General features: G+C 45.0%; 39 protein-coding genes and 2 pseudogenes (1 of these 41 running past the window's edge). 17 read left to right on the forward strand and 24 right to left on the reverse strand.

Going from position 1 to position 57,671, the window contains the following annotated elements; genetic code table 11:
- The first annotated feature begins 1,059 nt into the window (after positions 1–1,059).
- Positions 1,060–2,100 (forward strand): hemolysin family protein, encoded by a 1,041-nt coding sequence (locus Q1A18_RS06590; protein ID WP_299578141.1) that lies wholly within the window; start codon positions 1,060–1,062, stop codon positions 2,098–2,100.
- Between the two features lie 134 nt (positions 2,101–2,234).
- On the opposite strand, the gene Q1A18_RS06595 is transcribed toward Q1A18_RS06590, so the two are convergent.
- The 7 genes from Q1A18_RS06595 to Q1A18_RS06625 form a co-directional block, all read right to left on the reverse strand.
- Positions 2,235–4,163 (reverse strand): peptide-N-glycosidase F-related protein, encoded by a 1,929-nt coding sequence (locus Q1A18_RS06595; RefSeq protein ID WP_299578142.1) that lies wholly within the window; start codon positions 4,161–4,163, stop codon positions 2,235–2,237.
- Between the two features lie 79 nt (positions 4,164–4,242).
- Positions 4,243–5,733 (reverse strand): alpha-L-fucosidase, encoded by a 1,491-nt coding sequence (locus Q1A18_RS06600; RefSeq protein WP_299578143.1) that lies wholly within the window; start codon positions 5,731–5,733, stop codon positions 4,243–4,245.
- 32 nt (positions 5,734–5,765) lie between these two features.
- Positions 5,766–6,458 (reverse strand): TonB-dependent receptor plug domain-containing protein, encoded by a 693-nt coding sequence (locus Q1A18_RS06605; protein WP_299578144.1) that lies wholly within the window; start codon positions 6,456–6,458, stop codon positions 5,766–5,768.
- A 122-nt stretch (positions 6,459–6,580) separates the two neighbouring features.
- Positions 6,581–8,422: a SusD/RagB family nutrient-binding outer membrane lipoprotein gene (locus Q1A18_RS06610; RefSeq protein ID WP_299578145.1), complete on the reverse strand. Its 1,842-nt coding sequence runs from the start codon at positions 8,420–8,422 to the stop codon at positions 6,581–6,583.
- Between the two features lie 20 nt (positions 8,423–8,442).
- Entirely contained in the window at positions 8,443–11,820 is a 3,378-nt protein-coding gene (locus tag Q1A18_RS06615) for a SusC/RagA family TonB-linked outer membrane protein (RefSeq protein WP_299578146.1), read from the reverse strand.
- 49 nt (positions 11,821–11,869) lie between these two features.
- Positions 11,870–13,120, reverse strand: a complete 1,251-nt coding sequence (locus Q1A18_RS06620; protein WP_299578147.1) for an ROK family transcriptional regulator — start codon at positions 13,118–13,120, stop codon at positions 11,870–11,872.
- Between the two features lie 393 nt (positions 13,121–13,513).
- Positions 13,514–15,976, reverse strand: a complete 2,463-nt coding sequence (locus Q1A18_RS06625) for a TonB-dependent receptor (protein ID WP_299578148.1) — start codon at positions 15,974–15,976, stop codon at positions 13,514–13,516.
- A gap of 231 nt (positions 15,977–16,207) precedes the next feature.
- Here Q1A18_RS06625 and Q1A18_RS06630 point away from each other — a divergent pair, with 231 nt between their 5' ends.
- The gene (locus Q1A18_RS06630) at positions 16,208–17,086 is read left to right on the forward strand and encodes a sugar phosphate isomerase/epimerase (RefSeq protein ID WP_299578149.1); all 879 of its coding nucleotides are present in this window, start codon (positions 16,208–16,210) and stop codon (positions 17,084–17,086) included.
- Positions 17,087–17,152: 66 nt separating this feature from the next.
- Here the strand turns inward: Q1A18_RS06630 and Q1A18_RS06635 are convergent, their stop codons facing one another.
- From Q1A18_RS06635 to Q1A18_RS06655, 5 genes are all read right to left on the reverse strand, one after another.
- A complete protein-coding gene (locus Q1A18_RS06635; protein WP_299578150.1) occupies positions 17,153–18,430 on the reverse strand; it encodes an AmpG family muropeptide MFS transporter in 1,278 nt (425 codons plus the stop codon).
- Between the two features lie 143 nt (positions 18,431–18,573).
- Entirely contained in the window at positions 18,574–19,908 is a 1,335-nt protein-coding gene (locus Q1A18_RS06640; protein WP_299578151.1) for a SpoIID/LytB domain-containing protein, read from the reverse strand.
- Positions 19,909–19,933: 25 nt separating this feature from the next.
- The gene (locus tag Q1A18_RS06645) at positions 19,934–20,908 is read right to left on the reverse strand and encodes a DUF4922 domain-containing protein (RefSeq protein ID WP_299578152.1); all 975 of its coding nucleotides are present in this window, start codon (positions 20,906–20,908) and stop codon (positions 19,934–19,936) included.
- Positions 20,908–22,356 (reverse strand): glycosyltransferase family A protein, encoded by a 1,449-nt coding sequence (locus Q1A18_RS06650; protein ID WP_299578153.1) that lies wholly within the window; start codon positions 22,354–22,356, stop codon positions 20,908–20,910. The genes Q1A18_RS06645 and Q1A18_RS06650 overlap by 1 nt, the downstream gene beginning before the upstream one ends.
- A 6-nt stretch (positions 22,357–22,362) precedes the next feature.
- Complete coding sequence (locus Q1A18_RS06655) at positions 22,363–23,862, reverse strand: family 10 glycosylhydrolase (protein ID WP_299578154.1); 1,500 nt, start codon at positions 23,860–23,862, stop codon at positions 22,363–22,365.
- Between the two features lie 703 nt (positions 23,863–24,565).
- Between Q1A18_RS06655 and Q1A18_RS06660 the strand changes: the two genes are divergently transcribed.
- The gene (locus Q1A18_RS06660; protein ID WP_299578155.1) at positions 24,566–25,393 is read left to right on the forward strand and encodes an endonuclease/exonuclease/phosphatase family protein; all 828 of its coding nucleotides are present in this window, start codon (positions 24,566–24,568) and stop codon (positions 25,391–25,393) included.
- A 99-nt stretch (positions 25,394–25,492) separates the two neighbouring features.
- On the opposite strand, the gene mfd is transcribed toward Q1A18_RS06660, so the two are convergent.
- A complete protein-coding gene (mfd, locus tag Q1A18_RS06665) occupies positions 25,493–28,816 on the reverse strand; it encodes a transcription-repair coupling factor (protein ID WP_299578156.1) in 3,324 nt (1,107 codons plus the stop codon).
- 333 nt (positions 28,817–29,149) lie between these two features.
- Between mfd and Q1A18_RS06670 the strand changes: the two genes are divergently transcribed.
- Positions 29,150–30,019 carry a hypothetical protein gene (locus tag Q1A18_RS06670; protein ID WP_299578157.1) on the forward strand — a complete coding sequence of 290 codons (870 nt, stop codon included), beginning with the start codon at positions 29,150–29,152 and terminating at the stop codon, positions 30,017–30,019.
- Between the two features lie 65 nt (positions 30,020–30,084).
- Here the strand turns inward: Q1A18_RS06670 and Q1A18_RS06675 are convergent, their stop codons facing one another.
- Positions 30,085–31,428, reverse strand: coding sequence for a dihydroorotase (locus tag Q1A18_RS06675; RefSeq protein ID WP_299578158.1), 1,344 nt, complete (start codon positions 31,426–31,428; stop codon positions 30,085–30,087).
- 148 nt (positions 31,429–31,576) lie between these two features.
- Entirely contained in the window at positions 31,577–32,314 is a 738-nt protein-coding gene (locus tag Q1A18_RS06680) for a polyprenol monophosphomannose synthase (RefSeq protein WP_299578159.1), read from the reverse strand.
- Positions 32,315–32,546: 232 nt separating this feature from the next.
- Between Q1A18_RS06680 and Q1A18_RS06685 the strand changes: the two genes are divergently transcribed.
- A complete protein-coding gene (locus Q1A18_RS06685) occupies positions 32,547–33,014 on the forward strand; it encodes a GNAT family N-acetyltransferase (protein WP_299578160.1) in 468 nt (155 codons plus the stop codon).
- Between the two features lie 401 nt (positions 33,015–33,415).
- Here Q1A18_RS06685 and Q1A18_RS06690 read toward each other — a convergent pair whose 3' ends face one another.
- Together Q1A18_RS06690 and Q1A18_RS06695 are read right to left on the reverse strand one after the other, a co-directional pair.
- On the reverse strand, positions 33,416–33,904 hold the full coding sequence (locus Q1A18_RS06690; protein WP_299578161.1) for a hypothetical protein: 489 nt from the start codon (positions 33,902–33,904) through the stop codon (positions 33,416–33,418).
- A 104-nt stretch (positions 33,905–34,008) separates the two neighbouring features.
- Positions 34,009–34,227 carry a hypothetical protein gene (locus Q1A18_RS06695; protein ID WP_299578162.1) on the reverse strand — a complete coding sequence of 73 codons (219 nt, stop codon included), beginning with the start codon at positions 34,225–34,227 and terminating at the stop codon, positions 34,009–34,011.
- 67 nt (positions 34,228–34,294) lie between these two features.
- Between Q1A18_RS06695 and Q1A18_RS06700 the strand changes: the two genes are divergently transcribed.
- The 6 genes and pseudogenes from Q1A18_RS06700 to Q1A18_RS06720 all read left to right on the forward strand — a co-directional run bounded on the left by Q1A18_RS06700 (position 34,295) and on the right by Q1A18_RS06720 (position 40,255).
- The gene (locus Q1A18_RS06700) at positions 34,295–35,026 is read left to right on the forward strand and encodes a hypothetical protein (RefSeq protein ID WP_299578163.1); all 732 of its coding nucleotides are present in this window, start codon (positions 34,295–34,297) and stop codon (positions 35,024–35,026) included.
- A 191-nt stretch (positions 35,027–35,217) separates the two neighbouring features.
- On the forward strand, positions 35,218–35,892 hold the full coding sequence (locus Q1A18_RS06705; protein WP_299578164.1) for a Cthe_2314 family HEPN domain-containing protein: 675 nt from the start codon (positions 35,218–35,220) through the stop codon (positions 35,890–35,892).
- A gap of 301 nt (positions 35,893–36,193) precedes the next feature.
- Positions 36,194–36,628, forward strand: coding sequence for a VOC family protein (locus tag Q1A18_RS06710; protein ID WP_299578165.1), 435 nt, complete (start codon positions 36,194–36,196; stop codon positions 36,626–36,628).
- Positions 36,629–36,757: 129 nt separating this feature from the next.
- A pseudogene (locus Q1A18_RS19110) lies at positions 36,758–37,981 on the forward strand (malic enzyme-like NAD(P)-binding protein); the annotation flags it as partial.
- Between the two features lie 72 nt (positions 37,982–38,053).
- A pseudogene (locus Q1A18_RS19115) lies at positions 38,054–39,040 on the forward strand (phosphate acyltransferase); the annotation flags it as partial.
- A gap of 201 nt (positions 39,041–39,241) precedes the next feature.
- Positions 39,242–40,255: a YeeE/YedE family protein gene (locus Q1A18_RS06720; protein WP_299578167.1), complete on the forward strand. Its 1,014-nt coding sequence runs from the start codon at positions 39,242–39,244 to the stop codon at positions 40,253–40,255.
- Positions 40,256–40,268: 13 nt separating this feature from the next.
- Here Q1A18_RS06720 and Q1A18_RS06725 read toward each other — a convergent pair whose 3' ends face one another.
- Positions 40,269–40,826, reverse strand: a complete 558-nt coding sequence (locus Q1A18_RS06725; RefSeq protein ID WP_299578168.1) for a hypothetical protein — start codon at positions 40,824–40,826, stop codon at positions 40,269–40,271.
- A gap of 275 nt (positions 40,827–41,101) precedes the next feature.
- Here Q1A18_RS06725 and Q1A18_RS06730 point away from each other — a divergent pair, with 275 nt between their 5' ends.
- On the forward strand, positions 41,102–41,479 hold the full coding sequence (locus Q1A18_RS06730) for a DUF423 domain-containing protein (protein WP_299578169.1): 378 nt from the start codon (positions 41,102–41,104) through the stop codon (positions 41,477–41,479).
- Between the two features lie 79 nt (positions 41,480–41,558).
- Here Q1A18_RS06730 and Q1A18_RS06735 read toward each other — a convergent pair whose 3' ends face one another.
- From Q1A18_RS06735 to Q1A18_RS06755, 5 genes are all read right to left on the reverse strand, one after another.
- Positions 41,559–42,947: a TolC family protein gene (locus Q1A18_RS06735; RefSeq protein ID WP_299578170.1), complete on the reverse strand. Its 1,389-nt coding sequence runs from the start codon at positions 42,945–42,947 to the stop codon at positions 41,559–41,561.
- Between the two features lie 25 nt (positions 42,948–42,972).
- A complete protein-coding gene (locus Q1A18_RS06740) occupies positions 42,973–46,122 on the reverse strand; it encodes an efflux RND transporter permease subunit (RefSeq protein WP_299578171.1) in 3,150 nt (1,049 codons plus the stop codon).
- 15 nt (positions 46,123–46,137) lie between these two features.
- Positions 46,138–47,325: an efflux RND transporter periplasmic adaptor subunit gene (locus Q1A18_RS06745; RefSeq protein WP_299578172.1), complete on the reverse strand. Its 1,188-nt coding sequence runs from the start codon at positions 47,323–47,325 to the stop codon at positions 46,138–46,140.
- A 35-nt stretch (positions 47,326–47,360) separates the two neighbouring features.
- Positions 47,361–47,810, reverse strand: a complete 450-nt coding sequence (locus Q1A18_RS06750; RefSeq protein WP_299578173.1) for a MarR family winged helix-turn-helix transcriptional regulator — start codon at positions 47,808–47,810, stop codon at positions 47,361–47,363.
- 371 nt (positions 47,811–48,181) lie between these two features.
- The gene (locus Q1A18_RS06755) at positions 48,182–48,715 is read right to left on the reverse strand and encodes a peroxiredoxin (protein WP_299578174.1); all 534 of its coding nucleotides are present in this window, start codon (positions 48,713–48,715) and stop codon (positions 48,182–48,184) included.
- Between the two features lie 316 nt (positions 48,716–49,031).
- On the opposite strand from Q1A18_RS06755, the gene Q1A18_RS06760 reads away from it, so the two are divergent.
- Positions 49,032–50,531: a Gfo/Idh/MocA family oxidoreductase gene (locus Q1A18_RS06760; protein ID WP_299578175.1), complete on the forward strand. Its 1,500-nt coding sequence runs from the start codon at positions 49,032–49,034 to the stop codon at positions 50,529–50,531.
- A 169-nt stretch (positions 50,532–50,700) separates the two neighbouring features.
- Complete coding sequence (locus Q1A18_RS06765; protein WP_299578176.1) at positions 50,701–52,188, forward strand: Gfo/Idh/MocA family oxidoreductase; 1,488 nt, start codon at positions 50,701–50,703, stop codon at positions 52,186–52,188.
- Positions 52,189–52,209: 21 nt separating this feature from the next.
- On the opposite strand, the gene Q1A18_RS06770 is transcribed toward Q1A18_RS06765, so the two are convergent.
- Entirely contained in the window at positions 52,210–52,947 is a 738-nt protein-coding gene (locus Q1A18_RS06770; RefSeq protein WP_299578177.1) for a lysophospholipid acyltransferase family protein, read from the reverse strand.
- Positions 52,948–53,183: 236 nt separating this feature from the next.
- Here Q1A18_RS06770 and Q1A18_RS06775 point away from each other — a divergent pair, with 236 nt between their 5' ends.
- The 3 genes from Q1A18_RS06775 to Q1A18_RS06785 form a co-directional block, all read left to right on the forward strand.
- Positions 53,184–55,676 (forward strand): CoA-disulfide reductase, encoded by a 2,493-nt coding sequence (locus Q1A18_RS06775; RefSeq protein ID WP_299578178.1) that lies wholly within the window; start codon positions 53,184–53,186, stop codon positions 55,674–55,676.
- Between the two features lie 122 nt (positions 55,677–55,798).
- Positions 55,799–56,686, forward strand: coding sequence for a LysR substrate-binding domain-containing protein (locus Q1A18_RS06780; protein ID WP_299578179.1), 888 nt, complete (start codon positions 55,799–55,801; stop codon positions 56,684–56,686).
- Between the two features lie 207 nt (positions 56,687–56,893).
- On the forward strand, positions 56,894–57,671 hold the 5' portion of the coding sequence (locus tag Q1A18_RS06785) for a putative sulfate exporter family transporter (protein ID WP_299578180.1). It continues 158 nt past the right edge of the window; only the first 778 of its 936 coding nucleotides appear in the window; its start codon is at positions 56,894–56,896; its stop codon lies beyond the right edge, outside the window.

The raw sequence follows: 57,671 nt of genomic DNA on the forward strand, positions 1-57,671 counted from the left end.
TTCGCAATTCTTCCTTATCTTTCTACTTTTTCAATATTTTCAATGAACGTATCATTCTTTCAAAAAACAACCGCTTTGCTAGCGGCTCTTTCTGATTTTTGTGTTTCAGTATCTTTCGATTGAACTCCTCTCACTTCCCTACTCCGGCAAGCCGTTTCAGTAGTTCGGGGCGGCAAAGATAGAAAGCTTTTTTGGCTTTCGCAAAACTTTCTGAGCTTTTTTTCAAACTCTTTTTTTTGCCCCTTATCAGCCTTTCCTGTTACGGAAAATCAAACCCTAAGGTTTGCCTGATAATACTCAATCTGTCGATGAACTCTTTCGCTCTTAAAGCGGCTGCAAAACAAAGGCTTTTTTCTGAATCTTCCAAGCATTTTAAAACTTTTATTTTTCAGAGGCCGACGCCCGCAATCCCAGCAAGAACGCTGCTTTCAGAGCTTCCGATGTAACTCGTATGTCTCTCAAAGCGGGTGCAAATATAGGGAGCTTTTTTAATCCCGCAAGCGCTTTTGGATTTTATTTTTAAACTTTCTGAAGCCCGACAATCCGAACGCCTTATTAGCAATCATTTAGCAAAACATTTTTTTTCACCGCCTGTTGAGCTACTCCTGCAACAAACGCTCCGACCCGCGCTAAAAAAGCCTGGAAGCCTCATGAAGCCTGCTCTGGATGGGGCTATGGAAAGGTCTTCCAACAGAACAAATCATTTCCCCACCCTTATATAATATATAGGAACGCCAATTTGCAATGGTCAGAAGGCCCCCTAAAAACAAATTCATTTAATACCAGCCCCCCAGTTGTATTGGAATCCGTGTCATTAACATGCAACTGCTCAAAAAGTGGAGCCGACTTGGGTCATGCAAACGGCGCACACTTACAAAGAAGCCAATGGGGCCAACCATAATCACCCATCTGCCCCCTTTCTTCCACGAAAGTCACACCACCAAACAGCATTCTTACGCAAACACTCAAGGGGCAAACACATATTTACCTTAAGTTTTAAGCTGATTCTCTCCGTTTCTCCGGCACAATTATTATTTTTCGGAACACAAATCGCAAACTATGGGCATGTTACTCTTTTATCTGATTTTAGCCTTAGGAATATCATTCCTATGTTCTGTGCTGGAATCTGTTTTGTTATCCGTAAGTTTTTCATTTATCTATTTAAAAGAAGAGGAAGGCAGCCATTCGGCTAAAATTCTGAAAAACATCAAAAATCAAATCGATCGTCCCCTGGCCGCTATCCTTACGCTAAATACCATTGCGCACACCATCGGGGCTGCAGGCGTAGGCTCCGAAGCAACCAAATTATTTGGAGAAGCCTATTTTGGTATCATCTCGGCTGTGCTCACTATTTTGATTTTAGTGTTGTCTGAGATTATTCCCAAAACAATTGGTGCTCAATATTGGAGAGAACTTGCTCTGCCAACAGCTCGAATTATTCAAGGGTTGATCCTGATTACTTACCCACTGGTGCTTCTCAGCGAATTTATTACCCGCGCCTTTTCCAAAGGAAAAAGCAAACAATCAATTAGCCGGGAAGAAGTTGCCATGCTGGCATCATTGGGTCTTGACGAAGGAATTTTCAAGGAAACGGAAAGTAAAATCATCATCAACCTCATCCGACTTCGCGATATTAAGGTCAAAGACATCATGACACCACGGACAGTTATGCTGGCAGCTCCGGAAACCATGACCTTGGCTGAGTTTTTTGGGCAAGAGACCTTCTTTCAATTCTCGCGGATTCCAATTTTTCAAGAAAGTATCGACAAAATAACCGGTTACGTTCTGAAACAGGATGTTATGGAAAAGCTGGCTGCCGGGGCCAGTGACGAACCGCTGCTTAACCACAAACGTGAACTGGTGGTGTGCTACGAAAACATTACGGTACCGGTACTTTTTGAGAAACTGCTCTTCAAAAAAGAACACGTAGCTCTTGTTATTAATGAATATGGAGGCACCGAAGGCCTGGTGACCATGGAAGACATTATTGAAACCATTCTTGGACTGGAAATTACCGATGAAAAAGACATCCAGACAGACATGCAGCAACTAGCCCGCGAACGTTGGGCGAAGCGCACCAAAGACATGGACATCAAATAAGACAGTTAAGCTAACGCAGGTGCCAAGAAAATACGAAGCGATCTGCATTCTAAAATAAAAAAGCCAGCCATCGATTCTCTTTCGATAGCTGGCTTTAGTTTATTATTCCTTCCCAACTTTATCGGGAACTATACTTAGTCAAAACTTCTGGATGTTTTATTGACCCGAAGTTTGAGTTTACTTTCTCCTTCAACAAACAGCTCTACAACATAGCGTCCGTCTTTAAATTCAGAGAAATCAATATCAAATGTCTTATGCTCCACTTGCTTGAAGGGGATCGTCTTCACCAGATCGCCATCTGCCAAAATATGAATCTCACCATCTGAAGGCTTTTCGGTATCCACCATCAATTCTGTTTTCGACTTAAACATACGTGGGTGAAGGATATACAGTTCCTGCTCAACGTTTTCGTCAATACGAGGGGCTTTCGAAGTTGTAAAATCCAGCTTTTCCCCAACTCCACAATCACTTTCGAAACGATGCAACACCTGACCATTTAAATCCGACAGATACATGTAGCCATAACCTTGCTTAGGCATAAACCAAAATTCCAATCCGTTATGAGCGGTGTCCTGCAAAGCCAAGCGATATTTACCCTCAGCCAAAACCAAAGTGTCCCGATATAAGGTATTTGCTTCCGACTGTTCCGGAGTACGCTCAAAAACAACTTCCTGTTGTTCATTAATTACCCGAATGGTATTGTCGCCAGGCGCATTGTTCGATTTATACGTTAGCACCATTGTCTCCGGCATTTCTTTTGGAGAGACAAACGCTGCCTGCCGGCTGTTGTCTGCGTCCCATTCATCCATTTCACCATTCGCCAAACTAACTTCCACTGAAAAAACATTTTCACCAAAGTTAAAATCAATCACTCCAGGCAATACAATCACTTGCTCCTCATAAAAACCAAGTTCTCCGGTCCAGGTAAAAGTTTTAAAATCGAACCCTTCGGTACCGTAAACAATATCCAAGGCCTGAATAGGCTCACTCCCCAAATTACGCACCACAATGCGTGGCTCAAAGCAAGAAGGATTCAAACGATTGAGCTCAACCGATTTGTTCGGCACCAGAATTTCTTCAATGGCCACATCGTTTTTACTGTTTGGCTGGTTGTATTGAAACAACATGGCCTGAATCGATTCGTTGGCCTGTACATTTTTTTGAGCGGTGTAAGGCTCCAGCTCCAAATCAATGGTGTGTGTTGGCTGGGTAATTGGGAAATCAATCAAGTCAGCTTTCTGCAAATCGCCCGGACACCAATAAGCCCGGTCAAAGATCCAGGTACCGCCCTGAGGATAAAGGGCATTGTCGGCACACTCTTTCCACATATCACGACGATCAATCACCACTCCATCGACAACCACTTCACGCCAACGGCTACAAAACTCGCTGCAACCTCTAGGGCGATCCATCCCATGCCCGGTATGCTGAATGCGCAAACGTCCCAACTTAGCTTCCGGAGCCATTTTCATTTCCACCGGCGCCAAGGATGCTGTAATTGGCTTAGTACTGTCTCCATACGCATAGTTTCCGGCAAATACCTTATCGTACTTAACCATTTCGGCGACAGGTTTACCAACATTCACTTCAAAATCAATCGTCAAATCCCAACCAACATCCTTGCTCTCATAGCCCGAATGCATGTATTCAACTTCCACGCTGTCACGCAGCAAACTGGCAAAGTCAGTCACATCAACCCGCCATTTCCATTCCCAGTCTTTCTTAAAGTTACTTCCGTAAGGCGTTAGCATCCGCCCAATTTCCAGGTTAAGCGAATCGCCATGCACTCCGCCGACCCGACGAATGGTAATGTGATCCAGGTAATCCCAGTGCGCAATGTTAATGGAATCAGGATGTCCCAAAGTCACATCCATAAACACACGTCTAACGGGTTCATCTTTCCCAGGAAAGACAGCCCAATTTTTAAAATAATTGCTCCCACTTGGACTACAAGTAATCGTTTCGTGGTTGTGAGAGGTTACAATAACCGTTTTGGGTTCAATTTTCGGAGTACAACTCACCAAAGCGATTAATCCCACATAAAGCAAAAAGCGATAGAACATATTCTTCTGTTTTTATAGGTGATTTAAAGGTTAACTGATCTCAGCACCCTGCTTTTCAGCTAACCGTTTTTAATTATCATCAATCTTCAGCTATTTCGAACTGAAGTACCCAGGCATAACCAGCCGGTGGATTCTTCCGCAACTTTGCAGGAATTTGCACCAACATGCCATTTCCAGATTTCTTCCAACTCAATGATTTTCCATCTCCAAGCAGACTTACTTTTGCGCCTCTCTTTGGCTGGAAAGAATTCACGTAAATCTCTGCAGGTAATTGTTTTTGGCCTTCATCAGCCAGGTAGATTGCATTAATGGTATTCGAATCTTTTTTACGGGTGAAGCAAATATTGGCTTCTTTATACGGAGCAATCGCCCGTGTACTGTAAATGGCTTCGCCATTCACCTGAATCCATTCGCCCATGGCTTCCAACAACTGATAAGCTTCATCGTGCCACGTTCCATCAGGCCCCGGAGCTATATTATAAAGTAAGTTTCCACCTTTAGCCACAATATCAACCAACATATGGATGGCTTTTCTTGGACTCATGTATTGTGCATCGGGCACATAAGACCAACCACCGCCGGCAATAATGCACGACTCCCATGGAAATGGCAACGCTTCTTCCGGTACTTTATTTTCAGGCGTCAAGTAGTTTTGGTTTTTCCCTTCTACTGCACGGTCCACCACAATTAGCCCGGGTTGTTTTTTGCGCACCTTTTCAACAAGCTCATCCATTTTGATGTCTTGATTCACTGCAAACGACTTCAAAAAACCAGAGGAAGTTCCCATGCCTTTTCGAATCAAAGAATGCTGCATTTCTTCTTTTGAAGACTTTGCTACCCAACCGCCATCGAGCCATAAAATATCGATCTTGCCATAATCGGTCATCAGCTCCAAAATTTGATTGTGCGTAAAATCAACAAACTTTTGCCATTTTTCAGGATAGGCTTCCGGATCGTAGTTCACATTCCGGTTGAACGGAGGAAAGTACGGATCCCAATAGTAATCAGAATGCCAGTCAGGTTTTGAGAAATAGGCTCCAGCCCATAACCCTTCATTTCTGAAAGCATCAAAAATTTCTTTTGTAATGTTGGCTTTTGGATTGGAATGAAATGCACATGCCTCATCGGTCACCTTATAATCAGTATATTTCGAATCAAACATGCAAAAGCCATCATGGTGCTTGGTCGTAAAAACCAAGTACTTCATTCCGGCATCACTTGCTGCCTTGGCCCACTTCTCCGGATTGAAATCTACGGGATTGAAGGAATTCTTCAGTCCTTCATATTCCTTTACATACTCATAGTAATTCTCCGGATTATTCCCTTTTTTGCGTTGGCACCAGCCATAGTCTTCCGGGCAAATTGACCAGGACTCCACAATTCCCCATTGGCTGTATGCTCCCCAGTGCATCAAAAGGCCAAATTTTAAATCCTGCCATTGATCTAATTTCTCATTCACCAAAGGATCATCCACAGGGTGATATCGCTGTCCTTCATATTCGTGAACCATCTGAGCGGAGGCACTCAGAACCAAAAAAGTAAAACACAGATTCGTTAGTAGTTTTTTCATTGCAACAAAAATTTAGCTAGTCATATAATTGATCAATCCGTTGATTTTGTTTTTACAACAATGACTCCTCCCATACCCCGAGAACCATAACGTGCAGAAGCCGCAGCTCCTTTAAGCACCGAAATTGACTTTACCTGAGTTGGCGGAATATTCACAAAAACCGGGAACTCCACAATGGTTCCGTCAACCACCAGCAAAGCAGGAACATCGCCACTGTTGATCGTTGTTGCTCCACGAATATTAATGGCATTATTTCTAATGCTGACTCCGGAAATACGCCCTTCAATTGCCTCCAAAATAGTTTGATAATTACTGTAATCCGAGTCCGCTTCCAAATGCTGAATGGCATATGTCAGCTGCTCTTCACTAATATGTCCGTAACCTGTAGCTATTTCGAAATTTTTTTCGCCATTCCTGTAGCGCAAATTTACAATTACTGAATCGGAATCAGCAAAGTTCCTCAATTTAATATTTTCAGAATAGAAGCCATTGGCGCTTATTTTCAATTTTCCCTTTTCATCGCAAACCAGAGAAAACACTCCCTTTTCATCGGTAAGCACTTCCGTATCTGACCCCTTGCAAACAACCGAAACCTTACTTAAAGGAATCGAACTAAAAGCTGTTACTCTTCCTTTTATCGCATGCTCCTGAGCTATCGCCGACAGCGAGAAACTCCCCCAAAAGCAAACGATAAAAAACAACAAGTTGGACTTAGATTTCACCATGCCTATTATTTTTTGATTTTTTGAAAATGAATACAGAATGAAAAACCGCTGAACGTAAAGAACAGCGGTTTTATCGCACCTAAACTAGCCCAATATCCAAACGAAGGATATCCAATTAGTGATTAATTCTTGGGACCTGCTCCGTAATTGGGGTTTTCTTGATCGAACCACAACCTTTCCGCATTCAGAATTGTAGCCTCCGGAGTACCGGTTGTGAAACCTTGCTCCTGAATAGCCGCCATTTTGTTGGCATAATTGATGTCATCCTCTGTTGGCGTATCCACCACAAAGCGACGAGGAAGAACCACTGCAGCCCCAGAGGCTGTCACATCCTCCCAAGCCAAGTAGGCACTGCCCTTTTTCGGAATTCCGGAACGACGAACAGTTGTCCAGATATCATTGGGTGTATTCAAAAAGTTGATAAATTGCTGAATATAGACTTTTTCCAAACCATCGGTTGTTAAATCATAAGCATTCAGAGCCAGCAGATCCGTAATTTCTCCATCCCGAAGCATGGTAGCTGCCTCTGCAGCTTCATCAGCATCAACATAAACCGGATCGCCATTGTAATACGGCATTTGCTGATGCTCTGCAAATCGATCAGCACGCATCACAGACAACTCAACTCCCCAGTCGAAATACTCCTGTGCGCTTTTGGGAAGATTAGCTCCCAACAACTTGAATTCAGCCAGATACAGATTCGTTTCGGCTGCCGTACCCAAAATAACATACAGCGGTGGATCATTGTCTTTCAGTTCAATAATACGTCCACCTGGTTTGGTTGGGTAGGTGTAGTTATAAGTTGTGCGTGTCAGCTTTTCAGAATACAGAGAAGTGGCAATATACGTTTTAGTTTCAATCTTGTTCGTGGCACCTTGGTTGAAGTACTTTTCATTGGCCGGATCCAAAACAGCATCAGGCGACAATGGAGCCCCATGATAACGAACCCAAGGTTCACCATCACCTAACCAACCTGCAAAATTGCCATCAGCATCCAAATCAACTAATGGAGCGATGTAAGGAGGAAGAGCTTTCCCAGCATCGATAAATGCCTGCACGACTTCTCCGTTAAAATGGTTTTTCTCAAAGGAAAAACGCAGACGAGGATCTTTGTTGGCTAACAAGAAATCAACCAGATTTTTACTGGCATAACCAATCCACATGCCATTACCAGTTCCGTAGTATTTAATATCCCTTTTGTAGATAAAGTCGTCATTCATTTCATCCATGTAGCCCACAGAAGAGTTGGCCACCTGCTCTACAATCTGGATAGCCCGGGCCCGGTCTTTATTCACTAAGCGAGCTGCAATACGAAGTTTTAGGAGATTGCAGTATTTCGCCCACTGCCCATAGTCACCACCATAAATCCGATCCTGGTTTCCCATGGCAAACTGGTCAGTTGCAGTTAAGCCGGCTATGGCCTCATCCAGTTCGGTCAGCCAGATATTAAACAACTCCTGTTGGCTATCTACCTTAGGTGTTAATAACGGAGGATTGGTGTATGGCGCCAAACCAGCCTCAGTGTAAACCAATGATCCTGTTTGATCAGTAATGGTTAGAGCCGTTGCAATCTGAACCGGATAAGTCAAAGCACGTAGGGCTTGGTAAGCTCCTTGCTCTTCTTCAGGCAATGCATCTATACGCGCTCTGATGTCCATGGTTTGCGGCATCAGACTTCCGTAAAGATTCTGACCTCCAGCCGGTCCCATCTCATTATAAGTTACACCATTGCCCCCCTGCGCACTTCCAACCTGCGTCCAGGGATGAATGTATTGAAAGTTGCTGTAAAACCAATTGGTATAGTCGTTACCATACATTTGCTCAATGGCTTTCGTCATGGAGTATCTCAAATCAGGCTCTGATAATGTTGAAGGGTCGGTGTTAAGTTTAGCAAACTCTTCCTTATCGCACCCAATCGCTAAAATAAAGATCAGAGCAAATATTAATTTATATGTTGTTTTCATATTTACCATTTTTAAGTTTTTTAGAAATCAATACTGATTGACATGGTGTAGGTCGCAGTATATGGCGTAAAGTTGCGCTCGAAGTACGAATAGTTACTTGTTGTTCCCCTAAAACTTTCCGGGTTCAAGTGGTTCGGCATCGAGTTATACAGGTAGAACAGGTTACGTGCATTTAATGAAACATACATATTCTGCGCTTTCATCTTCTGAGCTAAACTCTTTGGCAGGTTGTAGCCAATTGAAATATTACGCAAGGCAATGTATTTCACTTCACTTACCCAGTCCTTATTGACAACACCACTTCCCCAGGAATTGACAAGATAGGTATAGAAGCCTGCGTGAGTTGGCTCTACGTGCCCTGCCTCATAAGCTTCCTGGTAAGTCATACCACCAACATCAACGGATTCTCCACTTGGAGCTGTTACCATTTGCCCCTCAGCAAATACCCCTTCCGGAATCATCCCATCGTGAAACACCTGTCCTTTTGTGTCTTCATACTCACTGGTCCAGGTAATACCTCCATGCTCAGGATCACGCCATCTCAATGAGGTTTCCATGATACCGTATGAAGTACCGTAACGGTTCGAGTAAGAAGCAATATGTCCACCAAAACGGGCATCCAGCAAGACGGATAAATTGAAGTTTTTGTAGCGGAAATCATTGTTCCACGAACCTTCAAAGTCAGGATTGATTTTTCCGACTTCCTGCACTTCGTAACTTCTGGTGTAACCAGCACCCCGGTAGCTATCCAGCCACCTCAACACTTTGTTACCATTTTCATCCATTAGCGGATTGATGTCTGACATCAACACTCCGTATTCACCATCTTCAAAAGCAACCGATGCAATACGGTAGTTTCCATAATTCTCAGAACCTGCTAAACGTTTGTACTCGCCCACTTCATCAACCAAATTTGAAATTTTGGTTTCATTGTTCCAGTAGTTAAAGGTTGATTTCCATTCAACGTTTCTGGTTCGAACAGGTGAAAAACCAACTGAAATTTCCAAACCTTTATTAGTCATGGTACCCACGTTGGTCAACATCTCATTCAATCCTGACTCAGCAGGAAGAGGAACGGTTGAAATCTGGTTATTAATCTTCTCATTATAGTAGGCTACGTCAGCACTCAAGCGGTTTTCAAATAAACGAATATCCACACCAACTTCAAACGAGTTTTTCAACTCAGGCTTGATACTGGGGTCAACCAGGGATGTACTTTTTGTATTCAGATAAGCAAAGTTACCTCCTTCAATTTCCCATGTTCCCGAACCATAGCCTTTATTAATTGTATAAGGCGAGGTGTCGTTACCCACTTGTGCCCAGGATGCTCTCAATTTACCAAATGAAAACATAGCTGGCATGTCGAAGGTTTCTGTGAAAATCCAGGAAGAACTCACAGAAGGATAGAAATAGGAGAAGTTACCTGTTCCGTCGGTATAAACCAAGGCCGAAGACCAGTCATTACGTCCGGTCACATCCAGGAAAATCTGCTCTTTCCAGCTACCACTCAACAAGAAATACAAGGAATTAACTTGATGCGTATTCCCAATTCCTGCCGATGTATTCAAGGTTCTCTTTGAGTTACCCATAAAGAATTTTCCAGGAACTTTCAATCCTCCATCCGTCCAGGTGCGGTTAAAGGAAGTTTCACGATCCCAAAGTTCACCTCCCAACATGGCATTGGTTGTAAAATCACCAAAGTCTTTATTCAGGTTAACAACCAACTTACCCGTACGACTAACATCACGATCGTGGCGAATTTCATAACTACCACCATCATTGGCATACCCATTACCTAAGTTTTTATTCTCATAGAAGGTCGTATAATGATTCATATTACCTTCAGCCATAATCGACATCCAATCGGTAATATCAGCCGTCAAACGAACGATTGGACGTGTAACTTGTTCTTCCCGCGTTTGCTTGTCGAGATTATAGTTATGCCATGTTCCATTTCCGGGTACATTAGCATATAAATCGCCATAGTTACTGTTTGGTACACCGCCATGAGATGCCTGGTAAACATCGCGTTGTTTCCAGCGTTTGGTATCATACCATCCGGCCCAGCTTCCTGTTGCAAAACTCAACGACAGTGCATTACCCGGGTTGGTTACAAGTGAATTGGTGAATGATACAGAGGCATCGGCACGCAACCAGCTTGCCAGATCATACGATCCCTTAAACAACATCGAGTATCTTTCAAACTCATCGGTTGGTGAAGTTCCTTCCCGATAGTTATAGGCATTGGATAAGTAGAAACTTCCTTTATCGGTACCACCACTCAGGGCCACAGCCGTATTGGAATTTATTCCAACATCGTAAGCGTCCTTCATGCTGTTTTTATACCCCACGTAGTTTCTCATTACGCCATCAAAATCTTCAATTGGACGACCATCGTATTTAGGTCCCCACAAGAAACCGGCATTGGGGTTGCCAATTTTGGTTACTGTCTGAACACCATCCACTTCGCGCGTGTAAAACTGGCTGTAGTCGAATCGGTAATAGTTTCCATTTTCGTCTTTTTCCCCATAGCCAATCGCACCAATCAGGTCTCCGGGACCAAATTCATACTGAAGGTCAGGCTGTTTGTAGACATGGTCAATACCGACCGATTGGGTTACTTTTACCCCAATTCCTTTTTTGCCATGACCATCTTTTGTTTTAATGACCACGGCACCATTGATACCACGCGAACCATAAAGCGCAGTTGCCGCAGCTCCTTTCAATACCGACACCGACTCGTAATCATCGGGATTCATGTTTTTCAGGATGTTACCAAAGTCGTTGGCATTATCTGCCCACTCGCTGGCATTTGAAACGGAGTTTTCAACAATCACTCCGTCAATAACGAAGATCGGCTGGTTGTTGTTGGAGTTCAGCACAGAAACCCCGCGAATCTGGATTTTAGCGTTACCCACTAAACCTCCATCGGAAGTTCCAATACTTAAACCTGCTGATTTCCCTTGAAGTGCCTGAACCGGGTTGACGGTATTCGTCTGAGCAATATCTTCCCCACTAACTTCAGTCATCGCATATCCCAGTGCTTTTGCTTCCCGTTTAATACCAAGGGCTGTTACCACTACTTCGTCAATTCCAATTTCGTCGGGCTCCATCTGAACATCGATGGTTTGACGACCGCCAACATTCAATTCCATGGTTCTCATTCCCACAAACGAAAAATCTAGGACTGCATCGGAAGGCACCTGAATGGTGTAATTCCCATCGATGTCAGTTACCGTACCATTACTGGTACCTTTTTCCAGGACTGTTACTCCAGGGATTCCCTCCCCGTCTACGTCCCTTACTGTACCACTCACGCTCATTTGCGCATGAGTCTGCCCGATTAGCAAAAGAGCCAAACAGACTGTACTCAAAAATGTCAAGATAATTTTTCTCATAGAACTAAGATTTAGATTAATTTGTGCAGCAAGACTGCACATGTTAAGACTACATTTTTACTTGTACCGATTTATAGTTAGACTGAATTGATGCCTGATTAAACAGATAGTTGTAGTACATCGCTGTAACGCCGAGCAAGCCCGCCCCTTTGTTTTGTTTTGAGACAATCACCTGGGCTTGTTGACTAATATTCTCGAGGCAATAACGATTGAGTGCTTGCTGAACAGGAACTAACACATATTGATTAGCTTCTGCCAAATCGCCACTCAGAACAATGATTTCAGGGTTCAATAGCTGGATTAAAATGGCCAGTCCTTTGCCCATTTCCAATCCCACTTTATTTAGAAGAGCAATGGCGAACTCATCGCCACGCTTCGCAGCTTTTATAATGTCTTTAGGGCCGAGGGCTTGCAGGTTATCCTGAAACAGAGGAGTCAATTGAGAAACTTTACTTTGTTGAATTCCTTCTTTAGCCATTCTCACCAAAGCTGTTGCCGAAGCCACTGTCTCCAAACAACCTCGCTTCCCGCAAATACACAGGTCTCCTCCCTCTTCGAGCTTGATATGACTAAACTCTCCTGCAAATCCAGTAGCTCCGCTAAAACACTCCCCATTCAGGATCATCCCTAGCCCAAGTCCCCAGCTCCAATTTACCACCAAGGCATTTTCAATATCACTTACCTCGCCAAACAGATACTCGCCATAGGCTTGTGTTCGTGCGTCATTCTCAATCAATACATCTTTCTCAAAACAAGCCTCTAATCTTGACTTAATATTATTGTGCTCTACATCCTTGATAGTATAGTTTATTCCCTTTTCTGAATCAACCAACCCGGGCATGCCCACAGCCACCCCAATAACATGATCAAAACTGATATGAGAATCCGCCAGCAAATTTTTGGCAGCCTCAAAAATCTTCTTTTCCAGGTTTACATCATCAATATCAGTTTCAACAAGAGTGACTTTGGTAACTTGCTGATGCCGTGGATTAAAAACAGTAACTTTCGAATGGAAACGTCCCATTTCACAAGCAATAACAAAGAAGGTATTCTCTACTAAACCATAAAGAGCTGGCTTACGCCCCCCGTTTGATTCTCCTAAGCCATAAAATTTCACATAACCCTCATCGATAAGTTCATCAATCAAACTTCGCATGGTTGGATTGCTTACCCCCACAGAGTGGCTTAAGTCAGAAGCCGACAGGATATCTGAGCCGTACAGCATTTTTAATACTTCTCTCTTCAGGCGGTACTTTTTCAACTCAGAACCAAGAATTTCAGTTACGTTAGTTTTTTTCAAGAGAACCATTTTGTTTAGTAAAATTTTGTCATCAAGAAACAAGTTCTATAGATTTCTCAACATACACACAATACTTTTGCTTTTTTTTTCAAAAGTATGCTCTACAATATATTTTGCTCATTATCAATCACTAATGAAAAATAATTCTGTTACTGCTAAATAAATCAAGCTTGCGACAAAAAGATCTAGCAATCAACCCAATAAAAGAGAAGAAAAAAAACAAACAAATAGAGATCAAGAATCAGCGCAAATACGGAGTAACAGGTCTTTGCACAGCGAAGCACCAATAGTCCTAAACATTGAAGTAAAAACACCACTCTTTCGAAAAACAAAGGCACAAAAAAAGGAGGCCAACTGACCTCCTCCTTAATTTAAACCCAAAGATTAATAAAACTAAAATCCACCGTCGTCATAATCTATTTCGCGTGTTCCATCGCCACCGTTGCGCTCTAACTTGTAGTTATTGATTTTGTAACTCAAGGTTAAAGTTACAACCTGCGACTCACGTTCGCGCTTATATACATTATAAAAGTCAACACCTCGGGAAGTGCGCTCGAACTTCATGGTTCCAAATACATCCCGTAAGCTGAGGGTAGCAGTCAATTTCTTTTTCATCAAATCCTGGCGATAAGACAGGTTGGTAAAGAAAAAGCTTGAACTTTCCCCCTGCGCCGAAACCGATGGTCCCCGGTAATAGCCTGTCAATTGAAAGCGCGAATTTGAATTCAGCTTCACCGTCGTATTCAAACGTCCGGTGTAGTTGGTACTCTTACGGTCAATTGATTCACCAAGCACCTCGCCTTCCAAGCGATAGCGATAAACTGAAAAACTACCATTAAAAATCAACCAATCCTGAATATTGAGATTTCCCATGATCTCCGACCCCAGTGAAAAATCATTATTCAGATTCTCTGTGTTGATGTAAAAAATACCATCATCCCCCAACTGGGTAACCTGCGTAATAAGATTGTTGGTTACCCGATAAAATCCTTCCAAGGAAACAAATGATTTGCCATAGCTTTTCATCAGCCCCAATTCATACGAATCGGTGTATTCCGGTTTCAACTCCGGATTTCCATACCGAATGGTATATCGGTTGTAATAGTTTGGAAATGGGTCCAGATCACGACCGCCCGGCCGGTCAATCCGACGGCTGTAGCTTGTCATTAGCTGAATGTCATTTAAAAACTTATAGGAAAAGTGGGCTGTAGGAAAAAGGTCGAAGCGATTAATTTCGGCGGGAGTTTCGGCTTTCTCATGTGCAATGCTTCGGTTGGTGTATTCACCACGCAAACCCAGCTGGTAACTAAAGCTCCCAAAATTGTTGGCAAAAGTGGAATACCCGCTGATGATGTCGCGCTTAAAGTGCTGCGAGCTGGAATATTTGGGGTTATCGATGTAGTCGTTTGCATCATCATCCCAATCATTGAAGGAGTAATCTTCAAATTCGCGATCAATACGGGTTTGTAAACCGGCTTCAAAACGCCCGTCGTCACCCACCGGCTTTGTATAATCCAACTCAATCCGGTATTCATCTTCATCCTCCTCTTCAATGGTTCTCACCCGAGCCAGGTAGCCTCCAGTACGCTCAAAATCTGAATTAGTAATGTACTCATCTTCGAACTCAAAATCATCGCCCACACTGTTCGAGTAATAAAATAAGGCTTGCAATTTGTGTGTTCCATCTTCGTTAAACTTTTGCTGAAAGTTAATATTCGAGTTCCAATACGTTCCTGTTCGTTCCGAATCATCAAATTCAACGGAATACAAATCCAAACCTGCAGGATCGGTATATTCATGAATCCGGCTTTCACCTCCGCGTTTTCGGCCGTATTCCCCATAAGTTCCTGAGAAAGTCAGGGTTGACAAATCAGTCAGGAACAGATCGATTCCTCCTTTAAACCGATGTCCACTGCGTGCATAGTCACGGGTTCCGTCAGCAATTAAAAACTTGGTTGTATCCTGTAAATAAGTTTCCCGGTAGGAGTCGCCCGAACCATAAAAGGTTTCATCGCTAAAATCGGCCCCAAAAAAGAGGTTGGTTTTTCGGGTCTTGTAATTCAATGTGAGGTCGGTGCGGTATTTGTCGCGGGTGCCCACCATGGCATTCACAATCCCGTTAAAACCTGAAAGAACATTCTTTTTCATGACCACATTAATAATACCGGCCATCCCGTCAGGATCATACTTTGCGGAAGGATTGGTGATAATTTCAATGTTCTCGATGACCGATGCCGGCAATTGGCGCAAGGCATCACTCCCTTCCAATACGCTGGGTTTACCATCAATAAGAACGGTAAAACTTCCCGATCCACGCAGACTGACGTTCCCCTCAATATCCACTTCTACTGAAGGCGTATTCTCCAGCACATCAACGGCCGTTCCGCCGGCAGCATTGATATCCTGACTTACATTAATCACCTTTTTATCAATTTTGTATTCGATCCGCGAACGATCAGCCACAACATTTACAGCCCCAATTTCCTGGGTTGAAGGTTCCAGTTCAATAACTCCCAGATCAAGGTGCCGATTGCCGGAACCGATCCGCACATTGTTTATCCGTGTTTTGTTGAACCCGATGAAATTTGCTTCAATATAATAGGTTCCGAAATCAATTTTTCGAATCTCAAATTCACCATTGCTGTCGGTTATTCCCCCGGACACCAAGGACGAATCCGCGGGGTTGAAGATAGAAACATTGGCATATTCCATACTTTGCTTCGTCTGAGCATCAACAATCTGTCCCTTCACAATTGCCTTCAATTCAATTGTATTCGCGCTCTGCTCTGGTGGCTGGGCTGCCGCTGACAGGTTCAAAAACACCAATGTGCCTAAAAGTATTTTTCTAAAATTCATTCGTAAATTCTTTTTCGTTTCTATATGTTCTACGACATCAAATAGCGCAGATAGTTTAAATACCTCTTGCTCTTTTAATGTTAATGTTTGTAAACACCGGGAAATTGAAGGAGGAATCACTTATTTCCGGAACCAAATGGCATGGCAGTATCTCCCAGCTGAAAAATCTTTTTAACTATATTTGTCCATACAACTAATTTTTATCAACGATAATCTATTAAATCATTTAGAATGACACATGTAAATTTGAAGGCAAAAAGTATTTTGCTTGCAGTAATTCTGGTTGCATTTACCACATCGGTTTTTGCCGGAGAAAAAAACAATTCCAAAAAAGAAAAAGAAATCGGTATTCAACTTTGGTCAGTACGTGATGACATGGGGAAAGATCCTGCCGCAACCATTGCCAAACTTGGCGAAATCGGTTATTCATTTGTTGAAGCTGCCGGTTACAACGACGGCAAATTCTATGGCATGGAGCCCGCTAAATTCAAAGCTTTGCTTGAAAAAAACGGCATGTCGATGAGAGGATCACACACCGGTATTAACCTGCCCAAAAAAGGAGAATGGGATAAAGCCATGGAATGGTGGGACACCTGTATTGCTGCACACAAAGCCGCCGGAGCCAAATGGATTGTAAAACCTTCGATGGGACGCGATGCCTACGAAGACCTGGAAGTACTGAAACAATACTGCGAATATTACAATAAAGTGGGCGAAAAATGCAATGCTGCCGGAATCCGTTTTGGTTACCACAACCACGCCCAGGAATTTGAAACCGTGCTTGACGGACACATTTTCTACGATGTTTTACTGGAAAATACAGATCCTGACAAAGTGATGTTCGAACTGGACTTATACTGGATTCAGGAAGGTGGTAAAAATGCCGTGGATTACTTCAAAAAATATCCGGGCCGATTTGAATTGTACCATGTAAAAGATGTAGAGGAATTGGGTGCCAGTGGAAAAATGGATTTCAAACCGGCCTTTAAAATGGCCAAAAAAGCTGGTATGACTGATTACATTGTGGAAGTAGAACGCTACAACTACGCACCAATCATCAGTGTTGAAAAAAGCTTCGAATTCCTCAACAATGCCAAGTTCACAAAATAAATGGGTGGTTAGCAACCGTTAGAATATCAAAAAAACAGCCGTTGAGAACTTCAACGGCTGTTTTTTTTAGTTTTCCTTGGTTCCAAATTTGGGATCAATCTTCAGGAAGTTGATAATAATGAATCCAGGAATGGTACAAACCATTACCCACACAAAGAAGTACTGATACCCGATCAGCTCTTGAATCCAGCCACTGACCATACCCGGCAACATCATCCCTAAAGCCATAAATCCCGTACATAAAGCATAGTGCGCCGTTTTGTGCTTGCCTTCCGATAGGTAAATCATAAAAAGCATGTATGCCGTAAAACCAAAGCCGTAGCCAAACTGCTCTACCACTACTGATGCCGTAATAACGGCCAGGTTTTGCGTTTGCATGAAAGCCAAAAACACATAGACCAGGTTGGGCAGGTTCATGGCCAGTACCATGGGCCAAAGCCACGCTTTAATCCCATGCTTCGACACGGCAATTCCACCCAGAATTCCGCCTATCGTTAAAGCAATAATACCGGCTGTTCCATACACAAAGCCAATGTTACTGGTGGTTAGCGCCAGACCGCCTTCGGCCAGGTCATCCAACAAGAAAGGAGATGCCAGCTTCACCAGTTGCGCTTCACCCAAACGAAAAACCAGAATGAAAATAAGGGCCACTCCAATGCCTTCTTTTTTGAAAAAAGAGGTAAAGGTTCCTACAAACTCACGCATCACCTCGTTGATACTTTGATGTTCGCGCTTGGCATCACTTGTTGGATAGGGCAAAATAAACAGGTGCCACAAACAAAAAGCAGCAAAAAGAGCGGCAAAAATAAAAAAGGTAATACTCCAGGCCCAGGAGGTATTTTCAGCAATGCTTTCCATGTGCCCCGCCAGAATGACCAGCGGTCCTTGGCCGGCCAACATGGCAAACCGATAAAAGGTATTGCGAATTCCCACAAAAAAAGCCTGATCATGTTTCGACAATCCCAACATGTAAAACCCGTCAGCAGCAATATCATGTGTAGCCGAACTAAAAGCCATTAACCACAAAAAAGCCAAACTGTACTGAAAAAAGTTTGCCATGGGCAGGGTAAAGGCCACTCCGGCCAGCGCCGCACCAACCACCAGCTGCATGCTGATAATCCAAAACCGCTTGGTTCGCAGGTTGTCCACAATTGGGCTCCAGATCGGCTTAATTACCCAGGGCAAATACAACCAACTGGTATATAAAGCAATGTCGGTATTGGAAATATCCAACCGTTTGTACATAATTACCGACACGGTCATCACAAAAACATAGGGTAAGCCTTCGGCGAAATACAAAGAGGGGATCCATGCCCAGGCATTGCGAGTGGTTGCTTTTTTCATGAAGAAAGATTTTCGTTAGGATAAGTCTGTAAAATAATAATTTTTTATTGTTTTATTGGCTAATCAAGCTGGTTTCCGGCTAAGGCTCCGGTCAGACACACTTTACACGGTCACCAAACTGGATACAACAACTTCAGCAAAAGTTAATAGCGTTTTTTCAACTGCGCCCCGCGAAAGTAATGTTTCAAAATAGCCTGGTAGTCATAGCCCTTCTCCCCCATAACCGCGGCACCAATCTGACAAAGACCTACGCCATGTCCCCATCCCGCTCCAATCAAACGAAAGCGCTGAGGGATCCCTTCTTCTTCATCCAAGTGATCAACAACAAAAGCCGAACTATACAGGTGTGACTCGGACAAGGCACGCCGAATTTCCAACTCCTTTCCAATTGTCATGGTTCGTTGGGTACCCGTAATTTTGAGTTTGATCAAACGCGATGAGTGTCCACGTTCAACCGGTTCTAGCCGGATCAGCTGACCAAAATCAATTCCCGTTTTTTTGCGAATCAAAGCTGAAAGTTCTTCTTGCGAATACTCCACCTGCCAACGATAAAAGTCGGCCGTTGCCTGGTCAAAATCGGGAAGAACCTGCGACAGCACCTGCTTGTCATCGGTATTGCAGAATGCGGGAGGGCTGCTCCGAATCCATTTGTCAGCTTCATCCTCTTTCCGCAAATCCACACAGGTTGTTTCCGCTTGATCCGAATCAACCACTTTCGTCAGGTAACTGTGGTAAACCGGTTCCCATACATTCTCAAAATTCTCCGAAATTCCCCCACAACATTTAGAGAAACGGGCGTCACAAATGTCCTCATTCAGCAACAGCACTTCGCCCAGGGTTTCATCAATTGCCTGGCTGGCCTTATCACTTATAATTTTAGTAATTCCCTGGTAGCGCTGACAATGATCATCAGCACACACATCAAACAAAGTATGATCCTCGCGATCGTACCAGCGAATCAATTCGCCATCGGTTTGCACGCTGGTTTGATAGTTTGTTGCCCGGGCTTTAAGTTTTTTGCTTTTTTCGATTTGAGCCAGCAACCAGCTACGCGAAATCACGGCATGCGCCTTCAGCAGCTCGGGAGAACTGGTCGCACTCATTTCCGAAGAAATGACCGAACGCAAGTATTCTTCCAAAGGAACCCGGTTGACAGCCCGTACCTTGCCCGCCTCAACCAGCAATTTCAGGTCACCGCAAAAACGTTGATTTTCCTTTTGTTCCCAGTGAAAATCGATCCCAATGATGACATCCTCCAACAAAAAGGAATCCGCCGGAGAGTTGGCTTGAAAAATAAACTCCCGTCCTTTCAGGCTTGTTCCGTCCGCAGTGGTCAATTCAATTTCACCGTTCAGTAAACTTCCTTCGAAACGCGATCCCAAAAGCCCATTGGGCAAAGCATAGTTGCCATCTAACTCAAAAGTGATTTTTTTTTCGGCCAGAATACCGACTTCAATTTCAGGTTGCTTGTTCATCATCGTTCGTTTTTTTTCGGGCCTGTCACTAAGGCCTTTGTTTTATCTTAGCTTTTAACTCCTCAAAATCCGCATCATTAATCGATACTTGTTCGTAAATGTCACGTAAGTCATCGGCAGTCAGTTGTTCAAAATCTTCCTTTCGGGGTAAAATAACCAGCCCGCCCATTTCTACCGAAGCTGGACTCAGCAGAATCTGGCCAGCCCCTTCAGCAAAAAACTGTCTCGGGCGTTGCTGATCTCTCGGAAAGAGAATCAGTTCCCATTCATTCGCCCGATAGTTGGCCAGCAGATTCATCATCGGCTCACCATCCTGCCCCCGTTCATCCAGGAAACCGCGTATCCGGTTCATCTGGACTTGCAGGGCTTCCTTTGATGCCGACCGGAAATAAAGCAGTTTCCGAAGATAGTTCCCCCCAACAGCCACAAGACGGGTCTTTTCATCCTGAAAAAGAACTTCGCCCCAACGGTTGGCCACTTCTTCAATTTCAGAATTGATGGGCATCAACTGATGCTTGCCGGCCTGAAAGTGGAAATGATCCGGCGCGGAAGCCCCGCATTTGGGGCCGTTGTAAAAAACGGTATACTCTGGTAATTGTCGGCTCAACTCCAGTAAATCGGGGAAATAAGTGGCTATTTCCTGCGGCAAATGACGATTCAGAGGAATGGTCAAGTGCTTCTCGAAAATCGGGAAAGGATTAATCAACACCGTATAATCTTCGCCAAAGGGCAGTCCCCGTTGTTCGGGCGGACGACTGTTGGCACATAAAAAACAAGCGCGTTGCTGAATGGAATGGGCATCGGTTTTGGCGGCAGAACTCCGAATTCTCTCCGGGTTAAACTGAAGTTGAATTTTAAACCCCTCAAACGAAATCGTTCGCGACTGCACTTGCTGCAAGCCCGAAAAGTTGGTTTTGGCTAACGGCCATGCTTGCTTTTGCTGCTCCAGCAAGGCATCTACCCTAAATTCAAAGTCCGACTGTTCCATGCCCGATTCCTGCATTAATTTTGATTCGCTTTCAGACGGGCTTTCAGCTCAAAGGTGCGCAAGCTGTCTTTGTACGCATTGTGGGCATTTTGCTTGGCAATGTCCAACGACGCGTCTGAGTTGTCTTCCCAGCGACGGCAACGGTAAATAGCCTGGTAAATCCGGCCAATTTTCCAGGTTCTGGAAATGGCCAGTCCCACCGCATAATCTTCACCATAACTGGTATTTGGAATTCGGATTTCGCGCAAAACAGGCGTATAGAAAGCACGCGGCGCACCCAGTCCGTTAATGCGTAAGGCGTTATTGGGGCCGTTCTCGGGGGTCCATTCTTTGTGATCAATCAGCCCCGGAGGAATTTCTTCCAAGGCAAAGTTGCACATCTGGTACGAGCCAATGACCATCGCACATTTTTCTTCATAGAACTTGTCCACCACCTGTTGCAAGGTCGTTTCATCAAAATACAAATCATCGCTATCCAGCTGGACGGCAAACCGACCACATTGGGGGTGAAACACAGCTTCATTCCAGCATCCGCCAATCCCCAAATCAAGCGAATCCGGAATCAGGTGAATTAAGCGTTCATCGGAATATTCCTGAAGCAAGGCAGTCGTTCCATCCGTAGAATGATTATCCACGACAATCAGGTTGAAGGGGAAATTCGTTTTTTGGGCCAGCACCGAATCCACGGCATCCCGAATGGTTTTAATCCGGTTACGAACAGGAATAACCACAGTGGCCTCAACCGGGAAATCGCCCGAGAATTCAACCGGTTTGAAATTAGGCTGCAAAAATCCACCGATTTTCTTCAAATGATCGGTACAAGCCTGTTCCATTTCCACCTGCTTTTCGCGGGCATTGCCACTCACATAGTCAAACTGCTTTTCACCCGACAGCCGCGTATCCGTTTCCGTCATGCTGAATAAAAATTCCGGCACACGACACAACTCGCCCATTCTCGAAGCCAGCAGACGCAAGGCATAATAACCAGCATGCTGATAAGAGGCCTGCTCTTTTTCGGTAAAAGCTTTCAGCACCTCTTTCCGGAAAAACTGAACCGGTCCAAAGTTAAAATCATCACGTAAACTTCCGGCTTGATAATCAATCACCGGATGATTGGAACGAACGCCTTCCTTGAACTCATAATAATCGGTATAAAGCATGGCTGCCTGACTGGCCTCCGCCAACTGCAACAAGCGTTCCAAGGCATAATCCCCCACTCCCAGCTGGGTGGGTTGCAAAGCCAGCAAGGCATACGAAGCCGTTGTTTTTTCAGCAATAAGCCGAATACTGTCTGTTGCCAAAAGCTGATTCGTCACCAAAGTTTCGGCCCCATCCAGCGTAACCGGCTGAGGGCTTAACACAAATACCGACTGAACCAGTGGTGACCTTCTCAAACATTCAATGGCTTGGCGGGTTTCCCCAGTTCCGGAAAACGCGATGAAACAATCTATCTTCGGATTCATAGTTTATTACAGTTTTATAATGACAGGTTCAGAGACAGGACTTTCGTTGTGTAAACGATCCAATCCTGAAACACGGAATTCAAAAATCTCTTTGTTATCCTTCTTGTTGAAGTGTAGCTTTCGCTCCTCAGTAATTTTGTAGATAAAGCGTGGATCGTTAGCATCAAACTTTTCCCCGGCCTTATTCCGATACACAATATAGCGCACGGTTTTATCCAACTCCGTCTCCAGTTTATCCGGCCGCCACTTCAAGGTTTTTCCCCATCCCTTTTTCACTTTTCGGGGAGTAGCCGGTGCCTGGTTGTCAATCCAGTCCATTTCGGGCACAAGCGCGGGGTACGTATAAAGTTTGGTTTGCAGGCTATCCTGAAAACCTAGTATGTCGCGGTAAAAATGTTTGGCACTATAGAATGCACTACCATCTATTTCGGGTATTTGACGTGTAATACGAACCTGATCGGGCAACTGCGTACACTGTCTCCACTCCATAATTCCTGAACCGGGATCGCATTTGTAAAGCGCGTGACCAACATACATGGCCCGCTCATAACCATGCAGTTTCCACCAGTTAGCCAGGGTTTCAAAATCAACTGCCGGATGCCCGATGTGCCAATAAAGCTGGGGCAGCAGGTAATCAAGCCATCCCTTCTCCATCCATTTGATAACATCAGCGTACAAATGGTCGTAATTGGTATTTCCGGCTGAAGATTGTGAGCCGCGCTCGTCATCTGCCAAATTTCGCCACACCCCAAATGGGCTGATTCCAAATTTCACCCAAGGTTTTACCGACTTAATGGCCTTGCTCAACTTCTCAATGGTTAAGTCCACATTCTCCCGTCGCCAGTCTTCCAGTTGATCTTCGGTATATTCACCCCGGTAATTTTTAAACGAGGTTGAATCAGGAAAAGCTTCCCCAATAATCGGGTATGGATAAAAGTAATCGTCAAAATGAATAGCATCCACATCATAACGACGCACCACATCAATCACGACATCGGTAATAAACTGACGTGTTTCAGGTAGTCCCGGATCAAAATACAGCGAGTTCCCGTATTTTACTACCCAGTATGGTTTCTGAAACGCAATATGATTTGCAGCAAGGGGCTCATCGTATTTCAAGGCCACCCGAAAAGGATTAAACCAAGCATGAAACTCCATGTTTCGTTTATGACACTCATCAATCCAAAATTGTAACGGATCGTAGCCCGGATCGCCTCCTGGGGTGCCCGTTAAATAGCGGGACCAAGGTTCTATATCGGATGGATAAAAGGTATCGGATGCAGGACGCATCTGAAAAATGACGGCATTCAGTCCAACTTGCTGAAGCTTATCCAGCAACACCAAAGCTTCCTTTTGTTGACTGGCAACACTCAGCCCGGGCTTCGAAGGCCAGTCGATGTTGGCAACCGTAGCTATCCAGGCAGCCCTGAATTCGCGTTTTAGGTTTTGTTGTGAAAAACCGGAGAGAAAACAAAAAACCAATACCAAACTTAGTTTTGCGCGCATACATTCGATTTTAAGGTCATTTCATTCGAGCCATAAAATTAGGCCTATTCTCTAATATTCTACACTCAAATAAACATCAATCGGATCGCATAAAAACAGGCATCCGTTTGAAAAGTCACTAAACTACTGATATTGTTAGAACTAATCAAATGCCAACTCATGCGAAACTTGTAATTAATGATTTACAGCATATTTTTCGCGTTCCATAAGCAGCCTGCTATTAGTTAAATGCAGCCACTTCTCCGCTCTAAAAGTTCACGATCAATCTTAAATTGCAGTTAAACAAGTGCTATTCAGAAAAGATTATTCAAAAATATCATTGCACAGCTTTTGATTTTTTTGGTATCTTTGAAGCGAAATCGAAATGTACTTGTTTTACGACAAGTATATTAGTAGCAAGCTGGGAGTTCGTTGTCTTTACGGACAACACACCACAATTCCCGGTAAGCTCATGGTTTATTAGGTTTAGTTGGTTTAGGTTAGTTCCCCGAGAGATCGGGGCGGAAAAGGCAGTCAGAGGACTGCCTTTTTGTCTTTAATAGACTTTATACAATAGGGAGCTTCAAAGTCCGTAAATCCTGAAAAAGAATTACAAAAAGGCCTCCACCCTCCAAGTAATTTCAAGCATAAACTTTCTATCTTTATGGATCTCACGAAAAAATTACCCATTTCGTATAAACTCATAACATTCAACCTGTAATTCATGAAAAACAAAAGCTTTCTTTTCACGGTCTTCTTTACGCTCTCCATCAGTCTTTTCGCTTGGAGCACCAATAAGAAATCACTGCCGTCCATTGCAACAAAGCAAGCCATCCGGGTGATGACCTACAATATCCATCACGCCAATCCTCCCGGAGAAGCGGGGGTGATTGATTTGGATGCCATTGCCCAGGTTATTCGCGACTCGAAAGCAGATTTGATTGCCGTTCAGGAGCTGGATAGCGCAGCAGAACGTTCACAAAATCAATTTCAACTGGAAATCCTGGCTCAAAAGCTGGATATGAATTTCCACTTTTTCCGCTCAATTCCTTTAGGAGAGGGATCATACGGTGTTGGTGTTTTATCTCGTTTCCCGATCAGCCAGGCACAAACAATCAAACTGCCCGAGCAGGCCGAGCACGATGCCGAAGATCGGGTGTTAGGCCTGGTTCTTGTTCAACTTTCGGATGAGCAGAAAATCTATTTCGCCTCGACACACTGGGATTACAAACACCTGGAAAACCGACTGCTTCAGGCGGAAAAAACCAATACGATTGCCTCTCAGCTTGATGCGCCGTTAATCATCGGCGGTGACTTTAATGATGTGACGGAATCCAAACCCATGGATGTGTTGCGTGAAGTATTCACCGATGCCAGCAAGGAGTTTGCCCTAACCATTCCTACAGTAAATCCAAAGAAAAGAATTGATCACATTCTTTATACCAACCCCAAAAGATTCAAAATAGGCTCCGAAGCAGTGATTACTTCTCCACTGGCCCAAAAAGCATCCGACCATCTTCCCTACTGGGTTGACCTGGTTATCGCGGACTAGTCTTCCATAAAATGAGCAAGGCCATCTCCAAACCTCTTTTGATACTTGAGTTTGGGGATGGCCTTTTTATTTTTCCAATGGCAACCGAGCTGCCCAAATTTACTGTTCAGCCGTAATTTCTTCCAAAATGGTTTTGGCTGCTGAAATGGTTTTGATGTGATCGAAACTGAGGCTCAACTTATCTTGCTTCTCTTTCATCCGGCACTTATCCGGATGGTGTTGCAGGTAATGCAATACTTTTGAAAAGATGGGCGACTGATAATAGTCTGATTTTTGATCGGCAATAAAATAGCAGATCATTTTTTTATTCTTCAGTATAACCCGCTCAACTCCCAATCGAATGGCCAGCCAGCGTAAACGAACCACTTCCAGAAGCTCCTTACTGGCAGCCGGCAGTTTTCCAAACCGGTCAATCAGCTCCAGCTCAAACTGCTGCAAGCTCTCTTCTGTTTCCAAGCTGTCCAACTGACGGTAAAGCAGCATCCGTTCCGAAATACTTTGGATATAACTGTCAGGAAAAAGCAGTTCCATATCGGTATCAATCTGGCAATCGTTAACAAATTGGTTTTGTAAAAATACATTGCCCGCCGCTTGTTGCTCTTCCTGAAAAAGCTCCTTGTATTCGCCTTGCTTCAGTTCCTGCATCGCTTCATTCAGAATACGATGATAGGTTTCGTAACCAATGTCCGCAATAAATCCACTTTGCTCAGCCCCCAGCAGGTTTCCGGCACCACGAATATCCAAATCGCGCATGGCAATGTTAAAACCACTGCCCAATTCCGAGAATTCTTCGATGGCACGCAAACGCCGACGAGCTTCAGGACTAACCGTTGAGAGCGGCGGTGCAAGCAAATAGCAAAATGCCTTTTTGTTGGATCGGCCCACACGTCCGCGCAACTGGTGCAAATCGCTCAAACCAAAATTCTGCGCATGATTAATAATGATGGTATTGGCATTCGGAATATCCAGTCCCGACTCAATAATGGTGGTCGCAATCAACACATCCTGCTCTCCGTTAATAAAATCGAGCATAATTTTTTCAAGCTTGGGCCCTTCCATCTGTCCATGTCCCACCACTGTTTTCACCCCCGGCACCAGCCGTTGGATGACTGCCTCCACCTCATAAATATTTTGTACCCGGTTATGAATAAAGAAGACCTGTCCGTTGCGGGCCAGCTCATAATTGATGGACTCACGGATAATCTCTTCATTAAATCCGTGCAATTCGGTAACAATCGGGTAACGGTTGGGTGGTGGCGTTTGAATGATGGATAAATCGCGGGCGCCCATCAATGAAAACTGCAGCGTTCGCGGAATCGGAGTAGCCGTTAAAGTCATGGTGTCCACATTCACTTTAAGCTGCTTCAACTTTTCTTTGACCGACACTCCAAACTTTTGCTCTTCATCCACAATCAGCAAGCCCAGGTCTTTAAACTTCACATCTTTTCCGACCAGCCGGTGTGTGCCAATCAAAATATCGATGGCGCCGGCTTCCACAGCTTTCAAAATCTTACGTACTTCTCCTGCAGGGCGCAGGCGGCTAATGTATTCAATTCGAACCGGGAAATCCGTTAACCGTTCAGAAAAGGTTTTGAAATGCTGCAAAGCCAAAATTGTGGTAGGCACCAAAACAGCTACCTGCTTGCTATCGGCTACCGCCTTGAAGGCTCCCCGAATAGCAATTTCCGTTTTTCCAAAGCCAACATCGCCACAAACCAGCCGGTCCATGGGCATTTCACGCTCCATGTCCTCTTTCACGGCTTGCGTGGCTTTCACCTGGTCGGGCGTATCTTCGTAAATAAAAGAGGCTTCCAGTTCGGTTTGCAAATACGAGTCGGGAGAAAAAGCAAATCCACGTTCTTTCTTCCGCTCAGCATAAAGCGCAATCAGGTCTTTGGCAATATCCTTCACCTTTTTCTTGGTGCGCTCCTTCATTTTCTGCCAGGCACCGGTTCCCAGCTTGTTAATCTTGGGCTCGACACCTTCCTTGCCTTTGTATTTTGAAATGCGGTGCAGTGACTGAATGCTCACAAACAACACATCGTTGTCGCGGTACACCAGGCGAATGGCTTCCTGAATTTTTCCGTTCACTTCGGTTTTTACCAAACCGGCAAACTTTCCAATACCATGATCGATATGCACCACGTAATCACCCTGATGCAGTTTGTTTAATTCCCGCAGGGTAATGCTCTCCTTCTGTGGCTTCCGGGTTTTGAGTTTGAAGCGGTGGTAGCGCTCAAAAATCTGATGATCGGTATAACAACACACCCGAAGCTGATGATCAATAAACCCTTCATGCAAGGTGAAATTCAGGTCAGTAAATTCCACTTTCAGATTCTGATCCTTAAAAATGGCATGCAAACGCTCAATTTGCTTTTCGTTGGATGAAAGAATAAAGTTGGTGTAACCCCCAGCTTCATTATCCTGCAGGTTCTTAGCCAACAACTCAAAATTCTTATTGAAAGCCGGCTGAGCCGAAGTATTAAAAGCGTAATGCGTTGTGGTTTTAAAGTAATTGGTTGTTCCTGATTCCAGACAAGTAAAACCAGCCAGAGCTGCCAGGAAATCATTCCCGGCGATAAACCGGTCACCCGGCAAATCGGCGTTATCAACAACTTGTTGAAAAGTCCCTTCAATCAAGTCGGCAACCAGCGAAATATCGCGAATATAAATACTGCTTTTCGGAGAAATAAAATGGAAAAAGTTGTCACGTTTCTCTTCTTCCAATCCATCCTGAATGTTAGGAATAATAACAATCTTTTCAAGATGAACTTTGGAAATTTGGTTTTCGATGTCAAAGCTGCGAATGCTATCCACCTCATCGCCAAAAAAATCGAGTCGGTAAGGGTCTTCGTGCGAGAACGAATAGATATCCACCAAGCTCCCACGAATGGAGTACTGACCGGGTTCCACCACAAAGTCGACCCGCTCAAAACCATATTCATACAACACGTCGTTCAAAAATCCAATCGACAGTTTATCCTTTTTGTGAACCTGAAAGCTATTGGATTCCAGCCCTTCGCCGGAGATTACCTTTTCGGTCAGCGCATCCGGATAGGTGACAATGCTGATTTGATTGTTCTCATGCAGCTGATTCAGCACTTCGGTACGCAGAATGATGTTTTCCTGTTCCAGCGAATCCAGGTGTCCGGCCCGCTTATAGGAGCCGGGAAAGAAAAAGAGCGGGGATGCTGTTTTCAGGTTTACCAGATCGTCGTAAAAATAAGCCGCTTCTTCCTTATCATTCAGTATAAAAACCAAAGGCTGGTCGTGTTTTTCAGCCAGAATAGAAGCCAATACCGTTTGAGAAGAGCCAACAAGCCCCGACAGGTGAATCTTTTCACCCGGGGTATTCATCGTTTTTAGCAAAGGTTGAATAACGTCCTGCTCTTCAAATACCTTTTTAAAATTTTGTAATTCCAAACCTCCAAAAAATTTCGCGTAAAGATACGTATTAGTTTGGGTTTGGGTTAGACTGCAAGGCATTTATTCAAATGAATTCCAATCGGATGAAGGGAGCTCAATTAGCCCAAAGGCCCGATTGCAAGGAGAATTACCAGGCAGTCAACATTGGCTGTTCGACACCCCCTTGAAGAGTAACTGCAAAAAACAATTACTACCGGTGATCAAATTAACCCGGCAAAACGGATAATAAAAAGAAAAAAAAGGCCATCAGAAAATAATTATTCAAACCTTCCCGTATATATAGATAAGAATAAACAGAAACGCCTTAACTTTGACTAAAATAATCTGATCATGAAGAAATTACTCATTCTTTCACTTGTGGTACTACTCGCCTCCTGCAACCAGAAAAAGTTAGACCGGATGCAAGTTGTACAAGATAGCCTGCAACAGGTAGCCGAAACAAAAGATGCCGCCATATCCGACTTCATTGGCACGATGAATGAAATTCAATCCAATCTGGATTCGATTAAAAAACTGCAAGAGATTGTCGATATTCAATCAAAAAGCAATGCGGAACCTCAGGCCACCAAGCGCCAGAGAATGCTGCGCGACATTGCTCTCATCAATGAGCTGTTACAAAAAAACAGGGAACTGGTTTTATCTCAGCAAAAAAAGATGGACTATTCCAGCTACAAAATGACAGAAATGCAGGAAATGCTGAATATGATGAGCAATCAGTTGGAGTCAAAAGATGCCGAAATTCTGACGCTTCAGGCTGAACTTGAAAAGCTGCAACTCAACATTTCAAACTTAAACCAGGACTTGATGGCCGCCCAGCAACGGACCCAGGAACAGGAAAGACTGCTGGAAGAGCAATCAACAACCATCGACCAAAAAGTATCGGAACTCAATACGGCCTATTATGTATTTGGGACAGCCAAAGAATTGGTTGAAAATGGAATTATTGAAAAAGAAGGCGGATTTTTAGGCATCGGTCGCAGCCTGAAATTTCGCAAAGACTTCAATCCCGATCTGTTTACAAAGATTGATATTCGTGCGGTGGATGAAATTGCGCTGAACTCGAAAAAGGCAAAGGTCATCACCACACACCCGGCAGCCAGCTATGAGTTAACCGGCGATGATGTAGTGGAAAAGCTGGTGATCAGCGACCCCGATCGGTTTTGGGAGACCAACAAATACCTAGTTATTGTAGTAAACTAAAACAACAAGAGGCCGTCTCCAGGCAAAGCATTGGGACGACCTCTTTTATATTTTAGCAACAACGATTACACCCTAAATTCCAGGCGTTTTCCCCGAACGTCTTTTTTAATTTCTCCCCGGTCGTAAGCCAACTGTCCATTGACAAAAGTTTTAGAAACCTGATGACTAAACTCGGTCCCTTCAAAGGGAGACCAGCCACATTTATAGATAATATTTTCAGGGCAAACCGTCCATTTTTTATCCGGATTGACTAAAACCAAATCAGCATAATAACCTTCGCGGATGTAACCACGACGATCGATGCGGAACAAATCTGCCGGTGCATGGCACATCTTTTCCACCACTTTTTCCACCGTCAGTTTTTCCTGGCTCACAAATTCGAGCATAGCCACCAAAGCATGTTGTACCAAAGGCCCGCCCGAAGGAGCCTGAAAGTAGGCGTGCGATTTTTCATCCAGCGTGTGGGGGGCATGATCGGTGGCAATCACATCAATTTTGTCGGTCAGCAAGGCTTGCCACAAGGCTTGCCGGTCTTCAGCCGATTTCACCGCCGGATTCCATTTAATTCGTGTACCGTAAGCGATGTAATCTTTTTCTTCAAACCAAAGGTGATGCACACACACTTCCGCTGTAATTTTTTTATCCTTCACCGGGCCGGCGTCAAACAACTCCATTTCCTTGGCCGTCGAAATATGCAAAACATGCAGGCGGGTTCCGAATTTCCGGGCCAGCTCCACCGCTTTAGAGGATGACTTATAACAAGCTTCAGCACTCCGAATGCGGGGATGACGCGATATCGGTACAATTTCGCCATACTTTTGGCGGTAAATTTCGGTGTTGCGCTGAATAATTTCTTCGTCTTCGCAATGCGTAGCAATTAAGGTCGGAGCCTGCTTAAAAATTTCGGAAAGAGTTTCTTCGTCGTCCACCAGCATGTTCCCGGTTGACGAGCCCATAAAAACTTTAATGCCGCACACCTGACTCGGATCAGTTTTCAACACTTCATCCAGATTATCGTTGGTGGCACCCATGTAAAACGAGTAGTTGACCGCCGAGACTTCCGACGCCCGCGCATATTTTTTGGCCAGCTCGGCCTGGGTGGTTGCCTGTGGTTTGGTGTTGGGCATCTCCATATACGAAGTGATTCCTCCTGCCAGAGCTGCCCGCGACTCGGTGGCAATCTCGCCTTTATGGGTCAGCCCGGGCTCACGAAAATGCACCTGATCATCAATTGCTCCCGGAATTAACAACTTTCCGCTCCCATCAATAACCGTTGCTTCGTTCATCAACGTTTCCGGAACCTCCTCGTCTTTAAAAATCCGTTTGATGAATTCATCTTCAATCAATAAACTTCCCTCAAAGCGGGTTCCTTCGTTAATAATCGTCGCCTTGTGAATGATGGTTTTCATGCTTTCAGTACTTTAAAATTCTCGGTATAAATTACGAAACAAAAATTGAAAAGGCTACATTTCTGCAGCCCTAAAATCCTTATATAAATCGGTTAACAGCGGTTTTTGTTCACCAATCAACCTACTGTTTTTCCGGTATAAACTCAGGTTAAGACTTATAGCCCGGATATTTTTTAAACCAGCTTCTCATCTTCATTTTCAGAATCCCCCACAAGGCTTCGTTAAAAATACCACCGCTCATTTTGGAGGTTCCTTCCTGCCGCTCAGTAAAAATAATGGGCACTTCCACTAAGTTAAACCCATGTTTCCAGGCAGTAAATTTCATCTCAATCTGAAAGCCATACCCTTTCAAGCGGATGTCATCCAGATCGATTGTTTCCAGCACACGGCGCGAATAGCACTTAAAGCCTGCCGTTGTGTCCATGATTTTCATGCCGGTAACCAGCCGCACATATACCGAAGCAAAATAGGACATCAACACCCGTCCCAACGGCCAGTTAATAACATTAATGCCTTTGATGTAGCGCGATCCAATGGCCATATCGGCACCTCCTTCGTTACAGGCTTTAAACAGGTTTTCCAGGTCTTGGGGCGGATGCGAGAAATCACAATCCATTTCGAAGATATAGTCGTACCCTTTCTCAAGGGCCCATTTAAAACCGGTAAGATAGGCAGTTCCCAAACCCAATTTCCCTTCCCGCTCAATGAGGTGCAGCTTGCCCTCAAACTCAGATTGCAAGCGCTTTACAATAGCACCTGTTCCATCCGGTGAGCCGTCTTCAATAATCAAAATCTGAAAAGGTGTTTGAAGTGAAAACACCGTTCGAATCATCTCTTCAACATTCTCCTTTTCATTGTAGGTTGGTATAATTACCAAATTCTTCATAGTGTTGTCATGGCATTAGTTATAGCTGCGAAAATAAGGATTTTAAGCCAGTGTTCATCTTTTTTTGTTCAGAATAGCTAATTCCTTGCCTTCAGCGGCCATGGCTCCAAAGTTCAAAAACACCCAATTGATCAACGCCAGGCCTTGTTACTTGTAAGAACAAGCAGCCAAAAAGGGGGTCTTTCCTCCGGGCTTTTTGAGCATTTTCATTACATTTAACCCCAAAAAAACAATGGATTATTCATTTGTACCCATCCAGCTCGACAACGAGCAGCACTGCCAGCAACTCATTCGTTTATTGGACCTTTACATGCAAGACGAAATGGGCGATAATGCGCCCATGCCCGAAGGCCAGGGGCCGAAAATTCTGGAAGGCTTGCGCAATTACCCTGGCTACCTTGGATTTTTTGCTGAAGCCGACGGCCAATATGCAGCCCTGGCCAACTGCAATAAAAACTTCTCCACCTTTCAGGCCAAGCCCCTGCTCAATATTCATGACTTTGTGGTGCACCCCGATTTCAGAGGAAAAGGAGTAGGCCGGTTCCTGCTCGACGCAATTGCCGACTTTGTAAAACAACAAGGCTATTGCCGCATTAACCTGGAAGTACGGCACGACAACTTCAACGCGCAAAAGCTTTACCGAAAAGCCGGCTACGACGACTGCTACGAACGCATGTATTTTTGGGAGAAAATTTTGTAAAACAATTCCGATTCAGCAAAGAATTTAATAATCGCGGTGCCCTCTGGCGCAAGTGTGTGCCCCGTGTTGTGCAGTGAAAAGCAAAAGTTTGCAGGCAAGGCATCGATTAAAAATCGTCGCCAGCGGTAGCTGTCAGCTTGTGAGCTACCGTTTACTGATGCGTTCTTTTCTCCTCCTTTTTTTTCAAGGAGGAGTGGCACCGGTATACCGCTGACGAGGTGGTTTTGTTGTTAAGGCTACAGTGTAAACGAGGCTTTTCTTTTCTTGCGGTGAAGTTGGAAATAGAATCTCCGTAACTGCCTGATTAAATCGGCACAGCTTATTTCAAAACTCTCCCCAAGCCCGCTTTACAGGCTTTTCTTAGCTAGTCCCGGCGCAGATTCCTTCCCTTGTTGTCTGTTTCAAAACCCTCGCAGGCCGAACTTTTCTCCTTCCGGTGAAGTGGAGGACTTAGGTCCTGCAGCGAATCGGTTCGTGACCTCGTACCTTTTTACGTTCGTAAGCTCGTGCCTTCGGGCTGTAGGTTTTTCAAATAGCTTTGACAATCCCCCCACCCGCCGGACGATGGTGCCTGGTAGCCAGACGAACTCAGCAACCCGCCAGACCATGGTACCGAACTGCCGGACGAACTCAGCGATGAGCCAGACAATGGTGCCTAATCGCCAGACGATCACAGCGACGAGCCGGACGAACCTGGAGAAAGGCCAGACGATGTCGGCAAGTAGCCAGACGATGGTGCCGAACCGCCAGATGAACTCAGCGACTCGCCAGACCATGTCGCCAACCTGCCAGACGAACTCAGCGACCAGCCAGACCATGTCGGCGGGGCGCCAGAACATCGGCAGGACGCGGCAAGCCGGGGAAATGACAGCATTTGAAAAATCGGTCATGCGTTCACCAACAAAAGCCCTAATCTTGAGGAACGGGGGAAATGGTCTTGGGTATACCCGGACTTAATAAGTATGCAGACCCTTATGAGAATTGAATTGCAAACTCAAGACAGCTCGCCTTGCGCTGCCGCTTCGCTCAACCAAAGAACAGGCAGGATTTCAGTTGTTTCGAACCAAAATAAAAATGCCCATCCTGATGTATACATTTTGTAAAGTTTTGTAAATTCATCGGCGAAACCTAAAAAGAAAAAACCAATGACAGGACTAACCAACGGACACCCACCGCACACAAGCAGCGTTTTAACCAACAAAAATACATCCAACTAAAGCGAATATATCCACAAGACTGTGGGGATACAAGTGTTAGTCATTATTATTAAAAACTACTTTATGAAATTATACAGAGGTCTAAATTTAGACAAAACAGAGATTGAATTTATTAGAAAAAATGGTGATCTGAATATGGACATTGGCGCTTGGTTGTTAAAACCCAAAATTGACCACCATGATTTGACAACTGAAGCTATTATTGAAAAAGTTTTGAATGAACCTGACAATATTGAAAGATATAACAGAGATTCAAAAGATATAACAAATATTGGAAAATATGTTACGGGATGTGTTCTTGGTGCATCAATATATAGTCATGACAATAATAAAAAGGAAGAAAATGTGATAATTGAAATTGAGGTAGAACCGCCTCAAGTTTTTATCGACGGTCGTGACTTTTTGTATAACTCATTTCCACGTTTAATTCAAGCTAACCAAATAGAACCTAATTTAAAGAATATGTTAGGCAATGCATTTGGCTGCAAGTTTATTCAATACCTAGAGAAAGCAAAACAACTTAAAGGGAAAGAAAGTAATAAGATTTTTAGACTTGTTGATTATATCTGCATGGATAATACAATTATAAAGTCACATTTTTTAAATCAAAAAGTTTTAATTCAGGGGAGGTATTCAACAAGATTTTTAAGTGCTTTTGCTATTATTGGAGGTATTAAACCGGAAATGATTATTGATATAAGAAAATCAGATTCAATTAATCGGCAGATACCAATTCAATATCTTCAGTCAAAATATAGTATCGAGCACTCCATGAATATATATGACATCAAATAACAATGTATATACATAATGTGGGGTAAGTACTAAATATGAACGACATAGCAATTAATAGGCGGCAGTGTAATTTGATAAGTTGGAGCTTTGAAATCCCGCACTACGCATATTCTTAACGTTGTGGTTAATTTAACCAAACCAAAAGCATCGGAAATAATATGAGGTTCAAAAGATTTGACCAGCATAAAATAATGAAGTTATTAATGCCAACGGTGACTGATTTTATTTCTAGGCAGACTCCAAAAGAAATAATAAGTCCTGCCTCTGACAAGGAAAAAGCTGCCATTGAAATCCTTATGGGAATAAATAAAATAACAGAGTGCTTAGACCAGATTTATTTTTCAATTGAAATGCTTTCTGGATTCAGAAAGAAAAAGAACAGCAAAATGAATCGTCATGATTATATAGTATTCATGATTGAATATTTCTATTTACGGATAACATCAATATTTGACAGATCATTACGATTCTCTAATCTAGTTTTTGACATTGGGTTACCTGAAAGGGAATGTCGAGAATCAACGATAATTAAAAATAGTAAGATAAAAGGGACAAAAGTTGAAGAATCCTTAAAAAAATTAAACAAATTCACACTCAATTTTAAACAAATCAGAAATCAAGTAGCGCATTCAGATGCATTTGAAGATCAAGAACTTTATCCTATTCGGGATTACTACTATTTAATTGAGGATGATAATCCTGGAAGTCTCAATAACTATAAGCACATTTTTAAAACTAGAACAGATAGATATGTTCATGACAAAAAAAATGAACTTACGGAATCGGCAGAACAAATTTCGGACTTGATACATGATTTTTTTGATTCAATAGTTCCTTACGTTGAAACAAGAATAAACGGAAAATAAAGAACCCCCTGCTACCGCGCGATTTCATTGCGTGATTTAATCAAAGTTATTGATGAGAAAATAGATTACACCCCTAATAATCCGGTTGAAGCAGGATTGGTTTTCAGAGCTGAAGATTATTGGTATAGCAATGCTGTAGACTATTCAGGCGAAAAAGGGGGGTTGAATAATGTCATTGTTGTCAAGTAACGTCTAAAGACCACGCGAGGCAATCGCGCGGCAGCGCTGGGAAATTCAGAAATATTGACTAAACTGCATCCCGAATTTGAGCACTCCAATCAATAACGAAACTCAACACCCAATGAACCCGATTATCGACCACATTCAGATCACAGTGAAAGACCTCCAGGTTGCAGAAAAGTTTTACGATCAGTTTCTTCCTATTCTGGGATTTGACATCAAAAATAAAGTTCGCGCCTATATTGAGGCACATGATTTTCATGTCATTGAATATACCCACGAGTTATTGGCCTTTGCCATTACTTCGCCGCGCAAAGCCTTTGTAAACGATTCAATCAACCGCCGCAAACCGGGTGCCTTGCACCACCTGGCCTTCAAAGCCGAATCGCGCGCTGAAGTTGACCATGCTTACCAGCAATTACTGCAATTCGAAGCCACCATTGTTACCCCACCCCAACGTTACCCCGAGTATGGAGAGCATTATTATGCCGTCTTTTTCAAGGATCCGGGGAACATCAAATACGAAATTGTATGTACAAAAGAGTCTGATTCTTAAGCCCACTCAGGCCTTTCGCCTTTACCCACCCCGTTGAAAAGCCCGGAATGCCACCTTTGCAGGTCTTGGATAAGCCATTGATTTTCAAGTCAGATTTTCGTAAATTGATAAGACAAAAATCTGCCGACCATGAAAAAATCAGTTTACGAAGATGCTTTATGGTATCATGAAAAAGGCCGCCCCGGGAAAATCGAAGTTATTCCAACCAAACCACACGACACACAGTACGATTTATCGCTGGCTTACACGCCGGGGGTAGCTCAGCCCTGCCGCGAAATTGAGCAGGATCCGGAAGAAGTTTACCGCTACACCTCGAAAGGCAACCTGGTCGCTGTTGTCTCGAATGGTACGGCGGTCTTGGGCCTGGGCGACATTGGGCCACTGGCCGGCAAACCTGTGATGGAAGGCAAAGGCATGTTGTTTAAGATTTTTGCTGATGTGGATGTGTTCGACATTGAAGTGAACGAGAAGGACCCGCAAAAACTGATTGAGGTGGTAAAGGCCATCGCCCCCACTTTTGGCGGCATCAACCTGGAAGATATTAAAGCGCCCGAGTGTTTCGAGATAGAAGAAAAGCTGAAAGAAGCGCTCGACATCCCGGTATTTCACGACGATCAGCATGGCACAGCAATTATTTCGGGGGCCGGCTTGTTAAATGCCCTGGAACTGAATGGCAAGGAACTGGATCAAATCAAGGTGGTTATCAACGGAGCCGGCGCAGCAGCCATCTCCTGTGCCAAGCTTTACACCAGCCTCGGTGTAAAAAAAGGCAACATGGTTATGCTCGACAGCAAGGGGGTGTTAAACGAAAGTCGCACGGATCTGAACTCCGCCAAGCAACAATTTGTGACCTCCAGAACCATCAAAACCCTGAAAGAAGCCATGATTGGTGCAGATGTTTTTCTAGGCTTGTCGGTAGGCAATGTGGTCAACCAGGAAATGATCCGATCCATGGCCGAAGACCCCATTGTTTTTGCCATGGCCAACCCCACCCCGGAAATTTCGTACGAAGATGCCACCAGCGCCCGCAAGGATGTGATTATGGCTACCGGAAGAAGCGACTATCCCAATCAAATTAACAATGTTTTGGGCTTCCCGTTTATCTTTCGCGGCGCCCTGGATGTCCGTGCCCGCACCATCAACGAAGAAATGAAAATTGCTGCGGTAAAAGCCCTGGCTGATCTGGCCAAGAAATATGTTCCGGAGCTGGTTACCAAAGCTTATAACATGGAGAACATTGTGTTTGGTCGCGACTACATCATTCCCAAGCCACTGGATCCACGCCTCATTACCACTGTGGCTCCTGCTGTTGCCCGCGCCGCCATGGACTCGGGTGTAGCCGGCAAACCCATTGCCGACTGGGACGAATACGAACGTGAGCTGAGTGCTCGCCTGGGGCTGGAAAACAAGCTGATTATGACCATCTGCAACAAGGCCAAACAACATCCGAAGCGGGTGGTTTTTGCCGATGCGAATAACCTGAAAATGCTGAAGGCAGCCCGTTTTGTTGTGGATCAGGGCATTGCCCGCCCCATCCTGTTGGGAAGCCGAAAAACCATTGAAACCATTTTGGCCAACAACCAACTCGACTTGTCGGATGTCCCCATCATCGACATTTTCCGCGATATTTCGGATACCCGCAGACACCAGTTAGCCGAAGTACTTTATGAAAAGCGCAAACGCAAAGGCATGAGCCTAGAAGAAGCCTTCGAAAAAACTTACAACCACGATTACTTTGGCTGCATTATGGTGGAAACCGGCGAGGCCGATGCCTTCATCTCCGGCTTCTCACGCAAATACGCCGACACCATTCGTCCGGCCTTGCAGGTTATTGGCACCCGGGGCGATGTTAACCACCTGGCCGGCATGTATGTGATGTTGACCAAAAAAGGACCGCTATTTTTGGCCGACACTACCGTGAACTCGGACCCGGAGCCTCAGGTAATTGCCGACACCACGTTATTGGTAGCCAACGAAGTGAAGCGCTTTAAAATTGAACCTCGAATCGCTGTTCTAAGCTACTCCAACTTTGGAGCCTTTAAGGGCAAGGGTAGTCCGGTGCGTGCCCGGGAAGCTGTGCGAATTTTGCATGAAACGCATCCCGAACTGATGGTTGATGGCGAAATGCAAGCCAACTACGCCTTAAACGGAGCCTTGCGGAAACGCAAATTCCCCTTTTCCAAGCTGGGAGAACACGATGCCAATGTGCTGATTTGTCCGAACCTCAGCTCAGGCAACATTCTGTACAAGGTTTTACAGGAACTGGGAACCGCCAAAGCCATAGGCCCCATTCTGTTGGGCATGAAAAAGCCGATTCATGTGTTGCAAATGGAAAGCTCGGTGCGCGAAATTGTCAACCTGGTTGCCATTGCCGTGGTTGATGCTCAGGAAGCTGAAACCAGAACGGATTAAAAACCGCCACTCCTGCGGAGTAAAGCCAATGTCCGAAGTGCGTTTCAACGCAATTCCAGGACGTTGGCTTTTAACATTTCTTCGGATAAAAGGCCCTGTTTTACAACAGTTGCTGGTGCTCCATGCCATTAAAATGACGGATATCAAAGTCGCTTCGTTGAAAAAAGTTTAACTTGCCAGCCAAAACCAACAACACACAAAATGACCCTCTTAATTCTCGTTTTCGGATTTCTGTTTGGCGCAGCTCTCCAACACGCCAGCCTCAACAAGTATAACGTTATTAGTGGCATGGCCACACTCGAAGACCTGACCGTTGCCAAAGCCATTGCGCTGGCCATCGGAGTAGGTGTAATTCTAATTAACTTTGAAATCGGGCTCGGATTGGCCACCTATCATGTCAAGCCCTTTATGGTTGGAGGAATCCTGATTGGGGGATTAATTTTTGGTATTGGCATGGCTGTTCTCGGCTACTGCCCCGGCACGCTGGCCATTTCGCTGGGCGAAGGATCGCTGGATGCCCTAACCGGAATTATTGGCGGAATGCTGGGCGGATGGGTTTATACCCTTGTATTGCCAAGCATTGAACCGCTGCAGGGAGCCAACCTGGGGAAAATTTCGTTGCACTCGCTAACGGGCGAAAATCCAACGGTCTTCTACCTGCTTGTTGTTGTCATTGGCCTGGTTTTTATCGCGGCAGCTTTTGGGGTCCACAAACTTGAAAAAAGCACAAGTAAAAAATGGATTGGAGCAGGAATTGCGCTGGCCCTGCTCAATGTAATCATCTTTTCAACAGCGACCTTCAACCGTCCCATCGGCGCCTCAACGGTGTATCCTTACCTGGGCGATTTACTGACCGGTACAACATCCAATGCCTACTTCGAAAAGATTGAAGCTTCCGGAAGCTGGCAGTTGCTCTTTTTAGGGGGTGCTTTTCTTTCAGGGCTGGTACTATCACTTCTTCGGAAAGATTTCAAACTCACCCTCATTCACGAAAACTGGCAAAAATACAAAGGCAACTCCTCTGCTAAACGCTTGGTTTGGGCTTTTGCGGGTGGTTTCATCATGATTTTTGGCGCGCGCATGGCTGGCGGTTGTACCAGCGGTCATGCCATTTCCGGTGGAATGCAAATCGCTATCGGCAGCCTCGTGTTTGCCGTCATGGCCTTTGCGGGCTTGCTGGGTACCGGCAAACTGTTCTACAAAGGGCTGAAGTAAACAGCTCCGGTTTTTACACCAAAAGGTAACAGGCCAAAGGAAGGGTCGGCTGGATTTCGCTCCAGGCTGGCTGTACTTCCAACTCGGTGTTGCTCAACCAAAATGGCGGGCTGGTTATTAAAAAGCCCCTTGTTTGGGCTGACGAGACAAGTGCCTGGTGCAAATGACCGGTTAAGCGGGCAGACTTTGGTTGAAACTCGTAGTTTGACCGAAGTTGAAACTGCACCCCTTCCGCCTGACGTTTGAAAAAAAGCCGGAAGGAGCCCACCGAATATTTCCATTGTGGGTCACTGATCAGCAATTGCGAGATAGTCAGCTTTCCTTCCATCTTGCTTTGGGTTTGCTCCTGAATCAGCGGCAGCAAATGCGGATTATCCTTCAGCAATTCGCGGGCATCAACCGTTACAGGGCGCCCTTGGCCCCAAAAGTAGTGCTTCATTAGCCGACGAGGCATTGAGTAGCAAAGACTATAGCCCACAGCCAGCAGCTGAAAAATCTTCCATTGAAACATTTCCGGGCGAAGCATTGGGACAAGGTATCTCCAAACCAGCAAATCCAATCTTGTTCTCATTTTTATCGTCATTTTAGTGATCAATTCGAAGCTGAAAACCAGGAAACATCCGAATGCTTGATGTTATAAAAGTCAACCTTCCAATCCGGCTACATCCCTTATTCCAAACGTGATGCATCGTATATTGTTGACTTTTGGGACATTCAATTGGTACTGCCCGTTAATTAAATCCGACAACACACTGAAAAACAACTTCCCAAAGCAAGGAAAACTGCGGCTGTCTAACAAAATCAGCTTGACGTTGTTTTACTAGCAAGCATTTTAAAACCACACTTATGAGCAAAACCATACTACTTACAGGAGCCGGCTTTTTAGTGATTGCAGTTATCCTGGGGGCTTTTGGCGCCCACGGCCTGAAAGACAAGATGTCGCCCAATATGATGCAAATCTACAAAACCGGTGTTGAATACCATTTTTACCATGCCCTTGGACTACTTCTGGTGGGTGCTTTGGCCATGCAAATGCCATCAAGCCTGATCAACTGGTCAGCCATTTGCCTCATCATCGGAATTCTGATTTTCTCCGGAAGCCTGTACATTCTAACCATCAGCGGAATCAAATGGCTGGGTGCCATAACGCCCATTGGCGGACTAAGTTTTATTGCCGGCTGGATTTTGCTTTTTGCAGCCATCTGGAAACATTTTCCAAAGTAATAACCCGCAAAGGGAAAGCATAAAAAAGGCCGGATTACAAGAACCCGGCCTTTGAAGTTATAACTAAACATGAAAGGATTTATTTCCATCCGCCACCCAATGCACGGTATAGCGACACAACAGCATTCAGCTGCTGCACATGGTCATTCACATTGCTAAGCTGCGCGGCCAGCAAACTTTGTTGGGCATTCAATACCTCAGTATAGGTTGCCGATCCATAAGTTAACAGTTCGTTGGTATAGTCAACCGATTTTTCGAGGGCTGACAACTGCTTTTCGCGCAACACAATCTTCGCTTCAGAAGCATCGTAAAGCCCCAAAGCATTGTTCACTTCCTGGCCGGCATTCAGCAAAGTCTGACGCAAACCTAACAAAGCTGATTCCTGCTGGGCACGTGCCACCTTCAGCCGTGTGGTATTGGCTTTCCGGTTAAAAATAGGCGAAGCCAGTCCACCGATAACATTGGCAGCAAACGATGAAGGATCAAGCAGATCAGCCAGGTCCAGCGCTTCAAAACCAGCGTTTGCCGTTAGTGTTACCGAAGGAAAGAAGTACGCCTTGGCACTGTTGGTCATTTCGTAAGCACTCATCACCCCATACTGGGCTTGCATCACATCCGGACGGTTTTCCAACAGCTGAGCCGGAACCCCGGTTTGCAGCAGACTTGCCACTTCCTGGTCGGCCAGACTTCCGCGTTCAATCGGGCCAGGAGTCCGCCCTAAAAGCATGCTCAACCCGTTTTCGACTTCCCGAATCTGATGCTCCAAATCCGGCAGGGTAACTTCTGCTGCGTAACGAGCCGCTTCACTCTGCACAATAGCCGCCCCCGTTACCCGGCCATTCTCTTTCAACACTTTCATAGTTTCCACCAGGTCAATGTTGTTCTTCACCGTTTCGCGGGTAATTTCCAGTTTGGCATCCAAGGCCAGCAGGCTGTAATAGGCTGAAGCAATGTTGGCAATCAGCCGGGTTTGCACCGCTTTATGTCCGGCATCGCTGGCCAGCAAGTTGGCATAAGCGGCCCGTTTCGAGCTGCGCAACTTTCCCCAGATATCCAGCTCCCAGCTTGCCTGGGCATTGAGCTGGTAAACATCCAATTCGCGGGGACCAGCAGGATTGGTCGATTCCGAATTACGGCTATGCACCACCGATCCCTGTGCAGTTACTCCTGGCAACAAGGCGGCTTTACTTTGACCGAAATAGGCTTCAGCTTCCGCAATTTTCTGAACGGCCATCTGAAGATCCAGGTTATTGTCCAGTCCTTCCTGAATGAGGGCTTTCAACTTTGAATCGCTAAAAAGCTCCTGCCAGGGTTTTTCGGCCAGGTTGGCCGAGTCAGTCACCTCAACGCCAAAAAGCCCTTCGGTGTTAACATCCTTCTTTTGAAAATGCCGGGAACTGCTGCATGATACCAGCAGCCCCGAGATTCCGATAATGAGGAGTATATTTTTGATTGATTTTGTTCTCATAATTTCTCTTAATTGCGCTGAACGATTAATCCAGGCTGTTCATCTCTGAAATTTCTGTTTGTTCCGGTTTCTTCACTTTCTCCTGAAGCGTTTGGAAAATAACATACATGGCTGGAATAACCAGGATACCGATGAAGGTACCGATAAGCATTCCGCCTACGGCTCCCACACCAATTGAACGGTTTCCGTTAGCTCCTACTCCACCACCAACAATCAAAGGCAACAAACCAACAATGAAGGCGATCGAGGTCATCAAAATCGGACGTAAACGAGCAACCGCCCCTTCAATCGCCGACTGCATGATGGTCATTCCCTCATGGCGGCGTTGCAAGGCAAACTCAACAATCAGAATAGCATTCTTAGCCAGCAAACCAATCAACATGATCAGTGAAATTTGCAGGTAGATGTTGTTTTCAACCCCCATGATGCGGGCAAAAATGTATGAACCGGCAATCCCCACGGGTAATGAAAAGAGAATTGACAAAGGCAGAATAAAACTTTCGTATTGTGCAGACAACAGGAAGTAAACAAATACCACACACAAAATAAAAATGATAACCGTTGTACTTCCCGAGGCCAATTCCTCCCGTGTCAATCCTGAAAAGTCGTATCCATAGCCCATTGGCAGTTCCTGTTCAGCGACTTCCTGCACCGCAGCAATAGCATCACCGGTACTGAATCCGGGGTTAGGCGCTCCGGTCACCGAAATGGCCGTGTACATGTTGAATCGTTTCAAACTTTCGGGACCAAACACCCGCTTCAGCGTAACAAACTGCGTGATTGGAGCCATTTCTCCGTTGCCAGTTCTGACTTTAATACTTGAAAGATCCTCCGGATTACCCCGGTAGCTCGGATCAGCCTGAACCATCACCCGGAACTGTTTTCCGAACCGGTTAAAATCTGAAGCATAGTAACCACCAATATATCCTTGCAAGGCACCCAACACGGAATTAACTCCTACGCCGGCCTGCTTACAAACAGCTACATTCACATCCACTTCGTACTGCGGGAAGTTGGTGCTGAATGAAGTAATCGCATACTGGACTTCGGGACGCTGGTTCAGCTTCATCAGGAAGTTGTTACTGATCTGCTCAAACTTCTTAATATCGCCACCGGTCTTATCTTCCAGTTCAAGGGTAAAACCACCGGAAACTCCAAATCCTGGAACCATAGGAGGAGCAAAAGCAATTACCCGGGCATCCCGAATTCCGGCTGTCGCTTGGTAAATGCGGGCAATAACACTGTTCACTCCCTGGCTCTTCTCGGTACGCTCGGCAAAAGGTTTCAGCTTACAAATTACCATGGCATACGAACTTCCAGCCCCACTAATCAAAGAATAACCCGCTACGGTAGAACGCCCGGCTATTTCAGGAATCGCTGTTAGCATGGAGTCAACCTGCTCGGCTACAATCAAGGTCTTTTCGGATGACGTAGCCGGAGGCATACTAATATCCAGGAAAATACTTCCGGTATCTTCGTTGGGTACAAAGCCCGTTGGCGTTGTTTTCATCAGATATCCCATAATTCCGACAAAGACAACAATCACGGAAACAGCCACCCACTTCCGGTTCAAAAAGAACATGGTGGTTTTCCGGTATTTTTCGGTCATCGCATCAAAAGCCGTATTGAACGAAGCATACATCCGCTCTTTCAGGTTTTTCTTTTTCGAAGGATCTTCATGCTCTGGCTTCAGGAAAATAGCACATAAGGCCGGGCTCAAAGTCAAGGCATTTACGGCCGACAGGATAATGGCCACAGCCAGCGTAATTCCGAACTGCTTGTAGAAAACCCCGGTTGATCCGGAAATAAAAGTTACCGGCACAAACACGGCCGACATCACCAAGGTAATGGCCACAATCGCACCTGAAATTTCATTCATGGCCGAAATGGCTGCTGTTTTTCCGTTTTTAGCGCCACCATCAAGCTTGGCATGCACGGCTTCCACCACCACAATGGCATCATCTACCACAATACCGATGGCCAGCACCAAGGCAAACAAGGTTAACATGTTGATGGTAAACCCAAACAAGCTCAAGAAGAAGAAGGTACCAATAATAGATACCGGAACAGCAATCGCCGGAATCAAGGTTGCCCGGAAGTTCTGCAAGAAGATAAAAACAACCAGGATAACCAGCACCAACGCTTCAACCAACGTTTTCAACACCTTGTTAATTGAGCTGTCCAGGAATTCATTCGTATCATTCAGAATGGTATAATCCAGACCTTCAGGAAACGATTTGGACGCCTCTTCCAGGGTGGCTTTGGCTTGCGAAATTACTTCGCGCGCATTGGATCCGGCCGCCTGGAAAATAGCAATTGACACACCGGGTTTTCCCATCGCTGTAGTCGTTACCGAATAGCTGAGCGCTCCCAGTTCCACTTCGGCCACATCTTTTAACCGAAGGATATTTCCGTCTTGATCGGCCCGGATAATAATGTTTTCAAACTCTTCGGACTGAGATAGCTTTCCTTTGTATTTCAGAATGTACTCGTAGGTCTGATTATTCAGCTCTCCAAAACGTCCGGGAGCAGCCTCCAAACTTTGCTCATTCAAAGCAGCCATCACATCGCGTGGCTCCAGTTTGTAAGCGGCCAGCACGTCCGGTTTCAACCAAATACGCATGGAATAATCCTTGGCACCAAAAATCATCGCCTCTCCAACACCACTAATCCGCTTAAACATCGGAATCAGGTTGATATTGGCATAGTTCTGAATAAAGGTTTCATCGTATGTCCCATCCGGGCTGTACAACGAAGTAATCAACAGAATACTACTCTGGCGCTTGGCGGTAATCACCCCGGCTTTTACCACCTCTGCAGGAAGCATATTGGTGGCCTGGGTAACCCGGTTCTGAACGTTTACCGCAGCCATGTCGGGGTCAACCCCTTGCTTAAAATACACTTCAATGTTTGCACGCCCGTTGTTCATGGAAGAAGAAGTCATGTAGGTCATGTCCTCTACCCCGTTGATCTGTTCTTCCAACGGCACCACCACACTTTTCAGCACGGTTTCGGCGCTGGCGCCGGTGTAGTTAGCCGACACCCGAATGGTTGGAGGTGCAATATCCGGATACTGTTCAATGGGCAATGTGGTAATCCCCAACACGCCAACAATGACAATAACAATCGATATGACCGATGATAATACCGGTCGTTCAATAAATTTTCTGAACATGTTTTCTGTGGAATTTTAGTTACGACTTGAATTAGCTGCAAGCCCGCTTTCGTTCATCGAGCTAAGTTCTGTCAACTTTGGCTTGATTGGTGTTTGATTTCTCAGCGAAGTAATTCCCTCAATCACAACCTGATCACCAACCTTCAATCCGGAAGTAACCACATAGTAGTCTTTCAGGTTACCGGCCAATACCTCTACACTGGTATTTACTACCTTATTATCTTCACCTACCACGTATACAAAATGCTTACCCTGTAATTCATAAGCCGCTTTCTGCGGAATCAGGATTGCTGCTTCCAAATGTTCCGGGATACGAACCAAACCACTGCTACCACTGCGTAGCAGGAACCCGGGGTTGGGGAACGAAGCCCGAATGTTTACTGATCCGGTTTGCTGATCAACCAAACCACTGGCAGTTTCCACTTTTCCAGTAGCGTCAAAGGTGGTATTGTCGGCTAAAACCAAGGAAACATCTGGTATGCTCTTGAGTTTTTCCTGCAGATTAGCACCTTCCAGGTCACGGGTCAATTGCAGAAAGTCTTTTTCATTCATCGAAAAGTAAGCATACATGTTTGTCGTATTCGAAACTGTTGTCAAAGGCTCAGCAATGGCACTGCTCACCAAACTTCCTACACGGTATGGGAAATTACCGATAATGCCATCGGTTGGACTGGTGATTTTAGTATACTGCAGGTTGGCTTTGGCATTTTCCATGTTGGCTTTGGCCTGGGCCAATTGTGCCTCGGCTGCTTTCAGTGTTGACTGAACCGACTCAAGCTCAAACTTACTGATGATGTTTTTATCAACCAGTGGTTTGGTTTTGCCTACATTGATTTTGGCCGTAGCCACTTGTGCCTCGGCAACTTTAACCTGCGCTTCGGCTGAGCGTACGTTGGCTTCAATGTCGTTCGCATTTAAGCGAAACAACACCTGTCCTTTTTTCACATAGGCTCCTTCATCCACCAAAATCTCTTCGATGTATCCAGCCACGCGGGGACGAATCTCAACCGTTTGCTGGCCTTCCAAAACTGCCGGATAACTTTTATCCAGCGTTGCCCTTTGCTCTTTTATTGAAATAACCTGATACTCCTTTGCCTGTCCCGGGGCTCCGGGGGCCACTTCTCCCTGGGTTGGTGTGCAGGCTACAGCCGCGAACATCAACCAAATAAAATTCAGATTTTTAATGTGTTTTCTTGTTTTCATGTTTAATCTATTGTTTAAAGTCTTCTGTTTTCAAATTAGTCATTGCACTCACCAGGCGTAAATCCGGCATTTTGCTGAATCATTTCAGCCACACGCCTAAAGGCCTGAAAATCTTCGTTACTCACTCCTGCCAACAACTTATCGACCAACGATTTTGCAATTCGCTTGGCTTTATCCAACTCTTCTTCTCCTTTGCTGGTCAGCATCAGGTTCTTTTTCCGCCCGTCATGCTTATCCTGGCTTCGAACCACATAGCCATTATCCAACAAAACACTGATTTGTCGCAAAATGATTGACTTATCCTTGTTAAATGCATCAGCAAGCTCTTGTTGCGTCCAATTCTTATTTAAAGACAACTGAAACATAATCGCGAAATGCTCAAAACTCAGATGAATCTCTTGTTCTTTAAACGCCTGCATTATCATCCCCTTATAGGCATGGACCGTTTGCCCCAGAATATGCCCCAATGGTTTATCTGTGTTCATCGTTAAATTGTTTTCAGCAAAACTAATCCGAATTAGTTGACTAAGTCAACTAGTTTTGGTTAAAAAAACTTTAACACATCGAAAAAAAACTTAATCAACTAGTTAATTGAATCTTACAAATTATCCCAATGTTAAGAAATCAGACAATAAGCTCTGCTTTTAACACCTGTTAACAGTCTATCCCTACTTGCGACTAACCGTCTGATAACAAAATTGATTTCTTTTGAACGACAGCAAGCAATAGTTCCTCCTGCTGCAGCGATTTCGGTTTCTTTTCTCCGATTTTTCAGGCACAAAAAAAGGATGTCTGCTGACATCCTTTCTATAAGCTATAAGATCTAATCTAACTTAACTCATTATGGCGTATTGTATTAAGCTAATGTTGCTTGACCCGGCTCCCAGTCACAAGGAGTTAACTCACCTGTTTGCAAAGCACCCAAAACGCGTAAAACTTCAGGCACATTGCGGCCGATGGCCAAATCGTTAACGCTTACCCAACGGATCACTCCTTCTTCATCTAAAATGAAAGTTGCCCGGTAAGCAATTTTTTCGTCAGCTTCCAAAATTCCTAAGTCTTCGGCCAGCGATTTTGAAGTATCCGCCAACATAGGGAATTGCAGCTGACGCAAGCCAGGGTGATCGTTTCTCCAAGCCAGGTGCACAAATTCAGAGTCGGTTGAAGCACCAATCAGGTTGGCATTCAATTTCTGAAATGATGCGAAGTGGTCGTTAAACCCGGTAATTTCTGTCGGGCATACAAACGTAAAGTCTTTTGGCCACCAAAACACCACACTCCATTTGCCTTTCAGGTCTTCATTGGTAATGGTCTTAAATTCTTTTCCTGGTTCAAGAGAAACAACGGCTGTCTTTTTAAACTCGGGAAATTTTTGTCCTATTGTCAACATGATTTTCTGTTTTTAATATTTGATTTTTCAATAATTTCTGTGGCAAATATAGCGGCAGCTCCAGTGGCAATCAAATTGATTTTTTTTAATCGGAATAGACAAAAACTATTTGACAAACCTGTAAAAACCCATTAGTTATCGTTCCTCTTTATTGCAACCCATTCAAGCCAAGAATCCTAATTCCGTTGTCCTTTGCGGATTCATCCGGCAAAATGTTTGGGGGTAAGCCCGAAGAATTATATCTTTAACTGGTTTTTTAAAGCTTTCGGGCTTTGAAAAATTACGTTTTTACCTGAATCAATTTGAATTATAAACTATGAAAAAGCTTTCAAAAGAATCAAAGCAAGTTTCAAGAAGGGCCTTTCTGGGAACAGCTGCAACTGCAGCTGCCGGAATTACCATTCTTCCTAGCAGTGTTATTGCAGGTTTGGGACACAAAGCCCCGAGTGATAAACTGAATATCGTTGGTGTTGGTGTCGGCGGTATGGGTTTCGCTAACTTGAAGAACCTGGAATCAGAAAACATCATCGGTCTTTGCGATGTGGACTGGAACTACACTGGCGGCAACGGCGTTTTCGACCGCTATCCAAAAGCCAAAAAGTACAAAGACTGGCGCAGAATGTATGACGAAATGGGTAAAGATTTCGACGCAGTTATGATTGCAACAGCCGACCATACCCACGCCATTACTGCAGCTCACGCCATTGCCATGGGCAAACACGTATACGTGCAAAAACCATTAACACACTCCGTTTACGAATCTCGTTTGTTGACAAAATTGGCTGAGAAGTATAAAGTGGCCACATCCATGGGGAACCAAGGATCGTCAGGCGAAGGTGTAAACCTGACAACCGAATGGATTGCCAACGGTGAGATTGGTGAAATTACCAAAGTAGAAGCGTTCACTGACCGTCCAATTTGGCCACAAGGATTGAACACTCCTGAAAACGGGCAGTGGGTTCCTGATGGATTGGATTGGGACTTGTTCGTTGGACCAGCTAAAATGCGTCCGTACAACGAAATTTACCATCCTTGGAACTGGCGTGGCTGGTGGGACTACGGTACAGGTGCACTAGGTGATATGGCTTGCCACATCCTGCACCCGGTATTTGTTGGTCTGGACTTAGGCTACCCAACAAAGGCACAAGGTAACTCTACTTTATTGTTACAAGACTGTGCCCCAACAGCACAATCTGTGAAATTAACTTTCCCCGAAAGGAAAGCGAAGAAAAAAATGAAAATTAAACTTCCTGAAGTGGAAGTAAACTGGTATGATGGTGGTATTAAACCAATGCTTCCCGACGGATGGCCAGCTGGTAAAAACCCGAATGACTCAGGTGGTGGTGTCATTTTCCACGGAACTAAAGACAAGCTGATCTGTGGTTGCTACGGTGTTAATCCATGGTTGTTGTCCGGACGCAAACCAGACGCACCTAAATTCCGTCGTCGCATTGAAACCAGCCACGAAATGGACTGGGTACGTGCATGTAAAGAAACTCCTGAAAACCGGATCCCTACGGCATCTGACTTCAGTGAAGCCGGACCATTCAACGAAATGGTAGTCATGGGTGTATTGGCCGTTCGTCTACAAAGCCTGAATAAAGAGCTTGAGTGGAATGGAGAAAAAATGGAATTCACAAACCTGAATGACAGCGAAGAAATCAGAACTGTTATTAAAGATGGTTTTGCGATTCATGATGGTCACCCAACCTTCAAGAAAACATGGACTGATCCTGTTTCTGCAAAAGAGTTTGCATCAGAACTGATCAAGCACACTTACCGTGCACCATGGAGCTTGCCGGATATGCCAGCTTAATGATTGAATTCAAGTTTAATTACAATAAACGGGGTAAGAAACATCTTACCTCGTTTTTTTATTGCCCAATCCGAACTGGTCAATTATTTCCAATTAGAGCTTTTCCTTTTTTTACAAAATCAACATTTCTTACTAAATTGTCCACGCATATTTCCTAAAATCAAACGCAATGAAACCTAGTAAAACGGGCATCAGCCGAAGAAAATTTATCGGATCAACCACCGGGGCATTAGCCGGATTGACCCTGCTTCCCAGCCATGTTATTGGCGGGTTGGGGCATAAAGCACCAAGCGACAAACTCAACATTGCCGGGATTGGTGTTGGAGGGATGGGCTATCGCAACCTGAAAAACATGGAGCTGGAAAATATTGTTGCCCTGTGTGACGTTGACTGGAAATATGCAAATCGGAACTCCTTCCGCGAATGGCCTATAGCTCCGCAGTACAAGGATTACCGGGTGATGTTCGACAAGCAAAAAGACATTGATGCAGTGATGATTGCTACGCCCGATCACTCGCATGCCCTGCCGGCTTTAATGGCCATGCGCCAAGGCATTCATGTCTACCTTCAAAAGCCCCTCACCCATTCGGTGTACGAAAGTCGGGTGCTGACCGAAACAGCCCGACGTTATCAAGTAGCCACGCAAATGGGAAACCAAGGGAATTCCAATGAAGGCATCCGGCAAATTTGCGAATGGATCTGGGCCGGAAAAATTGGAGACATTACCCGGGTCGATGCCTGGACCAACCGCCCCATCTGGCCGCAAGGGCTGGAGCGACCAGACAAGGAAATGCGCATTCCTAAAACACTGGACTGGGATTTATTTTTAGGGCCGGCAGCCTACCGCCCTTACAACGAAATTTATACGCCTTGGAATTGGCGCGGCTGGTGGGATTTTGGCACCGGCGCACTGGGCGACATGGCCTGTCATATTCTTGATCCGGTATTTAAAGCATTGAAGTTGGAATACCCGTCCTCAGTGCAGGGCAGTTCCACACCAACAAATACCGAGTCATGCCCCAATGCCGAAATGGTCGTTTACGAATTCCCCGCCAGGGATAACCTCCCCAAAGTGGCCATGCCCCCGGTAACCGTAACCTGGTACGACGGGGGACTGATGCCGCCCCGCCCCGATGAGCTATTGCCCGGAGAACCTATGGGCAATGAAAGTGGAGGCTGTATTTTTCATGGAACCAAAGGAAAGATCATGTGCGGTGCTTCATCGGCTACCCCCACCCTGCTGCCAACACGTGAGATGACTCATTTTGAACAGCCGGAAAGAAGCATTCGACGGATTCCTAACGCCCAGGAAGGCGGACACGAACAGGACTGGATTCGGGCCTGCAAGGAAACGCCCCAAAACCGTGTAGAAGCATCATCCAACTTCGACTATGCCGGACCGCTAAACGAAATGGTCGTGATGGGTGTGCTGGCCGTTCGCTTGCAAAGTTTGCAGCGCAAACTGCTTTGGGATGGTCCAAACATGCGTTTCACCAACATCAGCAATGACGATCAGCTGCACATTCTGGCCAAGGATGAATTTGAGGTTGTAAACGGAGACCCCCGTTTCAACAAGGATTTTGTTACCCTGCCGGCCAAAAAGATGGCCGAAGAATGGATCCGGCACAACTACCGGCAAGGCTGGGAGCAAATTTAACGGTGCATTCACTGAACCAGTTTATGCCTGATTCAAATGGGCTTTGATCTTATTCTCAATTTCCAGCGTCAACTCTTTTACATCCCGTCCGGAAGGATCAATGGGCTCTAAAACAGTATAGGTCAGGCGCGTTCCGAAAGCCAAAGGAAAGTAGCCTTTCTGCATCAAGCGGCTGTTTCCGTCAATCACAAAAGGAACAATCCAGGCTGAAGGCGCTGCACGCAACAAGGATGCAATTCCGGCTGGCTGAAATGATTTCACTAAACCGGTTTTACTGCGCGTGCCCTCGGGGAAAATGCTGGCACAATACTGCTCTTTCTCAATATGCTTACCCAGCTTGGTGATTTCAACAATGGACTGACGCCCATTTTTACGGTCGATTAAAGCCGAACCACCATGACGCAAGTTGTAGCTAATGCTTGGAATGCCTTTGCCCAATTCCTTCTTCGACACAAACTTAGGATGATGCTTCCGAAATCCCCAGACAATAGGAGGAATATCCAACGTATTTTGATGATTGGATACAATGATGAACGGACGCCCTTGGGGCAACTGCTCAAATCCCCGAAACCGGATGCGTGTTCCCAGAATAACCAAACTATAGATCAACAAAAAGTTGAGAATGTCCACCGATTTTTTCCGCAGGGGATATCCTCCAACCAACCGACAAACAATCTGAATGGGGTGGAACACGACCAACAACAAGCCAAAAACCAAGAGGTAAACAGGGCTTAGTAAATATCCAAGTAAACGTTTCATTTCCAAAATTGAATTTTATTGACACAAAAGAACAAAAAATAAGGGAAAACCAGTTAAACTTCAGCCAATCGCCCAAATCTTTTCAGAACCATTCTAAATAACGGATAATCGTGTTAAGAATACATTATCTAGATCTTTTTCAGACAAAACTCAGAGATTATCATTTTTAATATCCACACATTTGCATATCTAATTAGGTTGATTTTTTTTTCACAATTAATAGTTCAAGACAGAAAATGACAAAATACGTAATCATCGGTGGAGTTGCCGGAGGAGCAACAGCCGCCGCCCGCTTACGACGACTGGATGAAAAAGCAGAAATCATCATGTTCGAACGCGGACAGAATATTTCTTACGCCAACTGTGGACTGCCCTACTACATCGGTGGCACCATAACAGAACGCGAAAAACTGCTGGTACAAACTCCCGAAAGTTTTCGGGCCCGCCTCAATGTTGATGTTCGTGTTTTACAGGAAGTGACCCAAATTAACCGGGAAGCACAAACCGTGGAGGTTTTGAATCATCAGACCAAGGAAACCTACACCGAAAGCTATGACAAGCTGGTGGTTTCACCCGGAGCTGAACCAGTTAAGCCACCTATTGCAGGCATCAATGATCCCTCCATTTTTACCCTGCGAAACGTACACGACACCGATCGGATCAAGTCGTTTTGCGATACGCAAAAGCCGAAGCGTGCCGTTGTGATTGGTGCCGGATTTATTGGACTGGAAATGGCCGAGAACCTGCACCAGCTGGGCATGAATGTCACAATTGTCGAAATGGCCAGCCAAGTGATGGCTCCGTTGGACTATGAAATGGCTGCCGAAGTGCACCAGCACTTAAAAACCAAGAAAGTTGAATTCTACCTGAAGGATGGCGTAAATTCCTTTGACCGCCAAGGAGAATCTTTGACCGTTCAACTGCAATCCGGCCGCGAACTGGAAACCGACATGGTCATCTTATCCATTGGTGTACGCCCGGAAACCAAACTGGCACGGGAATCCGGTCTGGAACTGGCCGAAAACGGAGGCATTAAAGTCAATGAGTACCTGCAAACCAATGATCCCAACATTTATGCCCTGGGCGATGCCATTGCCTTTCCACATCCCATTACCGGCAACTATGTAAACACTTACCTGGCCGGACCAGCCAACAAGCAAGGCCGCCTGGTGGCCGATAACCTGGTGTTGGGCAATACCCGAAAATACAAAGGAGCCATTGCTACAGCCATTGCTAAAGTATTCGATCTTACGGTTGCCTCCACAGGACTTTCGGCCAAAGCGCTGAAACGCGAAAGCATCGAGTACACCTCCAATATTATTCACGGATCATCGCATGCCGGGTACTATCCGGGAGCTTTACCCTATACGCTGAAAATTCTTTTTCACCCTAAAACCGGGAAACTATACGGGGCGCAAATGATTGGCTACAAAGGCATCGACAAGCGGATTGACCTGATTGCAACGGTATTATTAAACAACGGAAGCATTTACGACCTGCAAGACATTGAACATGCGTATGCGCCACCCTACTCATCGGCAAAGGATCCGGTAAACCAGGCTGGCTATGTGGCTGAAAACATCATTATGGGTCGCATGAAAAACATCAACTGGGTTGAAGTCAGCAAACTGCATGCGCCTCAAATTTGCCTGCTCGATGTGCGTACGCCTGCCGAACACGCATTGGGCCATATTGAAGGTTCGTTGAATGTAGAGGTGGATCAAATCCGCGAGCGCTTGAATGAAATTCCACGCGACAAAAAAATCATCGTGTACTGTGGGGTTGGTATCCGTGGCTATTTTGCCTGCCGCATCCTGATGCAGAATGGTTTTGAAGAAGTTTACAACCTGAGTGGTGGTTACAAAACTTACGAACATACCATGTGCAAGCAAAGTAACGAAGACATTTTTGAGTCGAGCTACATTGCCAAAGACGATCATATTTATCGCGGTAAGCCCACCGAAGCTCCTTTGTTGAAAAACCTGGTAAAAACAATTGAGGTTGATGCTTGTGGCTTGCAATGTCCGGGGCCGGTGCTGAAGCTCAAAACAGAAATGGATAAATTGAATCCGGGCGACCGGCTGCAACAAAAAGCCAGCGATCCCGGCTTCATGAAGGATGTGCAATCGTGGTGCAACATCACCGGGAACAAGTTGGTGTCCCTGGAGTCCGCTGCCGGAATCATCACTGCTGTCATTGAAAAAGGCGAAGAAAAAGGATCGAAACCATCCTCTGGCGACTTTTCATCAGTTCAGCTACCCCAAAACAAAACCATGGTGGTCTTTAGCGATGACATGGATCGCGCCTTGGCCTCACTGGTCATTGCCAATGGTGCTGCATCGATGGGGAAAGAAGTTACCATGTTCTTTACCTTCTGGGGCCTCAACATCATCAAAAAAACCGACAAGCCGGAGGTTGAAAAAGACTTCATGGGCAAAATGTTCGGAAAAATGATGCCGGGCAACGCAGGCAAACTGAAGCTATCAAAAATGAATATGATGGGCATGGGCTCATTAATGATGAAAAAGCGCATGCTCGCCAAAAAAGTGGACTCCATTGAGGACATGCTAAACACTGCTCTGGACAATGGCGTTAAGATGATTGCCTGCCAAATGTCGATGGACGTGATGGGTGTAAATGCCGAAGAGCTGTTAGATCGGGTAGAAATTGGTGGGGTAGCCACTTACCTGGAAGAAGCCGAAAAAGCCAACCTCAACCTGTTCATTTAAGACAACTGATTTTTCAAGATACAAAACGCTGCTTCGACAACCCGGGGCAGCGTTTTTTGTAGATAAAGCCGGTCATTCCTGAAATTTCCATAACTTTCGACAGCAAAACAAGAAACCAGCCGATGGATTACCGCGATGAAGTATTTTTAGCTGTTGCCGAAAACCTGAGCTTTTCAAAAGCGGCAGAAGCACTGTTTATCAGCCAGCCTGCCGTAACCAAACACATCAAGGAACTGGAAAGCAAGCTAAACAGCGCTCTCTTTGAACGCAAAGGCAACAAAGTGTACCTCACCCAGGCAGGCAAACTGGCCTACCGCCACCTGAAGCAAATCCAGCAACAATACCACGAATTGGAGTTTGAGCTGGGGCGCTTGAATGATGCTTACCAAGGGTCGCTGCGTATTGGGGCCAGTTCCACCATCGCACAATACCTGATTCCCGGCGTGCTGGCAGCTTTCCATCAACGTTTCCCCGAAATCAAGCTCGACTTGTATAATGGCAATTCGGTTGACATGGAACACAAGCTGCTGCAAAACGACATTGATCTGGCCTTGGTTGAAAATGATTCATCGCAAGCCAACATCCGTTACCACGATTTTCTGGATGATGAAATTGTGGTGGTAACCGGCAGCCAAAATGCATTGGGGAAACGAAAAAATCTGGCACTTGCCGACCTGCAACAGCTTCCACTTGTAATGCGCGAACGAGGCTCGGGCACACTGGAAGTGATTCAGCATGCCCTTCGTAAACACAAAATTGATCTGGACAAACTGAATATTCTGATGCACCTCGGAAGCACCGAAGCCATTAAGAATTTTTTGGTGAATTTTGATGGCATCGCCTTGGTATCTGAAAAAGCCCTAGCTCGGGAACTGCAGCTAAAAACCATTGTCAAGCTAAATGTAAAAGACTTCAGTATTCATCGAAAATTCCGGCTTGGAACACGGCAAGGCCCCGAAAACAGGCTTCAGCAGTTATTCCTGAATTTCTTGCTGCAATATCCGTTTTAAGCAGAAGTCCGCGGTTGATTGCCTTTGGACTTTGAGCTTCATTCCAGCCCTTACTCCTATCTCAAATCCACAATAAGCCCGTTTTTTTGCTGACATTAGCGAACACCCCTATTATAACTTATCGTTATTGAATATTAATTTTTAGTATTTGTTTTCATTATTTCAACCATCGACATTTGCAATCGAATTCAAGCAAAACAAGAAATAATGAAACAGTTATCCACCAATATGCAGTTGATCTACAGCATCGCCATTGCGGCCTGCTTTTTACCTTTTGTATCCCCGGCATTGGCCCTGGTTACCGGAATCCTGTTTGCCTTTTTGGGTTGGCGCCACACCGGACTGCATCAACAAACCGGACGGGTTTTACAGGCATCCATTGTGCTTATGGGCTTTGGGATGAACCTGACCCAAGCCATTGAAGCCAGCAAATCGGGTCTGCTGCTCACCGCCGGCTCGGTTGTCCTCACCATTGGGTTTGGCTTGCTGCTGGGAAAACTATTGCGCGTGGACTCCAAAATCAGCTGGCTCATTGCATCCGGAACAGCCATTTGCGGAGGCAGCGCCATTGCTGCCATCGCCCCCGTCATTCATGCCAAAAACCATCAGATTTCATTTTCGCTGGTGGTCATTTTCCTGCTCAATGCTTTGGCACTGTTGCTTTTTCCCCTGCTGGGGCACTACTTCAACCTAAGCCAGGAAACCTTTGGCTTTTGGTCGGCCATTGCGATTCACGACACCAGCTCGGTAGTGGGTGCCGGAGCAGCCTATGGTCCTCAAGCACTGGAAATAGCCACTGCCGTAAAGCTAACCCGTGCCCTGTGGATCATTCCGCTTTCGGTTGCCATCGCCCTGTTCAGCAAAAATGAAAACCGCGGCAAAATCAGTATTCCCTGGTTCATTGGTCTGTTTGTTATTGCGGTAGTGCTGGCTTACCTATTGCCACAATGGGAGCCTACCTTCAGCCACCTCAACTGGCTGGGCA

It is taken from the genome of uncultured Sunxiuqinia sp. (assembly GCF_947495665.1).
Taxonomy (GTDB): Bacteria; Bacteroidota; Bacteroidia; order Bacteroidales; family Prolixibacteraceae; genus Sunxiuqinia; species Sunxiuqinia rutila.

Coding starts and splice junctions, on each gene's coding strand:
- Q1A18_RS06590 (WP_299578141.1), top strand. CDS start 1,060: ATGGGCATGTTACTCTTTTATCTGATTTTAGCCTTAGGAATATCATTC.
- Q1A18_RS06595 (WP_299578142.1), bottom strand. CDS start 4,163: ATGTTCTATCGCTTTTTGCTTTATGTGGGATTAATCGCTTTGGTGAGT.
- Q1A18_RS06600 (WP_299578143.1), bottom strand. CDS start 5,733: ATGAAAAAACTACTAACGAATCTGTGTTTTACTTTTTTGGTTCTGAGT.
- Q1A18_RS06605 (WP_299578144.1), bottom strand. CDS start 6,458: ATGGTGAAATCTAAGTCCAACTTGTTGTTTTTTATCGTTTGCTTTTGG.
- Q1A18_RS06610 (WP_299578145.1), bottom strand. CDS start 8,422: ATGAAAACAACATATAAATTAATATTTGCTCTGATCTTTATTTTAGCG.
- Q1A18_RS06615 (WP_299578146.1), bottom strand. CDS start 11,820: ATGAGAAAAATTATCTTGACATTTTTGAGTACAGTCTGTTTGGCTCTT.
- Q1A18_RS06625 (WP_299578148.1), bottom strand. CDS start 15,976: ATGAATTTTAGAAAAATACTTTTAGGCACATTGGTGTTTTTGAACCTG.
- Q1A18_RS06630 (WP_299578149.1), top strand. CDS start 16,208: ATGACACATGTAAATTTGAAGGCAAAAAGTATTTTGCTTGCAGTAATT.
- Q1A18_RS06635 (WP_299578150.1), bottom strand. CDS start 18,430: ATGAAAAAAGCAACCACTCGCAATGCCTGGGCATGGATCCCCTCTTTG.
- Q1A18_RS06640 (WP_299578151.1), bottom strand. CDS start 19,908: ATGATGAACAAGCAACCTGAAATTGAAGTCGGTATTCTGGCCGAAAAA.
- Q1A18_RS06645 (WP_299578152.1), bottom strand. CDS start 20,908: ATGCAGGAATCGGGCATGGAACAGTCGGACTTTGAATTTAGGGTAGAT.
- Q1A18_RS06650 (WP_299578153.1), bottom strand. CDS start 22,356: ATGAATCCGAAGATAGATTGTTTCATCGCGTTTTCCGGAACTGGGGAA.
- Q1A18_RS06655 (WP_299578154.1), bottom strand. CDS start 23,862: ATGCGCGCAAAACTAAGTTTGGTATTGGTTTTTTGTTTTCTCTCCGGT.
- Q1A18_RS06660 (WP_299578155.1), top strand. CDS start 24,566: ATGAAAAACAAAAGCTTTCTTTTCACGGTCTTCTTTACGCTCTCCATC.
- Q1A18_RS06670 (WP_299578157.1), top strand. CDS start 29,150: ATGAAGAAATTACTCATTCTTTCACTTGTGGTACTACTCGCCTCCTGC.
- Q1A18_RS06675 (WP_299578158.1), bottom strand. CDS start 31,428: ATGAAAACCATCATTCACAAGGCGACGATTATTAACGAAGGAACCCGC.
- Q1A18_RS06680 (WP_299578159.1), bottom strand. CDS start 32,314: ATGAAGAATTTGGTAATTATACCAACCTACAATGAAAAGGAGAATGTT.
- Q1A18_RS06685 (WP_299578160.1), top strand. CDS start 32,547: ATGGATTATTCATTTGTACCCATCCAGCTCGACAACGAGCAGCACTGC.
- Q1A18_RS06690 (WP_299578161.1), bottom strand. CDS start 33,904: ATGACCGATTTTTCAAATGCTGTCATTTCCCCGGCTTGCCGCGTCCTG.
- Q1A18_RS06700 (WP_299578163.1), top strand. CDS start 34,295: ATGAAATTATACAGAGGTCTAAATTTAGACAAAACAGAGATTGAATTT.
- Q1A18_RS06705 (WP_299578164.1), top strand. CDS start 35,218: ATGAAGTTATTAATGCCAACGGTGACTGATTTTATTTCTAGGCAGACT.
- Q1A18_RS06710 (WP_299578165.1), top strand. CDS start 36,194: ATGAACCCGATTATCGACCACATTCAGATCACAGTGAAAGACCTCCAG.
- Q1A18_RS06720 (WP_299578167.1), top strand. CDS start 39,242: ATGACCCTCTTAATTCTCGTTTTCGGATTTCTGTTTGGCGCAGCTCTC.
- Q1A18_RS06725 (WP_299578168.1), bottom strand. CDS start 40,826: ATGAGAACAAGATTGGATTTGCTGGTTTGGAGATACCTTGTCCCAATG.
- Q1A18_RS06730 (WP_299578169.1), top strand. CDS start 41,102: ATGAGCAAAACCATACTACTTACAGGAGCCGGCTTTTTAGTGATTGCA.
- Q1A18_RS06735 (WP_299578170.1), bottom strand. CDS start 42,947: ATGAGAACAAAATCAATCAAAAATATACTCCTCATTATCGGAATCTCG.
- Q1A18_RS06740 (WP_299578171.1), bottom strand. CDS start 46,122: ATGTTCAGAAAATTTATTGAACGACCGGTATTATCATCGGTCATATCG.
- Q1A18_RS06745 (WP_299578172.1), bottom strand. CDS start 47,325: ATGAAAACAAGAAAACACATTAAAAATCTGAATTTTATTTGGTTGATG.
- Q1A18_RS06750 (WP_299578173.1), bottom strand. CDS start 47,810: ATGAACACAGATAAACCATTGGGGCATATTCTGGGGCAAACGGTCCAT.
- Q1A18_RS06755 (WP_299578174.1), bottom strand. CDS start 48,715: ATGTTGACAATAGGACAAAAATTTCCCGAGTTTAAAAAGACAGCCGTT.
- Q1A18_RS06760 (WP_299578175.1), top strand. CDS start 49,032: ATGAAAAAGCTTTCAAAAGAATCAAAGCAAGTTTCAAGAAGGGCCTTT.
- Q1A18_RS06765 (WP_299578176.1), top strand. CDS start 50,701: ATGAAACCTAGTAAAACGGGCATCAGCCGAAGAAAATTTATCGGATCA.
- Q1A18_RS06770 (WP_299578177.1), bottom strand. CDS start 52,947: ATGAAACGTTTACTTGGATATTTACTAAGCCCTGTTTACCTCTTGGTT.
- Q1A18_RS06775 (WP_299578178.1), top strand. CDS start 53,184: ATGACAAAATACGTAATCATCGGTGGAGTTGCCGGAGGAGCAACAGCC.
- Q1A18_RS06780 (WP_299578179.1), top strand. CDS start 55,799: ATGGATTACCGCGATGAAGTATTTTTAGCTGTTGCCGAAAACCTGAGC.